Genomic DNA, 56,199 nt, shown 5'->3' with positions numbered 1-56,199 from the left:
ATATTGTTAAAGAACGTTTTGAGTCGCTTTAGCGTCTCAAGGGATGCGAATAATACACCCTTTATTTTTCGAGTCAACACTTTGTTTTAAACTTTCTTTTGGAAGATTTAAAACCGAAGTTTTATTTAACTCTTTGAGTAGTTCGTGCCTTGCTATGCGTTGGCGTTTCCCGTCTCAGTGGGGTCGCATTATAGGGAGAACAGATTTTTACGCAAGCACTTTTTTAAAGAAAAAGTAAAAAAAGATGCTGTTCGGTCAGTATCTGAACTAAACACCCTGAAACTGATAGTTTTGTAACCAAACAGTGCACTGTATGGTACAAAAATCACCTTGCTGATACACTCAAAGCTAATAACTATTATCTAAAAGGTGCTAAATATGGCAATCCGTTCTTATAAAGGTATAACACCTTCGTTTAATTCGTCTGTTTATATTGATGAGTCTTCAGTTTTGGTTGGTGATATTACTCTAGGTGATAATAGTAGTGTTTGGCCTTTAGTAGCTGCACGTGGTGATGTTAACTATATACGTATTGGTAAGCGCTCCAATATACAAGATGGCAGTGTATTGCATTTATCTCGTGCAACTAAAAGCAACCCTGATGGTTATCCACTTATTATAGGTGACGATGTAACTGTTGGTCATAAGGTAATGCTGCACGGATGTGTATTAGGAAACCGTATACTAGTAGGTATGGGCGCTATTATTATGGATAACGTGGTTGTTGAAGACGATGTAATTATAGGTGGCGGCTCTTTAGTACCACCAAACAAACGTTTAGAGTCTGGTTACTTATATGTAGGAAGTCCGGCTAAGCAAGCCCGCCCTCTTACAGAGCAAGAACTTGCCTTTTTAAAAATATCTGCCGATAACTATGTGTCACTTAAAGATGAATACTTAGCTGAAATAGCTAACTTAAGTTAATAAACTTACTTCAATTTGGCCTGCCGAGTTATAGCTTTCTTCTTCGATAAGCTCCTCGGCACGTTCTTCATAATCAAAACGATACTGTTCAAAATATTCTGTTGCGTGACTTTCGTCTGTTAATTTAAGTGTATTTACTTCTATTATGCATTCCACCAGCATGCCACTAACTTGTGCAAAAAAAACTAGCTGATGATCGGGCTCTCTAAATTCGAGCCTATCTATAAACTGTATTGCCTGATTCATTTAAGCGTTCCTTGTTTGAGCGCATCCACTACGGGAAGTATTTCTGGCATTTTATTACGCCATACATAATATGCTTGAGCAGCTTGACCAACTAACATACCGGTGCCATCTAAAAGCTTAGCGTTAATATTATGCTGTGCAATCCAATTCATAAAAATGGTATTTTGCAGTGAATAAAACATGTCATAAGCGACTTCACAGTTAGTTATGTGTTTTTCATCAAGTGCTGGAAGTTCGTTATTCATACTGCTAGAGGTAGAGTTTATAATTAGTGAGTAATCGCTTACTGGTAAATCATCAAAACCAAAGCCAGATACTGGTCCATATTGGGTAAACAGCTCTGCGAGTTCTTTGGCTTTTTGTGCTGTGCGATTAACTATTATTATTTCCTGAGGGTTATGTTCTAACAAAGGTAAAATAACCCCTCGAGCAGCACCGCCCGCACCTATGATTAAAATGCGTTTATTAGTTATGGCTACTTCATTAGCGAGTAAATCATTTACAAAGCCCACACCATCGGTGTTATCACCGAGTAATGAGCCATCATCTCGTTTTTTTAATGTATTAACAGCCCCTACTATTTTGGCTAATGGCGTAAGCTCATCAGCCATTGCATAAGCTTGCTCTTTAAATGGCATTGTAACGTTAGCACCCACACCGCCTTGCTCAAAAAAAGACAATACTGTTTTTTCAAAGTTATCGATAGGTGCTAATATTGCGCGATAGTCGATTTGCTCACCCAGTGATACAGCAAATTGTTTATGTATCGCGGGGGATTTTGAATGTTTAATTGGATTTCCAAAAACCGCATATTTGTCCATTTTAAAGCAACCTCTTTGCAGCTATAAACTGCCTATTAACGATGATAAGTAATATGATTAAACGACTTTTTTCTAAATCTAAGCCGGCTCCCGAGCAACAGGCTCCTACTCCTGAAAAAACACCGTATGAAATAATAGGTGGAGAGAAAGGGGCGCGAGCTATCTCCAATCGATTCTACGACATAATGGAGTCAGATGAATACGCTAAACCGTTATATGATATGCATCCTCTGCCATTAGATCGAATTCGCCAAGTATTTTTTGAATTTTTATCTGGTTGGTTAGGCGGGCCAAACCTATTTACTGAAAAACATGGCCAGCCAATGCTACGTAAAAGACATATGCCTTTTACTGTAGATAAAGCATTGCGCGATCAATGGATGTATTGCATGAATAAGACGCTGGATATAGAGATAGACAACCCGTTGTTACGTGAAGGCTTAAAGCAATCATTCTCTCAACTAGCAACGCACATGATCAATCAGCATTAAATTTATATTTAGCCATAATGCAAAAAGGCGCTAATTAGCGCCTTTTTGATTATTGTTTAATTTTATAATTGCCACTCTCTGGCTATCAGCTCACTTGGTTGACTCGTTAACCACTCTTGCGGGCGTAAGTAATACTGATATAGGTTAGCTTCTGGGCTACTTGGCTCTGGTTTATAGTTATATTCCCAGCGTGCAAGTGGTGGCATAGACATCAATATAGACTCAGTGCGCCCGCCACTTTGTAATCCAAATAAAGTGCCCCTATCCCATACTAAATTAAACTCAACGTAGCGCCCGCGACGATAAAGCTGAAAATCACGTTGTTGCTCTGTGTATTCGTCATTTTTGCGACGTTCAATAATAGGTAAATAGGCATCTAAAAAGCCATTACCCACCGATTGCATAAACGCAAAGCTCTTTTCAAAGCCAAGTTCGTTTAAGTCGTCAAAAAATAAACCGCCTACTCCGCGCGTCTCGTCTCTGTGCTTTAAATAAAAATACTCGTCGCACCATGTTTTATATTTTGGATAAACTTCACTACCAAATGGCGCACAAATGTCGTGAGCAACTTGATGCCAATGCTGTACGTCTTCTAATACTGGGTAAAAAGGAGTGAGATCAAACCCGCCACCAAACCACCAGATTGGCTCTTCGCCTTCTTTTTCGGCTATAAAAAAGCGCACATTGGCATGACTTGTTGGTACATGAGGGTTTTTAGGGTGAATAACTAACGACACACCACACGCATGAAAGCTACGTCCTGCAAGCTCTGGTCTGTGTGCTGTTGCTGAACCAGGCATTGAGGCGCCAAATACATGAGAGTAATTAACTCCACCTTGCTCTATTACAGTGCCATTTGTGGTTACACGTGTACGACCACCACCGCCTTCTGCTCGCTGCCAGTTATCTTCTATAAATTTAGCACTTCCATCTGCAGCCTCCAAACCTTTGCAAATAGTGTCTTGCAAAGCCATAAAGTATGCTTTTACTTGATCTAATAATTCGCTTTGCATATTAACCTCTAAATATTTTGCCCGTCATGGCGTCTTTTATTGTGCTTGGTTGAGTATTGCCACCTAACGCCTCGTCAACGTAAAAGCCAACTTGTTCTGTAAATTGCGCTTTGGCTTGATCAATACTAATTACCGTTTCTTGACCGGTTAAGTTTGCACTGGTTGATACTAGTGGCTTACCAAACTCTTGGCACAAGCGTTTTACTGTTGGATGGTTTGTTACTCTTACTGCAATGGTATCAAACTGCCCTGTGAGCCATTTAGGCGTATTTTTAGATGCAGGCATCACCCATGTAATTGCAGCAGGCCAACTCGAAAAAATATCAGCGCGTTTATCCATTGGTATTTTTGCATCATCTACGTATTTTAATAATTGTCCGTAGTTATCAGCGATTAAAATAAGCCCTTTTTCAACCGGGCGCTGCTTAATAGCTAATAGTGCCTCAACGGCTTGTTGATTATCTGGATCACAACCTAAACCATATACAGCTTCTGTTGGGTATAAAATAACTTCGCCTTGCGTTAAGCATGTTATTGCAGTGGGCGTATTTGAAAGGTCTGACAAAGTAGTCTCCAGATATAATTAAACGTTATTCAGTTGAGGTGAGCTTATGCATGCAGCTTTTTTGTGGGCATTGCAATAATATGCCGTTTGCCATATTTCTTTCTATGACGATAGGCCAGTCACATTCAGGACACGGATGTTCAACCGGTTTATTATTAAGCGTGTATTTACAACTTGGGTAGCAATCACAAGAATAAAATACTTTACCAGACTTATTACTGCGCGCGACTAAATGACCTTTTTTGCATTTAGGGCAACTAGGCAAAGTGTCTTCGCTTTGCTTTTCTTCATTTTCGTTAGCAATATAATGACACTCTGGATAACCCGTACACCCAATAAACATACCATAGCGGCCATTTTTAACCACCAGCGGTTTGCTACACTCAGGACATGCTGAATCTTCTAATATTTTGATTTCGTTACTGTCGTGATGTGCCAGCGGCCTAATAAAGTCGCATTTGGGATAACTTGCGCATCCTAAAAAAGGACCTGATTTACTATTGCGGATCACTAACTCTGAACCACACTGTGGGCATATCTCGTATTCTTTTTCGAGGGCGTGCTTGTTCGCCGAGAAAAGCGAATGGTCGATTTTACTCATGGTGATCCTAATAGGTTGGTGAATTTTCGCCTAATATACCCAAACCACTTAAAGATACAAGCAATGCTGTGCTTATCCGTTTAAGTAATTTGAGTACAATTAAGATAATTATCTCTAATGAAGAAGTTCGCTGGGTTCATCAAAAATCAAATCTTCCATCTGCTCATATGCCTCTTCAGAGCCAGGAACGTTAAACAAGATCATAAGTACAATCCACTTTAAGTCTTCTAGGCTTATAGTTGGTTTATCGAGAGAGGCTAAACAGTCCATTACCATTTCACGAGTTACATTATTGATTACGCCTATTTGCTCAATAAACATTAAAAAGCCACGGCATTCAGCACTGAGCCTTTGGCATTCACTATCGGTAAATATACGCACAGCATCTTTAGGGTTAGTAATAAGATAAGGAGACTCGTCGCTGTGTTGTAAATCAGCTAATTGCTCTAACCAATCGAGTGCTTTAAATATCTCGGGCTTATGAAAGCCCGCACGCAGTAGCTCATCGGTTAACTCATTTTGCTCTGCAAATATATCCGCTTCGCTATGAATGTAATTTTCAAAAAGATACAAAAGAATATCAAACATATTACCTTCCTGCGCTTAACTTGATGTAACCATCTAACACTCGCTCAATCTGATCGTCTAATTCTAAATCGAGCAACCTACTGAGTACTTTATCTATTGGCCACTGCGCACGACGCACAATGTCATCTACACTGGTTACTTCAAAGCCAATACTATTTAAAACCTCACATTGAGAATTGGCTTGAATCGGCTGCTCTTTACTACATACATTATTGTCGTAAGTGAAACTCACCTCATCAAGAATGTCAGCCACGTTTTCTACCAGCTTAGCACCTTGCTTTATTAAAAAGTGACTTGCCTGCGCTAACGGGTTTTTAATAGAACCCGGTACTGCAAATACCTCTTTATTTTGTTCAAGCGCATAGCGTACTGTAATTAACGAACCACTTTTAATTTCAGCCTCAACAATAAGCACTCCTAACGATAACCCAGAAATAATACGATTACGACGCGGAAAGTTATGCGCATGAGCAGCTGTGCCTGGTAAAAACTCACTCACCAGCAAACCGCTTTCTAAAACTTGGACTGTTAATAGTTTATGGCGTTTGGGGTAGTAAATATCAACCCCAGTACCAAGCACCGCTATGGTTTTACCTGTACCAGCAAGAGAGCCTTTATGTGCTGCACCATCTATTCCCCGCGCCATACCTGAAGTAACCGTAATACCCGCCAAAGTTAACTCGTATGCAAATTCTGAGGCTATTTCAAGCCCAGTAGGGGTAGCATTACGACTGCCAACAATTGCAATTTGTGGCGTTGATAATAACGAGACATCTCCCCTGCAAAAGAGTAATAAAGGCGCACTGGCAATCTGCCGGAGATCTTCTGGGTAAAGCGCATCAAAAATACAGACAACAGTAATGTTGTTCAGCGCTATTAATTGCTCATAATGACTGACTTGTTGCCAATTGGTGTTGAGTAAATTACTCGCTTGATTAGCGCTTAGCCCAAGCTGTACAAGCTTGTCATGAGATAAGTCGAATAACGACCCAAGGGAATAGTTTGTAGATAGTGCTAAAAGGGTTTTTATACCCAACCCTTTACACATATAAAAGGCAAGCCAGTGGGCTAGCTTGCCAGATGACTGATCCATGCTCTCTCCTAGAGCACCGACTCGCTACTTCTTAATGAATAACTGCAATATCTCCAATGCGAATTGGGTGCTGGTTTTTAGTTATTAACGCATAACTTACTTTGTCATACACTTTAAAGACAATTAGCTCGCCAACTTTTTCTTTAGGCATAGTCCAAACGGTACTGTTTTCGTCTGCTTCTAAGCCTAAAAACTCACTGGTGTCTGATACCAGTTTTTCAAAGCTACTGGAGTCTTCAGGATAACGAGGCCCTCGCCGTCCATCAATTACACCTGGTGATTGACGTTCAATATCTAATATGTGACCTGGTTCTACTTGTTGTTCTGAACCTAAGTTTAGCACCACAATGTCCATCGTGCTGAATTCCCTACTGTGATTAGCAGAAGCAATGACCGCACCTTCAACAGGCTGTTTAGGTCGGTGCATATTAAAGTATGCTGGCAACATTTGTCCCTGCATTAGCGGTAATAAAAAATCGCCTTGTTTAATTTCACGCTTAACCGACTCAACCCTTACTGAAGCTGGCACACCGTTGGTGATATCCCCTCGCCTAAATACACGTACCACCCCAACAAAGCTTGCTTTATTAGCTAGTGCAGTATTTGTTTTAGGAGCAACATAAGGTTCGCCTTTATGGTAAATAGCGTAAGCCTGATTTAATTTTAAATCGCCATTTATATATAAAATATGGCCCAGTGTCTGTGTTTTAGTATTTTGATTTGCGCCCAAAACATATGGCTTATTATCTATCTCGTCGCTATTAATTGCTTGCTCATACGTCAAGTAAGGTTTAATTAGTTCAAGTGGCAATGTTGTAACTGCATTTTTACCTTTAGGGGTAATACGCCCCTGCGGAGAAAGCTTTCTGTATGCTTTATTTATCACTAAACGAGGTTTTCCGTCTGCATCGTAAACTAATGTTAGCGCATCCCCTGGGTAAATAAGATTTGGGTTGTTTATTTGAGGATTCATTTGCCATAATTCTGGCCATAGCCAAGGTTTATTTAAATAAATACCAGAGATATCCCAGAGCGTGTCTCCTTTTTTTACAACATACTGTTTTGGCGCGTCTTTTTTTATTTCCAACACATCTGCAACTGCCGGAAAAGCAGCACTTAATGCAAGCATGATTGCAACTAACGGGGATCTCATTGAGCTTCCTTGTATTGTTTTTTCATTATTATTGCCCAAAACCTGTTAAAGGTGAACGTGAATGGCTAAAATAAGAGCATACAATACCCTAAATTAAGCACAAGTGAAAAAGGTAACTATGGCTAGGTTAGAAGTTTTAAGATTTCCAGATGAACGTTTACGTACAATAGCAAAAGAAGTTGCTCAAGTTGACGATACAGTACGCCAAATTGTTAAAGATATGCTGGAAACTATGTATGATGAAAATGGTATAGGGCTTGCTGCTACACAAGTAGATATTCATCAACGAATTGTTGTTATTGACGTATCAGAAGAGCGTGATGAGCCACTGGTATTAATTAATCCACAAATCATCAAAAAAGATGGCTCAACTATTAGCGAAGAAGGCTGTTTATCAGTACCTAACTCGTATGCAAAAGTTGACCGCGCAGAAACAGTAACAGTCTCTGCACTTAACGAAAACGGTGAAGAGTTTGTGCTAGATGCAGACGAACTACTGGCCATTTGTATTCAACATGAACTAGATCACCTTCAAGGTAAGCTATTCATTGATTACTTATCTCCATTAAAGCGCCAACGTATTCGTAAAAAGCTTGAAAAAGAAGCCAAGTTTGCAGAACAGTAATAAGCACCTTAGGAAAACTCAGTGACTCAACCATTACGCATTATATTTGCCGGTACGCCGGATTTTGCCGCACGTCATTTACAAGCGCTAATACAAAGCGAACATCAAATAGTGGGTGTATATAGCCAGCCAGACCGCCCTGCCGGTCGTGGTAAAAAATTAAAAGCCAGTGAAGTAAAAGCGCTAGCGCTTGAGCACAACTTACCGGTTTTTCAGCCACAATCATTAAAAAATGATGAAGCACTAGCAGAGCTAACAAGCTTAAATGCCGACATTATGATTGTTGTAGCGTATGGCTTAATTTTACCTAAAGCTATTTTAGAAGCTCCACGTTTAGGTTGTTTAAATGTGCATGGTTCTATATTACCGCGCTGGCGCGGTGCTGCACCTATTCAACGCGCAATTTGGGCAGGTGATGAACAAACCGGCGTAACAATAATGCAAATGGATGAAGGGCTAGATACCGGCGATATGCTACATATAAGCCGCTGCCCTATTAGCACGACAGAAACTAGCGCTAGTTTATATACCAAGCTTGCTGAGCTAGGTCCAGATGCGTTAATTGAAACCATTAATAAATTAGCTAATGGTGAGATCACGCCTGAACCTCAAAACGATGAACTTGCTAACTACGCTAAAAAGCTTTCTAAAGAGGAAGCTAATATAGACTGGTCCATGAGTGCGCTGCAAATTGAGCGAAACATTCGCTCTTTTAACCCATGGCCTGTGTGCTTTACTCAAATGAGTGGGCAAACAGTAAAGATTTATCAAGCGCAGGTTACCTCGCAATCAGGTAATCCTGGGCAAATTTTATCAAGCGACAAAAATGGCGTAATAGTGGCGTGTGGTGAACATGCTTTATGTATTACGCAATTACAACCGCAAGGTAAAAAACCAATGGCAATTAACGACTTTTTAAATGGTCGTAGTGACTGGGTTACCCCTGGCACAGTATTAGGCGAAAACAATGAGTAATGTTCAAAACGTACGAGCGCTTGCCGCTGAAACTTTATATAACGTAGTTGATAAAGGCGCTTCGCTTAATCAAGAACTGCCATTTGCTAGCCAAGGCTTACCACCAAAAGACAAAGCGCTACTACAACAAATTTGTTATGGCGTTTTACGCTACTTACCTAGCCTTGAAAACTACTGCCAACATTTAGTGGAAGATCCACTAAAAGGTAAACGCAGAATATTTCAATTTTTATTATATGTAGGTATTTATCAACTACAACACATGCGTGTACCGCCGCACGCAGCAATATCTGAAACTGTAAATGCACTTGCTCAATTACGTGCTTTAGGTTTAAAAGGGCTTATTAACGCTATATTACGTAGTTTTCAACGCCAGCAAGTTGAGCTTGAAGAAAAAGCGAAGCTTATCCCTGTGTGTTTATACAACCACCCTAATTGGTTTATCAAACAAGTAAAAGAGGCCTACCCAGATAGCTGGGAAGACATACTTGCAGAAAACCAACAACAAGCACCTATGTGGTTACGTGTGAATCAAGCACAATATAGCACGCAAGAATACAGCGATATGCTAACGGCGAACGATATTGAACATACCTTAAATCCTGACTTTATAGACGGAATTAAGCTCGCTAAACCACGCGATGTATTTTCCTTACCAGAGTTTGATACAGGTGCATGTTCAGTACAAGATGCCGCAGCACAACTTGCAGCACGCTTTTTAGAGCCTAAAGCAGATGACACTATTTTAGATGCCTGTGCAGCACCTGGCGGAAAAACCTGTCACATATTAGAACTTGCTGACGCAGACGTACTTGCACTCGATAGCGACTCAACTCGACTTGAACGTGTTAAGCAAAACCTTACCCGTATTGGCTTAGGTGCAGACTTGCAATGTGGTGATGCCTCGCAACCACATACTTGGTGGGACGAAAAATTATTTGATCGTATTTTGCTTGATGTGCCTTGTTCGGCCACTGGTGTAATTCGCCGCCACCCTGACATAAAATGGTTACGTCGCGCATCAGACATCGAAGATTTAGCTAAGTTACAAGGTGATATACTCAATAGTATTTGGCCACTTTTAAAACCAGGTGGTACATTGGTATACGCTACATGTTCGGTTCTTCCACAAGAAAATCAGCAACAAGTAGCTAAGTTTTTAGCTAATAATGACGATGCAGAGCACATTCCTCTGCATGACAAAGACACCGTTACAATGCCAGGGTTACAGCTACTACCAGGCGAAAGCGATGGATTTTATTACGCTAAGCTAGTTAAAAAAATCTAAAATTAATGAACTGTAAATTAGCCATTCTTATAATTTAAAAATGGCTCTTAATTGCTACTTATAACACGGGTAAATAATGAAAATAATCATACTCGGTGCTGGCCAAGTAGGCGCAACACTCGCTGAGAATTTAGTAGGCGAACAGAATGAAATTACAGTCGTTGATATAGATGGTAACCGATTACGTGAACTTCAAGATAAGTACGACTTACAAGGTGTAGTAGGACACAGTGCGCATCCTGATGTATTACGTCAAGCTGGAGCTGAAGACGCCGATATGGTTATTGCAGTAACCAGTTCAGATGAAGTAAACATGGTTGCATGCCAAGTGGCGTACAGTATTTTTAAAACGCCCACTAAAATTGCCCGTATTCGCTCAGAGCAATATTTAAAATACCGCGAGAAACTTTTTCAGAACGACGACTTGCCAATCGATCATTACATTGCCCCAGAAGCACTCGTGACCAAGTACATTCGTCGCTTAATCGACTACCCTGGCGCATTACAGGTATTGCAGTTTGCCGATGGCATGCTCTCGTTAGTTGCAGTGAAAGCCTATTATGGCGGTTTACTCGTCGGTTATGCATTGTCTGCACTTAAAGAACACATCCCTAATGTAGAAACCCGTGTTGCCGCTATTTACCGCCAAGGTAAAGCAATCAAACCACTAGGTACAACGGTCATTGAAGCCGATGACGAAGTATTTTTTATTGCCGCTACAAAACATATACGCGCAGTAATGAACGAACTACAAAAACTTGAACGTTCTTACAAAAAAATTATGATTGCGGGTGGCGGTAATATTGGCGCGGGCCTTGCCCGCTCACTTGAAAAAAACCACACAGTTAAATTAATTGAGCGTAGCAAAGAGCGTGCTGAGCAACTCTCAGAAATGCTAGATAACACAGTTGTATTTTGTGGTGACGCATCAGATCAAGAATTACTCTCAGAAGAGCATATTGATCAAGTTGATGTATTTATTGCCGTAACCAATGACGATGAAGCAAATATTATGTCAGCCATGCTTGCAAAACGTATGGGCGCACAAAAAACAATGGTACTTATTCAGCGTGGTGCTTACGTTGATTTAGTACAAGGGGGAGAAATAGACATTGCCATATCTCCTCAACAAGCCACCATTTCGGCATTACTAACACATGTACGTCGTGGCGACATTGTTAACGTCTACTCATTACGCAAAGGTGCAGCAGAGGCGATTGAAGCGGTAGCCCATGGTGATGAGAATACATCAAAGGTGGTTGGCCGTGCTATTGCAGATATAAAACTTCCTGCAGGTACAACGATTGGGGCAATTGTACGAAATGACGACGTACTCATTGCTCATGACGACACCATTATTATGTCAGGCGATCACGTTATTATGTTTTTAATCGATAAAAAACACATTAATGTGGTAGAAAAACTATTTCAGGTAAGTGCTATATTTTTGTAGTCTTATGACGTATAAAAAGCCGCTGGCGAAGGCGGCTTTAATCGTTGATAATCGCGTGTTAATTATCATTTTAGAGTTACTGTACTTTTGCAAACTCTTCTTTAGAAAGCTCACCATTCCCGTCAGTGTCTAAGTCATCAAATAATTTCACTAACTGCGCGTTAACTTGCGCTTCTTGCTTGGTGATAACCCCGTCACTATCGATATCAAAAGAGGCAAAATCAACGGCGGCATACGCAGCTGACGACGATGCTAAAATGATGACGGCCAGTGTTGTGTTTAATGTTTTCATAATAATTTCCTAAATAATAAAGAGGAAGTCCTTTTCAAAGATCCCTGACTGTGAAAAATGTTTAATCTGAAAAAAGATTAATTAACCTGAACTCTGGTTAACTAGTAATTAGCGAACTCTTCTTTAGAAAGCTCACCGCTACCGTCGGTATCTAGCTCGATAAATTCAGCCATTAAATCGGTGTCGACTGCCGCTTCACTTGGGCTAATTGTGCCGCTACCATCTATATCAAGGCTATTAAAGTCTGATGCTGCAAATACAACTGAAGAAGACGCTATAGCTATAAGTGCCAGTGCTTTATTTAAATGTTTCATAGTTTAATCCTTCAATGTTCTATCAAAAAAATTGCTTCGTTTAGCTTAAACGTAATTTTTCACTTCCTTGTTACCCTCTTTCGTAAGCTCCTTGCCTACTTAGGTTGTCTTTGGCAACTCAGGATAAATACTTGTTAATTAAGCTTCTGAAAATTCTTCTTTTGATAACTCACCATTTTGGTCAGTATCAAGTTCTGAGAACATGCTCATTAACTTTGCATCTACTGATGCTTCTGCTTGGCTAATTGTGCCACTGCCGTCTACATCAAGTGTATCAAAGTCTGTTGCAGCAAAAGCGGCTGAAGAAGATGCTAATGCAATAAGTGCTAGTGCTTTATTAATGCGTTTCATAATATGTATCCTTCAAATTTATGTGTGTGCGATTAAGGTGTCTTACTTTAAATCACGCTTAAGTTCAGTACACCATGACTATTACAACTTAGGTGCCAACTTTTAAAAGTTATTATTTTTCATGTGGTTAACAATAAAAAATCGTAATATGGATAAATTTCAAGTGCTTTCCTGTTGCTTTTTAGCAACACAGCGATATGGAAAAAACAAAATAGACAATAAAAACAAGAGGTTAATTTAGATTAAAAAACCACAAATTATGAATTTAGATATTTTAAATGAGGTTTAAAGCAAAAATTCAGCTTTATTTTGGTTGGGTTTATTACATGAAATTAGATTATGGTAATCTTTTATTATTTTAAGCTACTGTTTTATATTATTTATTTAATTATTAAAAATAATAACCAAATAATTTTCATCTATAAAGCAGGCAATCGCTATTTTGTTGCAAAATAGCGAAATCTCTTTTAACCGACTTCGAATTCGAGCATGGAGGGATCAATAAAGTGCTCTTTCATAAAGGTATTCATTTCATCTTCACTGGCTAATAGTTTAATACCACATCTGATCCCCGCATCATGCTCTTTAACGCTACACACTTCGCCTTCAAAATTTTGCGCACTGCTATCTAGCATAATAGTACATTGCATATCTTTTATACTTTCAAGCTCTTTATTACTTCTAACATCAAACATAACTCCCGTTAATGAGATATCTTTAATAACACCTTCGAGTACTCTGTCGTCACTTAGTTTTAGCTTTGCAGGTAATAAAGTAGGGATACGCGTTTGCGAACGCAAACTAAATAACTGAACCTGTTCAGGAAAGTTTATAAAAATAAGCCGAGCCGGATGAGAAGAAATAGACATAATTTTCTGACGAAACGCAATTACTTTCCCACCGCTGCCTTCTATTAAAGCCCTCACGACAACGGTTATACCGTCACGTAAATAATCACTTGCCGCAGGTAAGCGTTTTGAGCTTGGATAATTTAAAATGATAAATTTATCATCAAGTAATCCCACCATCTCAGTCTTAATGCGTTTACTACTGGTAGGCGTTAAAATTTCTAGGTCGACCAAGCTGCCAATAATTATATTATTAAGATTGCTTATTGGCATATTCTCTCCCTTGTAATGTATTTTTTAAATAAAACAGTTAGCTTTATCCACGCCAAAACGTTGGCGTAAATAACACAAGTAAAGTAAATATTTCTAACCGGCCAAACACCATCGCAATAGTAAGCAACCATTTAGCGCCATCAGTTATCGCGCCATAATGCGATGCTACATCACCCAAACCTGGACCTAAATTATTTAAACAAGCAGCAGTGGCAGAGAACGCCGTTATGTTATCCATACCCGTGCCCATAAGCGCTAGCATAATAATAATAAACACCAGCGCATAAGCAGAGAAAAAACCCCACACAGCTTCTACCACTTTATCTGGCAACGCCTTTCGACCCAACTTAATTGAATATATAGCACGAGGATGCACCAAACGATTAAGCTCACGCACGCCCTGCAAATAAAGTAAAAATACGCGAACGACCTTCATACCACCACCGGTAGAGCCTGCACAGCCACCAATAAAGCTCGAAAATATAAGTAAAATAGGTAAAAACAAAGGCCATGTTGAAAAGTTATCAGTAGCAAAACCTGCCGTTGTACTCATTGATACTGCTTGGAATAAAGCCTGATCGAGGGTTTCGTCGCCATTAGCATATATTTCATTTGACGAAAGCACCGTAAAACAAATAACTACAAGTGCAAGCTGAATGCATAGGAAAACTTTAAATTCAGGGTCACGTAAATAAACTCTTACGTTTCGGCTCGATACAGCGGCATAATGTAGCGAAAAATTAATTGCAGCAATAATTAAAAAGAATACACAAATAAAGTTAATGACAGGGCTATCAAAGTGACCTATCGATGCGTCATAAGTAGAAAAGCCGCCTATCGCCACTGTAGAAAATGCATGGCAGATAGCATCAAACCAGCTCATTCCTGCCGCCCAATAAGCGAGCATACATGTCAACGTAAGCGACACATAAATGTACCAAAGATGCTTAGCTGTATCAGCAATCCGTGGAGTCATTTTTGAATCTTTTACCGGGCCTGGAATTTCAGCGCGGTACAACTGCATACCACCCACGCCTAACATAGGCAGTATAGCGACGGCGAGTACGATTATACCCATACCGCCAAACCACTGGAGTTGCTGGCGATAAAACAACACCGATTTGGGTAAATACTCAATACCGGTAAGCACTGTAGCGCCTGTGGTTGTTAAGCCAGAAAATGCTTCAAATACCGCATCAGCGAGCGATAAATTCGGTTCTTGTAAAAATATAAGCGGTAACGATGCAAATGCCCCAAGTACCAACCAAAACAAAACAACAATTAAAAAGCCTTCACGTGCTTTTAAGTCACCATTTTCATGACGGTTTGGGTAATAAGCCATCATGCCAATAACAACACTAAAGATAAATGCTAAAACAAAAGGAACACCACCACCGTCTTTATATATTAAAGACACCAGTGCTGGGGGCACCATGGTAATACTAAACAGCGCAACGAGTTGGCCAAGAATTTTTATGATGGTACGAAATTGCATTTAGCTTATCGCTTTTATTATTAGTAAATTCAGGTTGAGTAGTATCAACCAAATTAAATAGAGTGAATATGCATTACATGCAATTTGTGTAGGTTATTACTCTTTAATCGTTAACTCAACTGCGCCGTGACTTAAATCAAAAATATCTTTGATTGCTTGCTGCGCTTCGCGGCTATCTATTGTAATCACCCATTCAATATTAGCAGTAAATTGCTTATCAATATTAAGCACTTGATACTTTGTTTTTAATAACTGCTCAATCGCGCCTTGCATGCTGTACTCGCTACTCCCTGTAATTTCAACACTGGGAACTTTAAGCACTGTTTGCAACTTCACTAACGCATTGTTTAGTGAGCCACCATAAGCACGTACTAGTCCGCCAGTGCCTAATTTTATGCCGCCAAAGTAACGTGTGACGACAGCTGTGATTTCGCCAAGGCCTGAACCCACCAGCACATTTAACATAGGCTTTCCTGCAGTGCCATTTGGTTCACCATCGTCCGAAAAACCATAAACATGGCTGCCACCGGGGTTGCCTGCCACATGTGCCCAACAGTTATGACGCGCATCGCTATACTTTTCTTCAATGCTTTTAATAAATGCTTTAGCTGAATTTAAATCGGGGGTGTGTGCAATGTGAACTATAAACGTACTTTTTTTAATTTCTTCTTGATGAAAAACGTCAGCAGCAGGGTATTTATATTCAGACATATTTTAAACTTGTAAAAAGGGGGCCAAAAGGCCCCTTTAAATAATGTACGTATTTTAACGTGTATAAACTAATTGGTGTTAACTAGAATTAATCGAGCACTAAATCTCGTGTCATATTTTCTAGGCTATCTTCGTGAACAATAATGTTATCTTCAATACGAATGCCGCCAAATGGTTTAAATGACTCTACCTTTTCCCAGTTAATAAACTGCTTATTATCGGTTTGTGCTAAATCACCAAGCAGTGAATCAATAAAGTATAAACCAGGCTCAATAGTAAACACTTGGTTTTTTTCGATCAGGCGAGTACAACGCAAGAACGGATGCCCTTCAGGCGATGGTTGATGTGTGCCCTTTTCGTCACTCATAAAACCGCCCATATCATGCACTTGTAAACCAAGGTGATGCCCTAGTCCATGCGGGAAGAAAGTAGAGGTAATTTTACGCTCAACAATTTCTGTCGCGGGTAGGTTAACAATTTTAAAGTCACTGAGTATTTGTGCGATACGGTTATGGCATTCAACGTGTAAATCACCATAAAGCATACCCGGCTTTAAACCTTTACCTAACTCGATTTGTTGAACTGTCATCGCTTGTACAAGCTCAGCAAACTCACCTTGCTTTTTGAAATCATACGTACGAGTAATATCAGCGGCATAACCATTAAAGTTTGCACCGGCATCAATTAAAAATGAGTTATGAGTGTGTGGCGCTTTTGGATCAAAGTGCGTGTAATGCAAAATAGCGCAGTTTTCGTTAAGCGCAACAATGTTGCCGTACGGCATTTCATTTTCGCTTTGACGTGTCGCCATTAAATACGCTTGCTGAATATCGAACTCGCTACCACCATTAAAGAATGTATCGCGTGCAGCTTTATGCCCATCTACTGCAATGCGGTTAGCGTTGCGTAAACATTCAAGTTCGTACTGCGTTTTATAAGCGCGGTGGTAATGAAAATAGTTAAGTACAGGCTCAGGGTTCATAATACTAAAACCAAGTGCTTGCGCTACTTCAATGTATTCACCCATGTAAGCATATTTAGCTTTATCGTATGGTAATAACTTTTCAACTTGGTCAGGCTGAAGTAGTAGCTCTATATCAAAGTACTCGGCCCAAAAGTCGCGAGGCTCGTCTGGCACTTTATGCCAAAAATCTACTGGACGATAAAATATGAGTTTTGGCTTGTCGCTGCCATTTACCACAATCCAGCAATGAGGATTATCAATAACCGGTAACCATGCTTTAAACTGTGGATTAACTTTAAATGGATAATACATATCATCTAAAAACTGACGCTTAGCTTGGCCTGAATGAATTACTAATCCTTCTAACCCTTCGCTATTACAAATTGTACGAGTACGCTGTTGCAGTGTTGCAATATGTTCGGCGTATAAAACGGCTAATTTATCCATTGTTAATCCATCTGTTAAATTTAACTTGCTCTGAGTCTACCACTTATCCCCTCAGCGCTCAAAAAAGGGGGTGTCTAAACGCATTAGATATCCCCCTACTTTAAACTGATATTTACTAACCGCCCATTTTCATTTCGAGTAGCGGCGCTAATACATTACCTTCTCGGCCCATTCTTGTATGGTAAACCTGTCTGTACGCAAATACATTTTTTACGTAATCACGGGTTTCGCGATACGGAATAAGCTCTACCCATAACTCAGCCGGAATAGCGTCATCAGGTAACCAACGCTTTATACGGTGATAACCCGCATTATAAGAAGCTGTTGCCAGCACTTCATTGCCATGGTTTTTCTTTTTTAAGTATTGTAAGTAACTCGTACCCAACCTAATATTTGTTTTAGGTTGATATAAACGACTACTTGTCACACTGCCTTTATTTACATACTCAGCAGTACTAGGTAATAACTGCATTAAACCACGTGCATTAGCATGCGAGCGTGCATCTGGCGCAAAAGAGCTTTCGCGCCTTGCAATAGCAATACTCCACGCCACATCTATTTTGCTGCGTTTACTGTAGCGTTCAAATACATCTTGAAACGCAAACGGAAAACGTTGCTCTACGTTATCCCACGCTTTAATTTTTGCTAAAGTAAAAATGGTACTGTCGTGCCAGCCTAAATCTGTAGATAGTTGTGATGCAGCTAGCTTTTCTTCATCACTAGAGGTATCAGTTAAGTGATTCCACTCACGGCGAGCCGACGTGAAGCGCTCAAGATCATAAAGCGCTTTTGCTCGTTTAAAGCCTGGTGCATTACTAACGTTATCTACCAGTACCTTATCAACTATTAAAGGCTCATTATTTAAATCAACTGGCAACCCTAAGCGTGCGGCAGCTAAAAAGCCATAATAATCACGATTAGTCGCTACTTTTTTCCAAATATCGTCTGCTTTTTGCTGCTCGCCACGTTGTGCATAGCTATAAGCTAACCAATATTGCTGGCCGAGGCTTAAATTTTCTTTCCCTGTAAAAAATGCAGCAATCCCCTCCCAATCTTGGGTTTTGAGCATATTGCCCAATTGCCATTGAATAAGCTTGCTGTCTAGTCGCTCTTTTGGCACTTTATTTAGCCAAAAACTCGCTTGCTTATGCCCACTTGAAGCAAGTGACAACGCAAAGGTGTAATACACATCCGCTTTTTCTTCGTCGCTGTACTTAAATATTTTTTCTATCTTTTCCCATGCTTTTAAAGCGAGTGTTTTATCGCGCCAAACCAAACGCTTAACACCATAAATTGCTATTTGCCCTTCTTTAGCTGACTTTTTTTTGTATCGATATAAACCAGCAGAAGCACTAGGGTCTCGACGCACCTTTAGATATAAATCAGCCAAGTAGCGCTCATTTTTAGGTAATAACGTTTTTAAGTAAGGTAATAAACTTTGCTTTCCACCTTCGGCTGCAAGCGTAATTCGCTGCCAAACAGTTTCTTTATCCATGTAACCTTTTTTACGCCACACTGAAAAAAGCTCGTCGCACTCTTGCGGTTGCGACTTTCCGACAGTCCATAGATCGGTTACTTGATTTAGTATTGCTTTTTCAGGTGCACCTAAATCAAGCTGAAAATCCAAATAAGTGCACGTAAGCTCTGTATTTGATGTTTCACGGTAATTATTAATATATGCCGCTTTTTTATTTTTCTTTTTTAAATACGCTAACCATGCTTTACGCACCGGCCATTCAAGGGGCGTATGCTGATAAATAGTTAAATAGTTTTCTATTTCTGACTGGTATTTAATATTAGGATGTCGTTGCCAATACGTTTTTTCAACATACGGCTTTAACGGATGGTTAAGGTTACTAACCGCTTGTTTAAAATCTTGATAACTTCCATGACGGACTTTTTTTTCAGCATCTAAAAATGCATCGTTATCAATACTTGCCTCGGCAGAATGAAGAGGGAAAATGAATGCAGCTGCCGCAATGCTTAATAAATATTTTTTCATAATGTCCTTTAATAAAAAATTAAAGTAGTGAATAAAAACTTTTCAACCACCTTAGCACCAAACCAGCTATATTTTAACCAGTCGATTGTAACCGAGTTAAATTTTTCGTTGCATTTTTAATTTAAAGCAAGCACACTGATTGAAATGCAAACTCATCGTACCAGTCTTAGTTCGTCAACTAGGGAGAATAATAATGTTATATAAAAGCGATTCCTTTGAAGTTAGCTTCCTAAAGGAAAACATCGCCGAGTTTAAGTTTTGTGTTGCAGGTTCTGTAAACACATTATCTCAAAAAACTCTTTCAGATTGCGCAGCAGCATTAAAAGAATTAGCCGCCAATACTGATATCAAAGGCATGATTTTTACCAGTGATAAAGAGCACTTTATTATTGGTGCCGATATCTTCGAATTTTTACCTACATTTACTAAACCTGAAGAAGAATTAGTAGTGTGGATCAAAAACGCAACCGACGTTTTTGATGCAATTGAAGATTTACCATTCCCAACTCTAAGCGCTATAAACGGTATGGCACTTGGCGGTGGTTGTGAGTGGGCACTTGCTACCGATTATCGTGTAGCAAGCGAAACAGCTAAAATGGGCCTACCAGAAGTTAAACTTGGCATAATGCCAGGGTTTGGTGGCACAGTGCGCTTACCACGCATCATTGGCGCCGATAACGCGATGATGTGGATTACCTCAGGCGCAGAAAACCGCGCAGCAGATGCCCTTAATGTAGGTGCGTTTGACGCGGTAGTTAGTGCTGACAAACTTCTAGAGTCAAGTGTATCAACACTTGAACTAGCGATTGCTGGCAAGCTAGATTGGCAAGCAAAACGCAACGTAAAACTACAGCCACTTAAATTAAACCGTGTTGAGCAAGGCATGAGCTTCGCTATGGCAGAAGGTATGGTAATGGGTAAAACCAAAGGCCACTATCCTGCACCGGTTATGGCTGTACGTACTATTAAAGCAGCGGCAAACTGTACTCGCGATGAAGCAATGGCAATCGAAAATGCCAACTTTGCTAAATTAGCACGTACACCAGAAGCAGCTGCACAAACAGGTATATTCCTAGCTGACCAATACATTAAAGGCAAAGCACGTAAATTTGCTAAGCACAGCGATGTAGAAATTAAGCAAGCCGCTGTATTAGGTGCTGGTATTATGGGTGGCGGTATTGCATACCAGTCTGCTTATAAAGGTACACCTATTATAATGAAAGACATCCAACAAGATGCGCTTGATTTAGGTATGGGTGAAGCGTCTAAGTTATTAGGTGCAAAAGTTAAGCGTGGCCACATGCCAATGGAAAAAATGTTGGCAACACTTAGCAAAATTAAGCCAACACTTAACGCGTCAGACCTACAAAGTGCCAACATTATTGTTGAAGCCGTTGTAGAAAACCCTAAAGTTAAGCAAGCAGTACTCGCTGATCTTGAAAAGACCATGCCAGAAGGCACTGTACTTACTTCAAACACATCAACTATTTGTATTGATTTACTAGCACAAGCGCTAGATAAGCCAGAAAATTTCTGTGGTATGCACTTTTTCAATCCAGTGCCAAAAATGCCATTAGTAGAAATTATCCGTGGTGCAAAAACCTCAGATAAAACAATCAATGCAGTAGTTGATTACGCGCTTAAATTAGGTAAATCACCAATTGTTGTTAACGATTGCCCAGGCTTTTTTGTAAACCGTGTTTTATTCCCTTACTTTGCAGGTTTTAGCAAATTAGTGGTTGAAGGCGCTAACTTTGCAAAAGTAGATAAAGTAATGGAAAACGTATTTGGCTGGCCTATGGGTCCGGCTTACCTACTTGATGTTGTAGGTATTGATACAGCGTTCCATTGTACTGGCGTAATGGCTGACGGTTTCCCTGAGCGTATGGCGCGTGCTGATAAAGACCCTGTGACTATTTTTGCCAACGAAAAACGTTTTGGTCAAAAGAACAAAGCCGGTTTTTACAAATACGAAACAGATCGTCGCGGTCGTCTTAAAAAGTCTCATGACGAGACAGCAATTGAGCTATTAAGCCCAATTACAGACGCACCAAAAGAATTTGATAAACAAGAAATCATCGACCGTTGTATGATTCCAATGATCAACGAAGTGCTACTGTGCTTGCAAGAAGGCATTGTTGCCTCGCCGCAAGAAGCAGATATGGCATTAGTTTACGGTGTTGGTTTCCCTCCATTTAGAGGCGGCGCGTTCCGTTACTTAGATCAAACTGGTTTAGCTAACTTTGTTGCAGCAGCAGACAAGTACGCTCACCTAGGTGCGATTTACCAAGTATCTGAGCAAACTCGCAAGTGGGCCGAAGAAGGTCGTGTTTTCTATAAGGTGGAAGGTTAATATCATGAATAATCCAGTAATTGTAGATTGTATCCGCACACCAATGGGTCGCTCTAAAAGTGGTGTATTCAAACATAAACGTGCAGAAGACTTAAGCGCACATTTAATGAAAGGCTTACTAGATCGCAACCCAGCAGTTGATCCAGCATCAATTGACGATATTTATTGGGGTTGTGTACAGCAAACATTAGAGCAAGGCTTTAACGTAGCACGTAACGCATCATTGCTTGCCGGTATTCCGCACAGCGTTCCTGCTGTTACGGTTAACCGTTTATGTGGCTCTTCTATGCAAGCATTGCATGACGCAGCACGCGCAATAATGACAGGCGCTGGCGACACTTACCTAATTGGTGGTGTTGAGCACATGGGTCACGTACCTATGACTCACGGCAACGACTTTCACCCAGGCTTAGCAACATCAATTGCACAAGCGTCTGGCTCTATGGGCTTAACAGCAGAATACCTTGCTACGCTTCATGGCATTAGCCGTGAGCAACAAGATGAATTTGCTTACCGTTCACATCAACGTGCACAAGCTGCAACTGTTGAAGGCCGTTTCCGTCGCGAAATTTTAGCAATGGAAGGTCACGCAGCAGATGGTTCGCTTATCTTAGTTGAAGACGACGAAGTAATTCGCCCAGAAACAACGGTAGAAGGCCTATCAAAGCTTCGCCCTGTATTTAATCCTGCATCGGGTACGGTAACAGCCGGTACGTCTTCTGCTCTTTCTGACGGCGCATCTGCAATGTTAGTAATGAGCGAAGAAAAAGCAAAAGAACTTGGTTTACCAATTCGAGCGCGCATTAAAGCAATGGCAGTCGCTGGTTGCGATCCATCAATTATGGGTTACGGCCCAGTACCAGCAAGTAAAAAAGCACTTGCACAAGCCGGTATTACAATTGATGACTTAGGCGTAGTAGAACTTAACGAAGCCTTTGCAGCACAATCATTACCTGTAATGAAAGATTTAGGGTTAATGGATGTTGTTGACGAAAAAGTGAATTTAAATGGCGGCGCAATCGCACTTGGTCACCCACTGGGTTGTTCGGGTTCGCGTATTAGCACATCGCTTATTCACTTAATGGAAGACAAAAATGTACGATACGGTTTAGCAACTATGTGTATTGGTTTAGGCCAAGGCATTGCAACTGTATTTGAACGTGTTCAAGACTAATTAGTTTAAACATGTAAAACCATCTTGGTGATTAAAAAGGCGAACTGATTTTATTCAGTTCGCCTTTTTTATTAGCTTCAATTTATGAAAACGACCCTTTATCAAGCAAGCATGTAACAGCGTAATCATGTGATCGGGCGTATTATTAAATAACGTGTTTTGCAGCAATAATGTTTCAAATGAAATGGGCATATTAAGATAAGTAAAGTAGTTAAATTACACTTAAAATTGCGTTAAACTGCCAAACTTATTAATTGCTATACCTAAGCACTCGCGTACACCGCAATCACTTTAATTCAACAGGCGAATTTATTATGAGCTTTGATAATCCCGATCACCAATTAGATGCCATAGGCCTTCGCTGCCCAGAGCCAGTAATGATGGTACGTGCTGCTATTCGTAAAATGAGTGATGGTGAAACGTTATTAATAACTGCTGATGACCCATCAACCACTCGCGACATTCCGAGCTTTTGTACGTTTATGGATCACACGCTGGTGGCTAAAGATGCAGAAGAAGCACCGTATAGATATGTGGTGAAGAAAGGGTTGTAGCTAAATCTTACCGCCTGACTCTAAATTATCATCATTTGGATGTTGTGAATTACTCGCTCCAAATTCATCAAAACATCCACTATTTTTAGTTCCTCTTACTGATTCTATAAATAGTTTTTTAATATTTATTTCTTGCTCAAAAACTTTCATCCAAATACTGAAAAAACCATTCGATAGCATTTCTCGAACAATAGTTCTTTGTAGAGCTTCTTTATCGACACAGTTCCGAAAGTCTTCATATGCATTAAGCGCTATCATCCATACATTTAGCCTTTGAACCCTACGATCTTTAGCAACTCCACTCAAATCAGAGTTAATACTATTATTTAGCCCTAATAAGTTAATTGTATTTATTGCCATTTGCTTATCATGTTCGTTTAATCCATCTTTTGGTTCGATAGTTCCATCTTGCTTATATTGAATAGCTCTAAAGGTATTATCTCTGTCAGGGAGAAAAATAGATTTTAAATCAACCTCTTTAGATCCCTTGGTAGAGTTACAGTTCACACAGGCTAGTAGGAAATTACTCCACTCTTTTTGTAGTTCGGGTTTTCCAAAATCACCATTTTTAGGTTCAATATGCTCTACAGCTAGATTAGTCTGGATACATCTTTCACAATAGCTGCAGTACTGACCAATTTTAATGCCATTCCACTCGCCGATACCCACTCGCTCTAAAAGGTAATCAAAGGCATCTTCATACCTATTAAATGCTGCAACAGGCGTAGCCCCTTTTTTTACTGGTCTCATAACTCAAAACCAGTTCTAGCTGTATATTTACGTTCTAGAAAGGCTTGATAAGCTGGATTATCGGAATAAGGCTTAATTAACTCAGCTAATTGAGTTTGATATTTTTGATGAAACTCTGATGGTGAAAGCCGATCATTGTCTAATGTTTCTAAAAAACTATGCGCTACCTCTTTTAATAGCTCGTACTGAACTGACACATCAGGCCGATTTACTCCCATATTTTTTGCAATTTCTTCAATGCCTTTATTGGAATACTCAGTCAAAGGCTCACCATCTAACATGATCAGTTCATCACTTGATCTGAGAGATTGAATTAGAAATGGAGAATGTGTTGTACAAATAAATTGAATTTTAGGAAACACATTTCTTAAATCTTCAATTACACGTCTTTGCCATTTAGGGTGGAGATGTAAATCAAGCTCATCAATTAGGACAACTCCTTGTGTTTTTTCGCAGACGCTTTCTTGCAAATGAGGGTTCAATATTGCCGCCCTTCTAGCTATGTCGCAAAAAAGCCCTAGTATAGTCCTCTGTCCGTCACTTAAGTGCTCAAATGGTGTTGAGCTTCCATCTTCAAACCTGACCATCACCCTTGATTCATCAAAATCAAAACCAAATCCTACACAACTTTCTAAAGCTTTTTTTGCAGCATACTCGATTGCCATTTTCATTGGTGACTTTATTTTCTTTTGTAACTCGGCTAACTCAAGCTTCAGTAACCAAACTGCAATAGCTTTATCATCAGCTCCAGTATGAAAACAATCTAAATATGGTTCAAATCTTGAGTATTGTTTTTTAGCGGAATCTTCAATATCAATTTTATCTTTAGATATCCATAAACGGTCACACTCATAAAAAGCAATTAAAGGTAAATCAAAGTTGGTTCCCTTCTCAATGTAATTAAGGACATCACTTCCAAGTGTTGAAAAGTTTAACGAATACTCTTTCCCATTATAGGTCTTCGTACCACTATTCTGGTACTGAATAGTTCCGCTTATATATGTCTCATTATTTCCCTCAAAACGAGTTCTTGCCCATTTTACTTTTCCATAAGTAAAAGTATTGAATCTATTAATAATAGGAAATTCACCTAATGCTTCAATCCTTGTCGTCTGTGCTTTATCAAAACGTCCGTTACTTTCAATCTCTCTAATTTCATCAAATTCAATTGGTCTTAAGTTATTGTTACTCTTGATATAAGCATTAGCCCAACCAGCAAGAGAAATTGCCACACTTTTAAGCAGAGAGCTTTTACCACAACCATTCACACCAACAATCAAGTTAAACTCTGAATTTAATGTAAATTTTGAGTCGGTAAACAGTTTAAAATTTTGAATGAAAATGCTGCTTAACATGATGTTCGCTCGATACTAAATACAACAGAAATATTAAAGGACTATAGCATAAGAATATATAAACTCAGTAATTTAGGAGTAGATTAAGCCTAGGATAAATCCAAATAAAAATTTATTTTAGGCTTAATAATCTTCTAAGAAATCACTTCTTGGTTATCGTTACTTGTGGCTTGTCGTAGTCACTGTAATCAATACTTACTATGTACGTGCCTTTTATTGCTGGTGTGAAACTAAAGTAGTTATAAATAGTATTACAGTCTGCGATAGCTGGCTGGCCGAGTGTTAGGCTTTGCCCTGCTGGTTGTGAGTCGCTGTAACCACAGTTGTAGCCTTCACTAAAGTCGGCATCGGCTATTTTAAATTCGTACACTTTACCAGGCGTCGAAAATTTCACTTCTGCTTGATAAAGCGCAGGACCTACTGACATAAATTGATACTGGGGTTCTGCATCCCACAGTGTAAAGTCGCCACGTAAGTAAATTGTGCGGTCAAGCTCTTGCTGTGGTAATACATCGTTAATCGAAATTTGGCTTGTACAGGCAGTAAGTAAACCAGCAATTGCTAAGGTTAAAATTCGTTTCATAGAAATCATCAATGGGGTTTCCTTTGCATACAGTGAAAACTAAAAAGCCAGCAAAACGCTGGCTTTTAAAATTGCTAATCGGTGTTATTTTTGTAAAACAGAAATATCTGCAATACCTAAAAACAATCCGCTTAACTGGCTTAGCAGCGCAAGACGATTTTGCTTAACAGCTTCATCGTCGGCCATAACCATTACGTTGTCAAAAAAGTTATCAACACTTTCGCGAATACCTGCCAATTGGCTTAATGCTTCTTGGTAGTTTCCATCTGCGTAAAGTGGTGCAAGGTCAGTGGCAAATTTTGCTACTTGTGATGCCAATACTTTTTCAGCGTCGTCGTTTAATAAGCTCTCATCAACACTACCTTGGCTAGTAATGTCGTTTTTAGCCAGAATATTACCTACACGCTTATTAGCTGCTGCAAGCGCTTCTGCTGCTTCTAATGTACGGAAGTGGCTTACGGCTTTAACACGGCGATCAAAATCAACAGGTTTAGTCGGACGACGTGCAAGCACTGCTTGAATTACGTCTACTTCAATACCTTCGTCTTGATACCAAGCACGAAAGCGCCCTAGCATAAATTCAAATACGTCAGTTGATACATTTAAGTTAGTTAACTTGTCGCCAAACAATGTTTGCGATTTAGCTACTAGGTCTAAAATATCAAGTGGTAGTTCTTTTTCTACCATAATGCGAAGTGCACCAATAGCAGCACGACGAAGAGCAAATGGGTCTTTGTCACCTTTAGGTGCCTGGCCTATACCAAAAATACCCACCAGCGTATCAAACTTATCAGCAATCGCTACTGCACAGCTAATTAAGTTTGTAGGTAAGTTATCCCCTGCAAAGCGTGGCATGTACTGCTCGTTTTGCGCTACGGCTACATCTTCGGCTTCACCATCGTGGCGAGCGTAATGCATTCCCATTACACCTTGTACGTCGGTAAATTCCATTACCATTTCAGTCATTAGGTCAGTTTTACTTAATAAGCCTGCACGCTGCGCTAGGTCTTTATCAGCACCTAATTGCTCAGCAATGTAACCCGCAAGTTCACTAATACGCTGAGACTTATCTTTAAGCGTACCAAGTTGCTTTTGGAACAATACGCTATCAAGCGACTCTAATCGGCTTTCTAGGGTTTTCTTTTTATCTGTTTCAAAGAAGAACTGTGCATCGGCTAAACGCGGGCGCACTACTTTTTCGTTACCAGAAATAACCACACTTGGATCTTTACTTTCGATGTTAGATACAAACAAAAACTTATTTAAAAGTTTGCCGTTTTGATCTAATAACGGGAAGTATTTTTGATCGTCTTTCATGGTGTAAATTAACGCTTCGGCTGGTACATCTAAAAATGCTTCTTCAAATGTTGCCGTTAAAGTCACTGGCCACTCTACAAGTGATGTTACTTCTTCTAGTAAATCTTCATCCATTGCAACAACAGCGTTAACTGCGCTTGCAGCCTCTTCTATTTGTGCACGAATTTGCGCTTTACGTTGTTCGTAATCAGCAATAACGTAAGCAGATTTAAGTACGTCAAAAACGTCGTCCGCATGGTTTATGCTAATTTTTTCTGGGTGGTGAAAGCGATGACCCTGAAGCTGGTTAGTTATTTTCTTACCAAGAATTTCGCCTTCAAGTAACTCATCACCAAACAAGATAGTTACTGTGTGCACTGGTCGAATAAATTGTGTTTTATTCGCGCCCCAACGCATTGGTTTAGGAATCGGTAGTTTAGCCAATGCTTTAGTAATTGCACCTGTCATTAGCGTTTTAGTTTCTTGCCCTGCTACTTTAGCAATGTGCAATAACCATGCTCCTTTGTCTGTTTCGAGTGTTTGTGCATCTTTTACTTCAATACCACAACCACGTGCCCAACCCATTGCTGCTTTTGTTGGGTTACCGTCACCGTCAAATGCGGCTTTAGTTGCTGGACCGCGTTTTTCAACTTCTTTGTCTTGTTGCTTAGCTTCAAGCACTTTTACTTGTAAACCTAAACGACGAGGCGATGCATACCAGCTTACGCCTTGATGTGCTAACTCTAGTGTTTCAAGCTCTGCAGTTAAGTTTGCAGCAAAGGCTTCTGCTAATTTACGCAGTGCTTTTGGTGGCAACTCTTCTGTGCCAATTTCTACTAATAAATTTTGTGCTGACATACTTACTTATCCTTACACAGCGGGAAACCAAGCGCTTCGCGTTTGTCATAGTAACTTTGTGCACACGCTTTTGATAACGCACGAACGCGTAAAATATAACGTTGACGTTCGGTTACCGAAATTGCGTGGCGTGCGTCTAGTAAGTTAAATGCATGCGATGCTTTCATTACTTGCTCGTAAGCAGGTAGTGGTAAGTTTGCTTCAATTAACTTTTGGCTCTCTGCTTCACATTTATCAAACTGTGCAAATAAGTCTTCTACGTTTGCATGTTCAAAGTTGTAAGTAGACTGCTCTACTTCATTTTGATGGAACACGTCGCCGTAGGTTACGCGCCCTAGTGGACCGTCTGCCCATACTAAGTCGTAAATACTATCTACGCCTTGAATGTACATTGCCAAACGCTCTAGGCCGTAAGTGATCTCACCCGTTACAGGTGAACACTCAATACCGCCAACTTGTTGAAAGTAGGTAAACTGCGTTACTTCCATGCCGTTTAACCAAATTTCCCAACCTAGGCCCCACGCACCTAACGTAGGTGATTCCCAGTTATCTTCTACAAAGCGAACTTCGTGAGTTAGCGTATCGATACCCATAGCCGCTAACGAGCCTAAGTAAAGCTCTTGGATGTTATCTGGTGATGGCTTTAAAACCACCTGAAATTGGTAATAGTGTTGCAAGCGATTTGGGTTTTCACCGTAGCGACCATCTGTAGGACGACGACACGGTTGAACGTAAGCACTCGACATTGGTTCTGGACCAATAGACTTTAAAAATGTTTGCGGGTGAAATGTCCCGGCGCCCACTTCCATATCAAGTGGTTGAATAATGACACAGCCTTGCTGCGCCCAATAATCCTGTAAAGCCAGGATCAAACCTTGAAAGGTTTTTACGTCATATTTTTGCATATTTGGCTTTTTACTATCTAAGAAGTAGCGTGAAAATTACCTTTAGTATACCGTGTGTACACTCAGGTTTTAAGCAGTTTGTGTAATTGAAGAAAATAAAAAAGGAGCCATCAGGCTCCTTTTTTAGTGTAAATATTCTTTTTATACGTCTAAGTTAACTACGCGCAGTGCGTTAGTTTCAATAAACTCACGACGAGGCTCTACTTGGTCACCCATTAAGGTAGCAAATAATTGATCCGCGCCTACGGCATCTTCGATCGTCACTTGTAACATACGACGAGCACTAGGATCCATTGTGGTTTCCCAAAGCTGGCTTGGGTTCATTTCGCCCAATCCTTTATAACGCTGAATATATAGACCACGTTTAGATTCTGCGATCAACCATTCTAAAGCATCCACAAAGTTATCAACAGGAAGTGTTTTCTCTCCACGTTGAATATAAGCGCCTTCTGTAATGATATTTGCGATGTTAACACCAGTCACAGCAATACGTTGGTAATCGCGTGAGGTAATAAAGTCATAGCTCAACACATGCGATTTATCAACACCATGCTGACGAATATTCACAACCGGATAATATAAATTACGCTCTGTATCATGCTCTGTTGCAGCATTAAAAATAGTCGCATCTTCATCTCGTGCTATTAGGTCGTCTACTAGCTCTTTAGTCCACTCAATTACTTTAGCTTCATCTGAAAGGTCTTCTTTTTTCAGTTCGCTTTGATAAATTAAACGCTCCATTACCGTACTTGGGTATTTACGTTTTAAGCGTTCGATTACTTTAACTGTGTTTTGGTAATCATGAACTATTGTCTCTAGTGCTTCACCTTCAAGCGCCGACGCATCTGCACTTGTATATAAAGCCGCATTATTAAGCGCAAGCGATGTTAAGTATTCAACTAATGCTGGATCATCTTTAATATAACGCTCTTGCTTACCCTTTTTCACTTTGTAAAGTGGTGGCTGAGCAATATAAATATAGCCGCGTTCTACAATTTCAGGCATTTGACGATAGAAGAATGTTAGTAGTAACGTACGAATGTGAGAACCATCCACGTCCGCATCGGTCATGATAATGATACGATGGTAACGTAATTTTTCAGGGTTATATTCGTCACGTCCAATACCACAACCTAATGCAGTAATTAGCGTTGCCACTTCTTGCGAAGATAACATCTTGTCAAAACGTGCTTTTTCTACGTTTAAGATTTTACCCTTAAGCGGAAGAATAGCTTGGTTTTTACGGTTACGTCCCTGCTTGGCTGATCCGCCAGCAGAGTCCCCTTCCACTATATATAGTTCAGATTGGGCTGGGTCTTTTTCTTGGCAATCAGCTAGCTTACCCGGCAAGCCAGCTAAGTCCATTGCACCTTTACGTCGTGTCATTTCACGGGCTTTACGCGCCGCTTCACGTGCACGAGATGCATCAATGATTTTACCAACAACAATTTTGGCATCTACTGGGTTTTCTAATAAAAACTCAGTGAACTTTTCAGCCATTGCTTGCTCAACCGCAGATTTAACTTCGCTTGAAACGAGCTTATCTTTTGTTTGCGATGAGAACTTAGGATCAGGAACTTTAACACTAACAACAGCCGTTAAACCTTCGCGGGCATCATCACCGGTCGCATTACTGGTCGTTTTAGCTTTTTTGTTAAAGCCTTCTTTTTCCATGTAATTGTTAAGCGTACGTGTTAGCGCAGATCTAAAACCGGCTAAATGAGTACCACCATCACGTTGTGGAATATTATTTGTAAAACAGTAAATGTTTTCTTGGTATGCATCATTCCACTGCATTGATACTTCAACGCTAATACCATCTTCTTCACGTTCATGAGTAAAATGGAATACACCTTTATGTATAGGTGTTTTATTACGGTTTAAGTATTCTACGAAAGCCTGAATACCGCCTTCGTATTTAAAGTGGTCAGATTTATTTTCTTCACGTTCATCATTTAAAATGATGCTCACACCTGAATTTAGGAATGAAAGCTCACGTAAACGCTTAGCTAAAATTTCGTAATGAAAATCTAAATTTGTGAATGTTTCACCACTTGGCCAAAAACGCAGTTCTGTACCAGTCGTTTCTGAGTCACCAATAACAGCTAAAGGTGCATCGGGAACGCCCATAGTGTAAAACTGCTCGTGTAGTTTACCTTCACGGCGAACGGTAAGTTTTAGTTTTTCTGAAAGTGCATTTACAACAGAAACACCAACACCGTGTAAGCCACCCGATACTTTATAAGAGTTATCATCAAACTTACCACCAGCATGAAGTACCGTCATAATAACTTCGGCTGCTGATACGCCTTCTTCTTCATGGATAGAAGTTGGGATACCACGGCCGTTATCTCGTACTGAGACAGAACCGTCTAAGTGAATAGTTACATAAATATCATCACAATGACCTGCTAGGGCTTCATCGATAGAGTTATCAACGACCTCAAACACCATGTGGTGTAAGCCTGTGCCATCATCGGTGTCCCCAATATACATTCCAGGACGCTTTCTTACTGCGTCTAATCCTTTAAGTACTTTAATACTCGACGAGTCATAATTCTCAGACATGGTTAATCCCACTTATCTTGTTATTAGGTTGCCATGTTTCACGTGGAACATTTGTAGTTCTCGTTGCATGGGTTCCACCACAGCAGAAATACTTTCAGATAAAATTGAAGAGATAAAAATTTGAGAACTGCAGTGAGCAAGTAATTGTCCCACTTTCTCTTTTGTATCTTCGCCTAACTCTGAAGGTAGATCATCTATTAGCAATATAGATTGCTTATCTGTCTCTGACTCAATTAAGCTATTTTGCGTAACTTTTAACGCATATAGTAATAACTTCAATTGACCGCGTGAGAATGTATTCTCCACACTGTTGCCAGCGACACTAAAACTAAAGTCGGCCTTATGAGGCCCTTTACTTGTAAACCCTTGGCGAGCATCTCGCTCAAAGTTTTGCTCTAACGCATCTGCAAGAGATTCAGTCTCTTTCCAACCTGCATTAAAGGTCATTTCTAAATCGCGTACAAGCGTTAATTCTGCACACATTTTATCAAAAAACTGCTGCTTAAACCTACTTATATACGCCAATCTTAATTTATTTATTTCTTCAGCCAGTCTAACAAATTCTTTGTCCCAAAACTTAATTTGGTCAAAATAATTCTTTGGCTTAGTTTTTAACAATGCATTACGCTGTTTAAGTACTTTATTAAACGATTGCCACAAAAAAAAGAACTCATGTTCCACGTGGAACAAACCTAAATCTAAAAACTTTCTGCGCTCTTTTGGCCCGCCAAAAAATAAAGAATAACTCTCTGGTGTAATAATTTGTACCGGCATAAGTTGAGCAAGTTCTGATATTTTACGGCTCGCCTTACCTTGAATTTTTAAATTAGTTTCACCCGTTTGGGTTTTACTAATACCAATTGGAATAGATAAGTCGTGTATTGTTTTGCGCCCGTGAATTACAAACTGATCTTGCTGATGCGCGATAATACTTTTGTGTTTTGGAGTACGAAAAGATTTGCCGTGAGAAAGGTAATAAATAGCCTCTAAAAGGCTGGTTTTTCCGCTGCCATTTTCACCATATATTATATTAACGCCGTTAACTGGTTCTAGCGTCAGCGCCTCAATATTACGAAAATATTTGAGGCTCAAATGACTTAAGCTCATTGTGTATTTATAGTCTTATAAACGCATAGGCATAACAACGTACATTGCTTCTTCATCGCCTGCACCTTCAATTAATGCACTGCTGTTTGAGTCGGCTAATGTAAATAGTACGTCTTCTGTTTTTAATGTGTTTAGTACATCTAATACGTAAGACACGTTAAAGCCTATTTCTAGATCCGCGCCTTGGTAACTTACTTCAACAACCTCTTCCGCTTGTTCTTGCTCTGGATTATTAGCTGTAATTTTTAATAAACCGTTTGATAAGTTTAAGCGTACACCACGAAACTTTTCATTAGATAAAATAGACACACGTTGAAATGCACTACGTAACCATTCACGGTTAGCTGTAATAACTTTGTCACCACCACGCGGTAATACACGACGGTAATCTGGAAAACGTCCATCAACTAGCTTACTTGTAAATGTAAACTCTAAATCGATAATACGGATATGATTAGCGCCAAACTGAATTGTTACTAACTCGTCATCAGCGACCATAAGGCGCATTATTTCTTGCACACCTTTACGAGGTATTATTAATTGACGCTGAGTATTAAGCGATTGCGTTAGCTGTTTTTGCGCAATCGCTAAACGGTGGCCATCTGTTGCGACTGTTTTTATATCAGTATTATCTACTTCAAACGACATACCATTTAAATAATAACGTACGTCTTGATTCGCCATCGAGAAATGCGTGCTTTCGAGTAACTTACGAAGCTCTAAACGAGTTAGTTGAAATTCAACCTCTCCGTCCCACTCTTCTAGATTAGGAAAATCATCAGCAGATAATGTCGTTAATGAAAAACGGCTTTTACCACTGGTTAAAAGTAATTGATGCTCTTGCAAGCTTAAAGTAATGTCTGAACCGTCTGGTAGACTTTTACAAATATCGAGTAACTTTTTAGCGGGTAACGTTAGTTTTGTATCGGCAATATCGTCACCTACAAATACGCCAGAAACTAATTCAATTTCAAGGTCTGTACCTGTCATTGAAAGTTGTCCGTTTTCTACCACTAACAAAACGTTAGATAAAATTGGTAGTGTGTGTTTGCGCTCTATTGCACCTGACACTTGCACCAATGGCTTTAAAAATTGTTGTCTTGATATTGTTATTTGCATAATAAAGTCAGCCCTAAGATGACAATGTTCTTATTAAGTTTTGATAATCTTCTTTAATTTCGTGGCTTTCGTCACGTAGTGATTTTATCTTACGACATGCGTGCAATACGGTCGTATGATCGCGTCCACCAAATGCGTCACCAATCTCAGGTAAGCTGTGATTAGTTAATTCTTTAGATAATGCCATAGCAACTTGGCGAGGCCTTGCTATAGAGCGACTGCGGCGCTTAGACAACAGATCTGATACACGAATTCGATAGTACTCTGCTACGGTGCGCTGAATATTATCAATCGTAACCAGTTTGTCTTGCAAAGCAAGTAAATCGCGCAGTGCTTCTTTTACAAAATCGATCGAAATTGGACGACCGGTAAAGTTAGCATTGGCGATTACACGGTTAAGTGCACCTTCTAATTCACGCACATTTGAGCGTAACTTTTTAGCAATAAAAAAAGCAACTTCGTGTGGTAAATTAATTTTACTTTGCTGTGCTTTTTTCATCAAAATAGCAACGCGTGTTTCAAGCTCTGGTGGCTCAATCGCGATAGTTAAACCCCAACCAAAACGTGATTTAAGGCGGTCTTCAACGCCTTCAATCTCTTTAGGATAACGGTCAGAGGTTAAAATAATTTGTTGGTTACCTTCAAGCAATGCATTAAAGGTATGGAAGAACTCTTCTTGGGAGCGCTCTTTGTTAGCAAAAAATTGAATGTCATCAATCATTAATGCATCAACACTGCGATAATAACGTTTGAACTCTTCAATTGCGTTATTTTGTAGTGCTTTTACCATGTCTTGAACAAAGCGTTCTGAATGCATATAAACAATTTTAGCGTCTGGCTTATTTGCCATAATGCCATTGCCTACTGCATGTAATAAGTGAGTTTTACCTAAACCAGTACCACCGTATATAAATACAGGGTTAAAAGCAGAACCAGGATTGTCGGCAACCTGTGTGGCCGCAGCTTTTGCTAATTGGTTTGATTTACCTTCAACAAAGCTATCAAAGGTATAGTTCTCTTTAATATTAGATTTGTAACCTGACTTAGGTGCAGGCTCAACCACCGGCTTTTGCTCACGAGGTTGCTGTTTTGCTGAAGCGTGTGCGCTTGGCGCAGATTGTGTTTCTGCAACCGGTGCAGCTTGAGCGTTTAATAAAGGTTTACTTCCTACATCAAAACGCAGCTCTGGTGCTTCAACACCACAAATTTCTACTAATAGTTCGTTAATTCTATTGAGGTACTTTTCTCTCACCCAATCAAGCACAAAGCGATTAGGTGCATAAATCGTCAAGGTATCTTCGGTACTTTCTGCTTGAAGTGGTCTTACCCACATACTGAACTGCTGCGAAGGCAATTCATCTTGCAATACATATAAACAACTTTGCCAAACCGACAGATACACAGTTAAACTCCCAGAGATATAATTTTTATTCCCGCACATCATTAATGATTAAAAATCATGCATTTATTGCGTCAAAATAGCCAAATAAGTGGCCCAAGGCCGCGTATTATGAAGACACTTTATCCACAAGTAAAAGATTGATTTTTATAAAATTGTTGATATCGCTGTATAAAAACATTAACAGACTGATTTAAATAAGCTTTTATTTCAAAGCCTGATGACAGATCATAACAAAATAACACTAAGATCGCGAACCAATTTTACGATCCATTTTACTTTTCCCCTGCTTTTATTCACTTTTTATACAGGGGCTGTGGAAAACTTCTTATTTATGATGATCCTAGTGGATCATAATTCTCGATCACCATAAATAGAGTAACTAACACTTAGTATAGGCTGTAATTATGATTGACTTTGAGTCACTTCATCTATAATATCTCGCGCTCGCAATGGCACCTATGCCAGGATCGCGACCTGTATAGGATGTTTTAACTTTAACCGATCGGATGAGATTGTTATGAAAAGAACTTTTCAACCTAGCGTTTTAAAACGCAAACGTGCACACGGCTTCCGTGCTCGCATGGCAACTGTAAATGGCCGTAAAGTATTAGCACGTCGCCGCGCTAAAGGCCGCAAAGTTCTTTCTGCTTAATTTATAAGTGGAAGACTTTAGCTTTGGCAGGGAGTTACGTCTGTTAACTCCCTCGCATTACTCTCGCATATTTAATGAACCCGCTCGGGCTGCAACTCCTTTCTTTACTCTATTAGCTAAACCAAATAACCAAGATAAACCTAGGTTAGGACTTACTGTTGCTAAAAAACGTGTAAAAAAGGCATGCCAACGAAACCGTATTAAACGTCTCGCTCGCGAAAGTTTTCGTTTAAATCAACACAGCATCGATAATATTGATATTGTGCTTATGGTTAAAAATGGTATTGATGAGCAGTCTAATGAAGAAATAACCAAACAACTTACTAAGTTATGGCGAAAAATTAACGAACGCTGTAAACCAGGTGCACCTAAACCGCCACCTTTTAAGAAACGCCCAAACAAATCAGCTAAATCTAATAAACAAACCTAATTGCAATAGAATTGCAGGGTTAATTAATGTATCTTTAGCTCACCTTTTAATCATGCATTTAAAATTTCTAATTGAGTCTTTAAATACATGATATCTATCTCACTAAACTTAAGTAGGGGCATAAACATCATGAGGTTACTTAAACCACTTGTTGCTTTACCAACTTTTTGTTTAGTGTTATTTATCCGCGGTTATCAAAAGTGGATTAGCCCGCTGTTAGGTCCGCATTGTCGTTTTAATCCAACCTGTTCTAGTTATGCTATTCAAGCAATTAAATTGCATGGATCGGTAAAAGGTAGTTGGTTAGCTTTGAAACGCATATTAAAATGCCATCCTTTACATTCAGGTGGAGACGACCCCGTCCCTGAAAAATTAACCCATATTAACCACCAACACGAGAAATAAGAGCTGTTATGGAATCGCAACGCACGTTTTTATTAATTGGCCTAATGCTAGTGTCGTTTTTATTGTTCCAAGAATGGGACAATGATTACAACAAGCCTAAAGTCGATCCAAGTGCCACAACACAAACACTAAAAGCAAATTCACCAGAGTCGGATGATTATATTCCTTCATCGTCAGATTCAGAATTACCTACTTCAGCAACTTTAGCTAAACGTTCAGTTATTGAAATCACAACTGACGTTTTTAAAGTTAAAATTGACACCAAAGGCGGTGACATTGTTGAAACAGACCTTCTTCAATACGAAGACACCAAAGGAAGTAACACTCCTTTTATGTTGCTTGGTGAGTTTGATGGCAAACAATACTTTTCACAAAGTGGCTTAATTGGCTTAAATGGCCCTGACGCATCAGCTAACGGTCGCCCTACTTACAATACCGAACAAAAGTCATATACCTTAACGGGTGATGAGCTTCGCGTTCCACTTCAGTTTACAGATCGTAATGGTGTTAGTTTTACTAAAACGTATGTATTCAAAAAAGGTCAGTATGACGTAGGCTTAGAATACAAAATTAACAACACCACCAGCGCACCTCTTCAAGTACAGCTATACACGCAGATTAAGCGTACCGTACAAGAAAAAGGCAGCATGGTTGATCAAAACTATTTAGGTGCTGCATACGGTACTGACGAAGAACCATACGAAAAGTATAGTTTTTCAGATATGGCTGATAAAAACCTAAACAAAAACACCCAAGGTGGTTATGTTGCCTTTATTCAACATTACTTTGTAAGTGCTTGGGTTCCAATGCAGGATCAATCAAATACAATTTATAGCTTAATTACAAAAAGTAATGCCGCTATTATTGGTGCTAAAGATGAAGCTGTTAATATTCAAGCTGGTAGTGAGCAAACACTAACTGCTATTTATTACATGGGCCCGAAAGAATCGGATATTCTTGAAGCGATTCACCCAGACCTAGATTTAACTGTAGATTACGGTTGGTTATGGTTTATTTCGCAACCTTTATTTGTATTGCTAAAATGGCTACATAGCATTTTAGGTAACTGGGGTGTAGCAATTATTGCCATCACTATTATCGTTAAATCGTTAATGTACCCACTTACTAAAGCGCAATACACTTCAATGGCAAAAATGCGTGCCCTACAACCTAAAATGGCAGCCCTTAAAGAAAAGTTTGGTGATGACCGTCAAAAGTTCGGCCAAGCAACTATGGAAATGTACAAAAAAGAAAAAGTTAACCCTATGGGTGGCTGTTTCCCTATTTTGCTACAAATGCCAATTTTCTTAGCATTGTTCTACGTATTCTTAGAGTCAACTGAACTTCGCCACGCTGAATTCATTTTTTGGTTAACTGACCTTTCTGCGAAAGACCCATACTACGTATTACCAATATTATTTGGTGCGAGTATGTTTGTGACGCAAAAGCTACAACCTATGACGGTTACTGATCCAATGCAGCAAAAAATGATGACCTTTATGCCGGTTATCTTCTCTGTATTTTTCTTATGGTTCCCATCGGGTTTAGTTCTTTACTGGTTAGTGTCTAACCTTATTTCTATTGTCCAGATGTTAATCATCTACCGTGGCATGGAAAAGAAAGGAATTAAAGTAAGAGGCTAATTGCCTATACCCAAGCCACATCGAGATGCAAAATTCAGCGTTTCACAGGGGCTTAAGATCAAGGCGTTACTTTGCAAGAATGGCAGTCCCTTTTAAAAAGTAACAACGATGAAATTAAGTACCTGTGAAACGCCCAAAGGGTTGGTTTAAAAGCGATTTATACTGCGTTATTGATTTTAACAATAGAACCACTATTATTCTCAATCAATGCCTTGCCTAAATAGCTTTTAACTCCAACTGAAACTCGCATCTTGAGATGGCTTGGGTATATTACTTATATAAAGGCGACTTCGGTCGCCTTTTTTATTGCCTGTTTTTCACCAGAGTATTCGCGAGTGTTTATTTCATAGGTTACAATACCGCCATAAAGTTACTCATCGTTGGCAAATTAATAGCATGATCAATCAAGATACAATTGCAGCACAAGCAACCGCTCCCGGACGTGGTGGCGTTGGTATAATTCGCGTTTCAGGCAGCCTTGCTAAAAGCGTTGCCGAAAAAGTGGTAGGTAAAATTCCTAAAGTTCGCTACGCCGATTACGTGCCATTTAAAAGCCTAGCTGGCGAGCAACTTGATCAAGGTATTGCCATTTACTTTGCAGGTCCTAACTCATTTACAGGCGAAGATGTGCTTGAGCTACAAGGCCATGGTGGTCCTGTAGTACTTGATATGCTACTTAAAGAAATTAGTAAAATCGAGGGCGTTCGTTTAGCAAAGCCAGGTGAGTTTTCTGAGCGTGCATTTATGAACGACAAGCTTGATTTAACACAAGCAGAAGCCATCGCCGACTTAATTAATGCTACGAGCGAGCAAGCAGCTAAAAGCGCCTTACAGTCTCTCCAAGGTGAATTTTCTAAGCACATAGAAACACTCGTTGAAAAAGTAATTCACTTACGTATGTACGTAGAAGCGGCAATAGACTTTCCTGATGAAGAAATTGATTTTTTATCTGACGGTAAAGTGTCAGGCGACTTAGACGCCATTATTACCCAGCTTAATACCGTAACCAACCAAGCAAAACAAGGTAGCATCATGCGCGAAGGTATGCGTGTTGTTATTGCTGGTCGCCCAAATGCGGGTAAATCAAGCCTACTCAACGCTCTAGCTGGTCGTGAAGCCGCAATCGTAACAGAAATAGCCGGTACCACTCGCGACGTACTACGAGAGCATATACATATAGATGGTATGCCACTGCATATTATAGATACCGCAGGCCTGCGCGAAAGCCCAGACAGAGTAGAACAAATAGGCATTGAGCGTGCATGGGATGAAATAAACCAAGCCGATCGCGTTTTATTTATGCTTGATGGCACCGATACTACAGATACCGACCCACACAAAATTTGGCCTGAGTTTATGGCAAAATTACCAGAAGGTATGGGCGTGACAGTCATCAGAAACAAGGCCGATTTGTCGGGCGATATTGTCGGTATGGAGCAAGAGCAACAATACCCGGTCATCAGCTTAAGTGCCAAAAATGCTGACGGTATTGAACTTGTTCGCGAGCATTTAAAAGCCTGTATAGGTTTTCAGGGCGCAACTGAAGGCGGCTTTATGGCGCGCCGTCGTCATCTAGATGCACTGGAAAGTGCTGCTCATCATTTAGATACCGGTAAGACACAATTAGAAATGCACATTGCCGGTGAAATACTGGCTGAAGAACTGCGTTTAACACAGCAGTATTTGAATGAAATAACCGGTGAATTTACCTCTGACGATTTACTAGGAAAGATATTTAGCTCGTTTTGTATTGGTAAATAAACACCTTATTACAAGCATATTCTTATTATAAAGAGCACTCAGGTGCTCTTTTTCATATAAAAATTAGGCTTTAAAATATGCTATTTATACGTCTAATACCTGAGAGTTACAGTCGATAAATCATATTCAAAGCTACCTTAGTTACGTGCTAAGAGAGGTCTGATTACGTAGATTAAACAATGTGGAATATACTCTTTAGAGGCATTAATAGCGTAAATTACACCTATTATTAATACAAAACCGATACATTCTTCAAACAATAACACACTTTTAAAGCGTTATACTTCATACAAAAAGTAGTTATAAATGGCTTTCTAATACTTACTTTAGCCCACAAAAATGCACTAAAACACACCTCATACACGCAAAGAATGATGCTTTTTGCTCAATTAAAGAGCTAAAAAACACTGGTTAATGCTCTAAAAAGCTTACTTTTTAAATATATGATTTGATGATCACTGTGATTATTTAAATAAAAAGCTCAACAGTTAAGTATTAAAAAGTTTTGATCTGCTAACTCAACCAGCAAAATATATAAAAATAACGACTCTAAACCTACATTAAATTTAAAAAACCTCGATCACTTATCCACAATGCCAGCTTTTTTGATCAAACAAATACCAAAAACAGGTAAATAAGCTGAAAAAACCTCACTATTTATTAATATTTATCCGTTTATGAGCTTATTTTTAATTAATTTCATTAGATCTGCTTTATTAGATCATTTTAAAAATTTATTTTAGATCTAAATTTGAGGTTATCAACAGGCTTTATATCCACATTATGATCAACATCTACTTTTAATATATAAATTACTATTTCAACTTTTTACTGATTAGAAATATCAATAACTTAGCGGATATAAAACAACCTAATAAGCCTACTTAAGCAGAGCTTTCCCCACTGTTATCAACAACTTGATCAGAAGATTACATTTAAAGATAATTTGTTAAACCCTATATTATCAACAAGTTAAAGAAACACTTTTGAATGAGTGTAAAATTACTGCAAAAATAGTTATACAAAATGGCACTCTTAACTTTACTGTTACCCTCACTCAGTTATCATAGTCAGCAATTAAAACAAATGTGATCACTAATATTCATGAGTTCAGTAAATCTTATTGTTGGCAGCCAAATGGGATCAGCCGAGTATGTTGCAGAGCAACTAAGCGACGCGCTAAATAACCTTGGTATTACTACACAACTACATGATCAACCTGAATTTAGCGATATTGATCAGCAAAATACCATTTGGCTAATTTGCACATCTACTTATGGCGCAGGTGATTACCCTGAAAACTTTATTAGCTTTGTTGAAGATGTAACTCAAGCTAATGATTTATCTCAATTAAAATACTCAGTAATAGCTTTAGGTGATACCAGTTATGACACTTACAACCAGGCTGGACGTAATATAGATGCCTTATTAGCTCAAAAAGGCGCTATAAAAGTAGCAGAACGCTTAGAGCTTAATATTCTCGATGAAGCACTACCAGAGGACACCGCATTAGCATGGTTAGACTCTTGGATAACCAAAACAGGCTTAAAATAGAGAGATCAAGTAAAAAGTTATATATAAAGTTACCCACAATTTACTAATGATTTAATAGATTTTGTGGATAAAGATTGAATAAACTGCTTTTTAAAGCATGCTTATCCATGGGATAAGATCCAACTGATTCAGCCCTGTGCATAAGGTGCCTTTTTGATCAGAGCTTATTTGCTGGATGATCCGATCATATTAACACCTTTAGATCTGATCTAATTTCATGTTTTAAATGAAGATCTAAACCTTATCAACAGAAAAGTCGATCAGTAGTAGTAATAGTAATAAAAGATCTCTTTAAAAGATCCTTTATATTATTAGAGATCACATACTTAGATCTTGCCCTTTGTTTAATCATTTATCTTCTGCCAATTTCTAGGTAGAATACGCTCCCTTTTGAAGTTTACCGGTTTGATTTAAGTAGGATCCCATTAATGATTTTTCACGAAAATTTTGACGTTATCGTAGTAGGTGGTGGACATGCTGGCACTGAAGCCGCATTAGCAGCTGCCCGTATGGGGATGAATACCCTGCTACTGACTCACAATATGGATACCCTTGGTCAAATGTCTTGTAACCCAGCGATTGGTGGGATAGGCAAAGGTCATTTGGTAAAAGAAATTGACGCGCTTGGTGGTGCAATGGCACAGGCCATTGATAAAGGCGGGATCCAATTTCGTACACTAAATTCTTCAAAAGGACCTGCTGTTCGTGCAACTCGAGCACAAGCAGATCGCGCCTTGTACAAAGCGGCTATTCAAACAACATTGCAAAATCAAGATAATCTTAAAATTTTTCAACAATCGTGTGATGATCTTATTGTTGAAAACGATCGTGTTACTGGCGTAGTAACTCAAATGGGTTTGCGTTTTAGTGCACCAAGTGTTGTTTTAACCGTGGGTACTTTTTTAGGTGGCTTAATCCATATAGGGTTAGAAAATTACAAAGGCGGCCGTGCAGGCGATCCTCCTTCAATCGCTTTAGCTGATCGCTTACGTGAACATCCATTTAGAGTTGATCGTTTAAAAACAGGTACACCGCCACGTATTGATGCACGTACTGTTGATTTTACAAAAATGGAAGCACAGCCTGGTGATACACCAACACCTGTGTTTTCGTTTATGGGTAAACAATCAGATCACCCACAACAGATACCGTGTTACATCACTTACACAAACGAAAAAACACATGATGTTATTCGTAAAAACCTACATCGCTCACCTATGTACTCAGGTGTTATTGAAGGTATTGGTCCTCGCTACTGCCCTTCAATTGAAGATAAAATTGTTCGTTTTGCAGATAAAGATAAACATCAAATATTTGTTGAGCCTGAAGGTTTAACATCATACGAATTATATCCAAATGGTATTTCGACTAGTTTACCGTTTGATGTACAACTTGAGATTGTGCAATCTATTTCTGGTTTTGAAAATGCACATATTTGTCGACCAGGTTATGCAATAGAATATGACTACTTTGATCCACGTGATTTAAAACAGTCTTTAGAAACTAAATTTATTGAAGGCTTATTTTTCGCGGGTCAAATTAACGGTACTACCGGCTATGAAGAAGCAGGTGCACAAGGCTTAATTGCAGGTATGAATGCTGCGCTAAAAGTGCAAGGCAAAGATTCTTGGACACCACGTCGTGATGAAGCTTATGTTGGTGTATTAATCGACGACTTAGCAACACTGGGTACAAAAGAACCCTACCGTATGTTTACCAGCCGTGCTGAATATCGTTTATTACTTCGTGAAGATAATGCTGATATTCGTTTAACAGAAAAAGGCCGTGAGCTTGGTTTAGTTAATGACGAACGCTGGCAGGCATTTAACGAAAAAATGGAAGTAATCGAAAAAGAGAAACAACGCATTAAAGATACATGGATCCACAAAGATCATGCCGTTGTAGATCAAGTAAACGCATTACTTAAAACCCCGCTTACGCGTGAAGCAAGCTTGGAAGAATTACTTCGCCGTCCGGAGATTCGTTACAACGATCTGATGGCTATTGACGGATTGGGATCTGAATTCACAAATAAAGCAGCACTCGAGCAAGTTGAGATCCATACTAAGTACGCAGGTTATATTGCGCGCCAACAAGATGAAATCAATAAACAGCTTCGTCATGAGCAAACAATTTTACCAAAAGAGTTTGATTACAAAACCGTATCTGGTTTATCAAATGAGGTAGTTGCTAAGCTTATTGAGTCACGTCCTGACACGATTGGTCAAGCATCGCGTATTTCTGGTATCACCCCTGCGGCGATTTCGCTATTATTGGTGTATCTGAAGAAGCAAGGCTTATTACGCAAATCTGCGTAACGATAAGGGGACATAGTGTTACAGCAACAATTAACTACATTGTTAGCGCAAACTGATATTGCGCTAACAGAAAAACAACAGCAACAGCTAGTCCGTTACGTTGAGTTATTAAATAAGTGGAATAAAGCTTATAACTTAACTTCAGTACGTTTACCTGAAGAAATGATGATTAAGCATATTATGGACAGTTTAGTTGTTGCGCCTCATTTACCCGGACATCATTATATTGATGTAGGTACAGGCCCTGGCTTACCGGGTATCGTGTTGGCAATTGCATTACCAAATACACATTTTGTGCTATTAGATAGTTTAGGTAAACGTGTGCGATTTTTAATGCATGTTAAACATGAACTAGGTCTTGATAATGTAACCCCTGTGCAGTCTAGAGTTGAAGAATATCAACCAAGTGTTAAATTAGACGGCGTACTCAGTCGCGCATTTGCTTCATTACAAGATATGGTTGACTGGTGTTCGCACTTAATTGATCATTCGGGTAAATTTATAGCACTTAAAGGCGTGTTCCCTAGCGAAGAGCTAGAGTCATTACCTGCAGGCGTCAAGTTTGAGCAAAAAATTGCATTAGAAGTGCCTAAGTTAGATGCACAACGACATTTAATTATTCTTTCTAAAGACTAGGGATCAGAGACACTGTGGCAAAAGTCATCGCATTAGCAAATCAAAAAGGTGGAGTGGGTAAAACTACAACCGCTGTTAATCTCGCTGCGTCTATGGCTGCAACGAAACGTAAAGTGCTGTTAATTGATCTCGATCCGCAAGGTAATGCGACTATGGGGAGTGGCGTAGATAAGTACGGCGATGTGCCAACTATTTACGACTTACTTATTGAAGATAAACCAATAGAAGACGTTATCATCAAAGAAACGTCTGGCGAATACCATATGATTGCTGCAAACGGTGATGTAACCGCTGCAGAAGTTAAACTCATGGAATTATTTGCCCGTGAGGTGCGTTTACGTAACGCGCTTGAAAAAATTCAGGACCAGTACGAATTTATTTTTATAGACTGTCCGCCTTCTTTAAACATGTTAACTGTTAATGCTATGGCTGCGGCTGATTCTATTTTGGTACCAATGCAGTGTGAGTATTATGCACTTGAAGGGTTAACCGCATTAATGGATACGATTACGCAGCTTGCTAGATTAGTGAATCCGAGCTTACAAATTGAAGGCATACTTCGTACTATGTATGACCCGCGTAACCGTTTGGCAAATGATGTATCAGAACAATTAAAACAACATTTTGGCGATAAAGTATACCGTACGGTGATCCCACGTAATGTTCGCTTAGCCGAAGCACCTAGTTTTGGTGCTCCAGCTATGTATTATGACCGGGCATCAAGTGGCGCTAAAGCGTATTTAGCACTCGCTGGTGAAATGTTACGCAGAAAAGAAAAAACAGCGTCCGTTGTCGCCTAACTTTGAGGTAAAAAAATAACATGTCTGCTAAAAAACGAGGTTTAGGCCGAGGACTCGATGCACTTTTAAGTTCGTCAAAGCCTGCACCGAGCGCAAGCAAGGAACAAGACACATCAAACGTGACTGAAGCTGTAAAAAATGCAGCTGGGCCAAATAACAGTGAATTACAAAAACTTCCAATAGAGTTTTTACACTCTGGTAAATACCAACCTCGTAAAGACATGTCTGAAGAGGCGCTAGAAGAGCTTGCTAGTTCTATTCGCTCACAAGGTATTATTCAACCTATTGTTGTGCGCCCTATTGCACATAATAGCTTTGAAATTATAGCGGGTGAGCGTCGTTGGCGCGCAGCGCAAATAGCTAAGCTTGAAACAGTACCTTGTATTATTAAAGATGTACCCGATGAAGCTGCCGTTGCGATTGCGCTGATAGAAAATATTCAGCGTGAAGATTTAAATGCCATGGAAGAAGCGGTTGCACTTAATCGTTTACTAATAGAATTTGAATTAACGCATCAACAAGTAGCTGATGCGGTAGGTAAATCACGTACGACTGTAACTAATTTACTGCGTTTAAATAACTTAAATAACGATGTGAAGATTTTGTTAGAGCATGGCGATATTGAAATGGGCCATGCTCGTTGCCTGTTAGCCCTTGAAGGCGAAGCGCAGTCAGATGCTGCTCGTTTAGCTGTCGCTAAAGCACTAACAGTTCGAGAAACCGAAAAATTAGTTCGCTCAATTTTAGAACCAGTGCCAGCTAAAGAAATAACCGAAAAAGATCCAGATGTTAAGCAATTAGAACAACAACTTGCTGAAAACCTAGGTGCCAAAGTTGAAATAAATTACAATAAAAAAGGCAAAGGTAAGCTTGTTATTTCTTATACTAATTTGGATGAACTTGACGGCATTTTAAATCGCATTAATCAAGACAATACCCACCATTAGTTTTCTACATGTCTAAAAAGAGACATTTGTAGCTATTTCGTGTTACAAACCGTCTACTCAAGTTGCAAAACTGGCAGGATTAAGTATAATTTCGCCAGTTTTCACACCCTAACAATTAGAACGCAATAAAGGTTAACTAAACGTGACTGATAAGTTAGCGAGTCCATATAGACTTGCCGTATTAAAGTTAATTTGCCTTCAGGGTGTTGTAGCATTAGTTGCTGCTGTAATTATTTTTTTTAGTTCGGGAGCCAGTGCTTCGCTTTCATCACTCGCTGGTGGATTTGTCGCAGTACTTCCGCACTTTGTATTTGCACTTTATGCATTTAGGTATATGGGTGCAAGTCGAGCAAATCAAGCGTATGCCTCGTTGAAACGCGGCAACGGATTAAAATTTATGCTAACAATTGTATTGTTTGCGCTAGTACTGAAGCTTTTTCCGGTAATTTTATTACCCTTTTTTAGTACTTATATACTGGCACTCTTTACTGGATTGTTCGCACCCGTTTTTTTTAAACATTAACTTTTGGGATATAACATGGCAGCAGAAGAAGTTACTCTATCTGGCCATATCCAGCACCATTTGACCAATGCTAAGATGTGCTCGACCGATACAGGTCTCGCCTTCAATAAAGCATGTACGGACAGTGGATTCTGGACATGGCATATAGATACCCTCGCATGGTCTATCGGTTTAGGTCTTATATTTTTATGGATCTTTCGTAGTGCCGCTAAAAAATCAACACTAGGTGTACCTGGAAAATTTCAATGTTTCATTGAAATGGTAGTAGAGTTTGTTGGTGACAACGTACGTGATACTTTCCATGGTAAAAGCAAGCTTATTGCACCATTAGCATTAACAATATTCGTTTGGATATTTTTAATGAACTTAATGGATTTAATACCGGTTGACTTTTTACCTGCATTAGCTGGTTTTGTTGGTGAAACTGCGTTTGGTATGGATTCACACGATGTGTACATGAAAATTGTACCAACGACTGACATTAATATGACTGCGGCGCTAGCGCTTGGCGTATTTATTTTAATGATAGGCTACTCAATTAAAATAAAAGGCATCGGTGGTTTTATTAAAGAACTAACACTTCACCCGTTTAGTTCAAATAATACTGCACTACAAATCCTTTTAATCCCGTTTAACTTATTACTTGAACTGATTGCGCTGGTTTCTAAACCGTTTTCATTAGCGCTACGTTTGTTTGGTAACTTATATGCAGGTGAATTGATTTTCATCTTGATCGGCGCTATCGGATTTATGCAATTACCATTGCATTTTGTTTGGGCTGTATTCCACATCTTAGTAATTGTATTGCAAGCATTCGTATTTATGATGCTAACAATCGTATACCTAAGTATGGCAAGCTCAGATAATCACTAATTTTTATAACCTTTAATATTTAACTTTAATTTACAATTGAAACTTTGGAGAAAAAAATGGAACTAGTATTAGGTCTTAAGTATATCGCAGTAGCTTTACTAATCGGCTTTGGTGCAATCGGCACAGCAATCGGTTTTGGTAACATGGGCGGTAAATTCCTTGAAGCATGTGCGCGTCAACCTGAGCTTGCACCATCGCTACAAGTTAAGATGTTTATTCTTGCTGGTCTAATCGATGCTGTAGCAATGATTGGTGTTGGTATCGCTATGGTATTGTTGTTCGTACTTTAATTTTATTTTTTGAACAGCTTACTATTTAAGGAGGAGCGGTTGTGAATTTAAACGCCACTCTTATCGGTGAATTGATTGCGTTTACGGTGTTCGTATTATTTTGTATGAAATACGTATGGCCACCACTAAACGGTGCAATTGAAGCTCGCCAGAAAAAAATCGAAGATGGTTTAGCTGCCTCTGATAGAGCCGAAAAAGACTTAGAACTTGCGCAAAAGAAAGCTGCTGAACAGCTTAAAGATGCAAAAGCTCAAGCGGCTGATATCATTGATCAAGCTAAAAAGCGTGCAGTGCTAATTGTTGACGAAGAAACACTTCGTGGTCAGCAAGAGCGTGAAAGTATCATTGCTCAAGGGCACTCTGAAGTTGAGTCTGAACGTAATCGCATAACAGAAGAGCTACGTAAACAAGTAGCAACTCTGGCAGTGATTGGTGCAGAACGTATTTTAGAGCGTGAAATTAATCAAGCCGCACATAGTGACATCGTTGAAAAACTTGTCGCTGAGCTGTAATTAGGAGGGTATGAGCATGTCTAATTTGACTACTATCGCTCGCCCATACGCTAAAGCGGCTTTTGAACTTGCCGTTGAGAAAGGCACTCTAGAAAGCTGGAATGATATGTTGTTCTTTGCAGGCCACGTAGCCAGCAATGAACAAGCATCATCCGCTTTAGCAGGTATGCCTACAGCTACTGCACAAGCTGAATTATTTATTCAACTTTGTGCTGAGCAGCTCAACGAACAAGGTCAGAACCTAGTTAAGGTGATGGCTGAAAATGGACGTTTGACAGCTCTACCTGAAGTTGCACAGTTATTTGCTGAATTTAAAGCACAATACGATAAAGAAATCGAAGTAGATGTGATTTCTGCAACTCCTCTTGTTGCTGCGCAACAAGAGTCATTGGTAGCGGCACTTGAAAAACGTTTCGCACGCAAAGTTAAGCTGAATTGTAGTGAAGACGCGTCAGTGGTTGGTGGGCTTATTATTAGGTCTGGCGACACTGTAATCGACGGTACTATTCGCGGTAAATTAAGCCGCTTAGCTACAACACTACAATCGTAATTGGGAAAAAGAGCATGCAACTTAATTCCACTGAAATTTCAGATCTGATCAAACAACGTATTGAGAAGTTCGAAGTTGTAAGTGAAGCTCGTAACGAAGGTACTATTGTATCTGTTACTGACGGTATCATCCGCATCCACGGTCTTGCTGACTGTATGCAAGGTGAAATGATTGAGCTTCCTGGCAGCCGTTATGCTATCGCACTAAACCTTGAGCGCGACTCAATTGGTGCAGTAGTAATGGGTCCGTACGCTGACCTTACTGAAGGCGTAAAAGTATATACAACTGGTCGTATTTTAGAAGTTCCTGTTGGTCCTGGTCTACTTGGTCGTGTTGTAAACACACTAGGTGCTCCAATCGATGGTAAAGGCGCTTTAGATAACGACGGGTTTGAACCTGTAGAAAAAATTGCACCAGGTGTAATCGAGCGTAAATCAGTAGATGAGCCAGTTCAAACTGGTTATAAATCTATCGATGCGATGATTCCAGTTGGTCGTGGTCAACGTGAACTTATCATCGGTGACCGTCAAACAGGTAAAACTGCACTAGCAATCGATGCAATCATCAATCAAAAAGACACAGGCGTTAAGTGTGTGTACGTTGCGATTGGTCAAAAAGCATCTACTATTGCAAACGTAGTTCGTAAATTAGAAGAGCATGGTGCACTAGCAAATACTATCGTAGTTGTTGCATCTGCTTCTGAATCTGCGGCACTTCAGTACTTAGCTCCGTTTGCGGGCTGTACTATGGGTGAATACTTCCGTGACCGTGGTGAAAACGCATTAATCGTATATGATGATTTGTCTAAGCAAGCAGTTGCTTACCGTCAAATTTCATTACTACTTAAGCGTCCACCAGGCCGTGAAGCATACCCAGGTGACGTATTCTACCTTCACTCTCGTCTTTTAGAGCGTGCATCGCGTGTAAACGCAGATTACGTTGAAAAGTTCACTAATGGTGAAGTGAAAGGTAAAACTGGTTCATTGACGGCATTGCCAATCATTGAAACTCAAGGCGGCGACGTTTCTGCGTTCGTACCGACTAACGTTATCTCTATCACCGATGGTCAGATCTTCTTAGAAACTGACTTATTCAACTCAGGTATCCGTCCGGCAGTAAATGCTGGTATCTCGGTATCGCGTGTTGGTGGTGCTGCACAAACTAAAATCGTTAAGAAACTAGGTGGCGGTATTCGTCTAGCCCTAGCTCAGTACCGTGAATTAGCTGCGTTCTCGCAGTTCGCGTCTGACCTTGATGATGCTACTCGTGCTCAACTTGAGCATGGTGAGCGTGTAACAGAGCTAATGAAGCAGAAACAGTACGCGCCAATGTCTGTTGCTGAAATGTCTTTGTCGTTATTTGCTGCTGAAAAAGGCTTCCTTCAAGACATCGAAATCGCGAAAATCGGTGACTTTGAAGCAGCTTTACTTTCTTATGCAACTAACACATACGCAGAGCTTGTGGCTCAAATCAATGAAACTGGTAACTTGAATGCCGAGATCGAAGCGCAGCTTAAAGAACTTCTTACGAAGTTCAAGTCTACGCAAACTTGGTAATTTAGTTATTAATGGTGCGCTTTAGGAAACTAAAGCACACCTTGATTCGGAGAGAGAGTCATGGCCAGCGGAAAAGAGATTAAAAGCAAGATCGGGAGTATTAAAAATACTCAAAAGATCACTAGCGCAATGGAAATGGTTGCTGCGTCTAAAATGAAAAGGGCGCAAGAACGCGTTGCTTCAAGCCGTCCATACGCTAATAAATTACGTGAAGTAATTGGTCGTGTTGCTCAAGCAAATCTTGATTTTACTCACCCGTTCTTAAAAGAACGTGAAGTGAAACGAGTTGGTTATATTGTTATCTCTACAGACCGTGGTCTGTGTGGCGGTTTAAACTCAAACGAGTTTAAGAAAGTTGCACTTGATGTTAAAGCGTGGAAAGAGAAAGGTGTTGATGCTGAATTTGCTACTTTAGGTAGTAAGGCAGCTGGCTTCTTTCAACGTTTTGGTGGTCAACTACTCGCTAAAAAAGCGGGCCTAGGAGATAAACCTTCAGTACAAGACGTTATTGGTCCTGTAAAAGTTATGCTTGATGCATTTTCTGAAGGCAAAATAGACCGTTTATTCTTGGTATATAACAAATTCGTTAATACCATGAAGCAAGAGCCAATTATAGATCAGTTACTCCCTTTGCCAAAAGCTGAAGAAGAAGTATCTGCTCACACATGGGATTACTTATACGAGCCAAACCCAGAGGCTATTTTAGAGTCTTTGTTAGTACGCTTTATTGAGTCTCAAGCATACCAAGGTGTGGTAGAAAATGCTGCCTCAGAACAGGCTGCTCGTATGGTTGCAATGAAAGCTGCAACTGATAACGCAGGTGACCTTATGGACGAGCTACAGCTTGTTTATAACAAGGCTCGCCAAGCAGCAATCACACAAGAAATTAGTGAGATTTGTTCTGGCTCAGCAGCAGTTTAATGCTTCGGGTAAAGATTAACGAGAGGAATAGACATGAGTTTAGGTAAGGTCGTCCAAATTATCGGCGCCGTTGTGGATATTGAATTTCCACAAGATAGCGTGCCAGCGGTATACCACGCACTAAGAGTAACAGATGGCGATTTAGCTGGTTTGACTTTAGAAGTTCAACAACAGCTAGGTGGCGGTGTAGTGCGTACTATCGCTATGGGTACTACTGATGGTTTACGTCGTAGTGCTTTAGTTATGAATACAGGTGAATCGATTCAAGTTCCAGTTGGTAAAGCAACACTTGGTCGTATCATGAACGTACTTGGTGAGCCAATCGATGAAGCGGGTCCAATCGGCGAAGAAGACCGTATGTCTATTCACCGTGCAGCGCCTTCATACGAAGAGCAATCAAGTTCAGTTGAGCTTTTAGAAACTGGTATCAAGGTTATCGACCTTGTATGTCCGTTTGCTAAAGGTGGTAAAGTTGGTTTATTCGGTGGTGCCGGTGTTGGTAAAACTGTAAACATGATGGAACTTATCCGTAACATCGCAATCGAGCACAGCGGCTACTCAGTATTCGCAGGTGTTGGTGAGCGTACACGTGAGGGTAACGATTTCTACCATGAGATGAACGATTCAAACGTACTTGATAAAGTATCGCTTGTATACGGTCAGATGAACGAGCCTCCAGGTAACCGTTTACGCGTAGCGTTAACAGGTCTTACTATGGCTGAAAAGTTCCGTGATGAAGGTCGCGATGTACTTTTCTTCGTAGATAATATCTACCGTTATACACTTGCTGGTACAGAAGTATCTGCACTTCTTGGTCGTATGCCATCAGCGGTAGGCTACCAGCCTACACTTGCTGAAGAAATGGGTGTGCTTCAAGAGCGTATCGCTTCAACTAAGACTGGTTCAATTACATCAATCCAAGCGGTATACGTACCTGCGGATGATTTAACGGATCCATCTCCAGCAACGACCTTTGCTCACTTAGACGCAACAGTAGTACTTTCACGTGATATCGCATCACTTGGTATCTACCCAGCGGTAGACCCACTTGATTCATCTTCGCGTCAACTTGACCCACAAGTAATTGGTCAAGAGCACTACGATACAGCACGTGGCGTTCAAACAGTTCTTCAGCGTTATAAAGAACTTAAAGACATCATTGCAATCCTAGGTATGGACGAGCTTTCTGACGAAGATAAGCAACTTGTATCTCGTGCACGTAAAATCCAACGTTTCCTATCTCAGCCATTCTTCGTGGCAGAGGTGTTTACAGGCGCGTCTGGTAAATACGTATCACTAAAAGATACAATTGCTGGCTTTAAAGGCATCTTAAACGGTGAATTTGATGATATGCCAGAGCAAGCGTTCTACATGGTTGGCTCTATCGAAGAAGCTCAAGAAAAAGCCAAAGGCATGTAACTAGGAGGGTAGTATGACAGCTATGACTGTACATCTTGACGTAGTAAGCGCTGAGCAGAGTTTGTTCTCTGGTCTTGTTGAATCGATTCAAGTATCTGGTAGTGAAGGCGAGCTGGGTGTAAACCTAGGCCATGCTCCATTACTAACTGCCCTTAAACCTGGTATGGTACGTTTAGTTAAGCAATTTGGTCACGAAGATGTGATATATGTTGCTGGCGGTACATTAGAAGTTCAACCAAATCACATCACGATTCTTGCAGATACAGCGGTTCGTGGTGAAGATTTAGATGAAGATTCTGTACAAAAAGCTAAACGTGAAGCTGAAGAACATATGGCGAATTCGTCAGCTGTTGAGTTTGATTATCAACAAGCGGCAACGCGACTGGCAGAAGCAGTTGCTCAGTTACGCGTAATTCAGCAATTACGTCACAAGTAAGCCTATCCGGTTTTAAAAAGCCCACTTTATGTGGGCTTTTTTGTGACTGTTCAGATGACATTACTTTATATAGCTGTTAATCTCTCGTTAATGTTTTCCCATTTGAAACAGTTTAAACATTTTTTATTCTCAAGCTGTGATATGGATGTTGGGTTATAACAATTATGAAAGAAGTAAATTTCCCCCGTAGTGTCAAAGAAATCAAGTTTGGTGCGTGGAGCCTTAATCCAAAACTTCAAATAATTTCTGATGGTGAAGTAGAAAGAGAATTGGAGCCTCTTCTTTTTAAAATCTTATGTTATTTGATCATAAATAAAGACGAGATTATTACGCGTCAAGATCTTGTTGATGATGTTTGGTGCCAACACTATGTTGATGACAACGCAATTAACCGAGCAATGTCAGAACTTAGAAAAGTCCTAAAATCTGAAATTCAACGCGGTTTAGTAGTAAAAACACACTACAGAAAGGGCTATAGTTTTTTTTTAGAGCCGGAAGTTATTTACTATGAAGACGAATCTTTGGCTTTGGGCCAAGTTAGCGCATTAAAAGAAACACCTAATAAAAAACAAAAAAAGTTAATAGTGCTAATAGCCATGTTAATTTTAGGATTTTTTAGTAGTATCTACATGCTTCAAAGCATACTAAATCAAAATGGCAATAAACAAAAAGATACGTTATCAAAGGTTGAAACAAAAAGCTCAAAGATTGTAGAGAAAAAATTTAACGAAGAAACGCTTTCTTGGCTACAGGGAGTGTATAGTCGAATGATACTTTCCCCAGACAGCTCAACTGTCGCACTTTCATTCCTTGAAGAAGATCAATCATATTCAGCACTTTTATTAAAAAACTTAAATACCGGGCAAGAGAGAAAAATCTCAGAAGTAAACGCTAATATATTCCCAGCAGGTTGGTCAATTGATAGCGAACGTGCAATTTATAGTTTAGAAACTGAAGGTAAATGTGAGCTGTGGGAGGTTGGTTTAACAGGTAATGCTGATAGTAAATTTTTATTCGAGTGTGAGCCTTCGCATCAAGTAAACGCTTTAAGTTTAGCTAACAACTCTTATATTTACTCAAAATATGGTTACAGGAAGCGTTCAGAATTGTCAGCCCTTGTTAATCGAAACTTAAGCACTGGTGATGAGTTTCAAATAAGTTCGCCAAACTTAAATTCGTATGGAGATAAGCTTCTCTACTTTATAAAAAGTAAAAACAAAATTATATTTGAAAGACACCAATTTAATTCTAGTGAATTATATATGACGGATTTGGAAGGTGGCGCACAAATAAAACTATACGAGACTAAGAGTAGAATATGGTCAATTAATTACCAAAATGAAACAGATTCATTGTTGTGGTATGACAATAAAGAAGAGATTTTTTACGAATACTCATTAAGAAATAATCGTTTAGAAAGTAAGACAAAGGTGGATAGTGAAAGTGTTTACTCAGTAACCTATCCAATTGATAATAAAAATATTTTAGGGCTTACTTACCCTTTTTCTCATAATATTTACAGGTTCGATTTAACTTCTAAAAACTTTGAACGTGTATCAAAGCTAGAAAGTGGCTTTGCAAATATAGTTGGAGAAAATGTTGTTTTTTTAAGTAGGGATGGGGGATTAATTAAGTTAAATACAGTATTCAAAGACGGTAAGGTCACGTCTAAAAAGGTAAATTTAAGATATAAGGACTTTAAAATATCTTCTGATTCCCAAGAAGCCCTTGGTATTAATAAAAATGAAATAGAAATACTCAGATATGAAGATTTATCGGTTAAAGATGTCATTACGCCAAAAGGTAATTTAATCTCGGTTAATTATTTGCAAGAAAATAATATTGGCTATATTGTACAAGGTGAAATTACTACGAATAGTACTGCTTATATTTTTAACAGGAGCAACTCTAATAGTATATTGTTGCCAGTAAAAAATGCGGTGTGGTTTGGCCAGTTACTTGATAATAAACTCGTTTTTTTGAATAATCTAGATATGTTGATATTTTTCGATTTATCTACAGGGGAGCAAACAAAAGGTTTTAAAGTTAAACAATCAGCTTATAAACACTCTTTATCAATAAGTCAAAATAAACTTTATCACTCAACGGGGAAAGCTGTTTACGAATATGATTTTTCTGAAGGCATTAAAGTTATTCCTAAAAAAGTATATGAAGTTAATAAGACCGAAGAACTCATTTTAAATGTTAATTCTTCGAGTACAGTAAATACCCTATCATTAGAAGTATCAGAGTTAGTGAATAATGAACTTGTGAGGTTATCACTATAGAAAAAATAAATTACTGTTTTGTAAGGTGAGCGCTATATATCAAAATTAGTACCAGGGCAAGAGCATGAAAAAAGTCTATGCGTTCAGTACCTTTTCAAGGTAGGCTGTACTGCGCATAGCTTTTTTCT

At 39.5% G+C, this 56,199-nt stretch carries 54 protein-coding genes; 29 read left to right on the top strand and 25 right to left on the bottom strand.

The window, feature by feature from the left end:
* Nucleotides 1–378 precede the first annotated feature (378 nt).
* Nucleotides 379–924 carry a gamma carbonic anhydrase family protein gene (locus tag NRL14_RS18425; RefSeq protein WP_007377621.1) on the top strand — a complete coding sequence of 182 codons (546 nt, stop codon included), beginning with the start codon at nt 379–381 and terminating at the stop codon, nt 922–924.
* Here the strand turns inward: NRL14_RS18425 and NRL14_RS18420 are convergent.
* Nucleotides 916–1,170 carry a DUF1488 family protein gene (locus tag NRL14_RS18420; RefSeq protein ID WP_007377622.1) on the bottom strand — a complete coding sequence of 85 codons (255 nt, stop codon included), beginning with the start codon at nt 1,168–1,170 and terminating at the stop codon, nt 916–918. The genes NRL14_RS18425 and NRL14_RS18420 overlap by 9 nt on opposite strands.
* On the bottom strand, nt 1,167–1,991 hold the full coding sequence (gene aroE, locus NRL14_RS18415; protein ID WP_306725325.1) for a shikimate dehydrogenase: 825 nt from the start codon (nt 1,989–1,991) through the stop codon (nt 1,167–1,169). Before aroE ends, NRL14_RS18420 begins: the two co-directional genes overlap by 4 nt.
* Nucleotides 1,992–2,044: 53 nt before the next feature.
* Between aroE and NRL14_RS18410 the strand changes: the two genes are divergently transcribed.
* On the top strand, nt 2,045–2,482 hold the full coding sequence (locus NRL14_RS18410) for a group II truncated hemoglobin (protein WP_004335148.1): 438 nt from the start codon (nt 2,045–2,047) through the stop codon (nt 2,480–2,482).
* 62 nt (nt 2,483–2,544) lie between these two features.
* Here the strand turns inward: NRL14_RS18410 and hemF are convergent, their stop codons facing one another.
* From hemF to NRL14_RS18380, 6 genes are all read right to left on the bottom strand, one after another.
* A complete protein-coding gene (hemF, locus tag NRL14_RS18405) occupies nt 2,545–3,495 on the bottom strand; it encodes an oxygen-dependent coproporphyrinogen oxidase (protein ID WP_007584146.1) in 951 nt (316 codons plus the stop codon).
* A gap of 1 nt (nt 3,496) precedes the next feature.
* Nucleotides 3,497–4,060, bottom strand: coding sequence for an L-threonylcarbamoyladenylate synthase (locus NRL14_RS18400; protein WP_007377625.1), 564 nt, complete (start codon nt 4,058–4,060; stop codon nt 3,497–3,499).
* 25 nt (nt 4,061–4,085) lie between these two features.
* Nucleotides 4,086–4,661, bottom strand: a complete 576-nt coding sequence (locus tag NRL14_RS18395; RefSeq protein WP_306725324.1) for a type I DNA topoisomerase — start codon at nt 4,659–4,661, stop codon at nt 4,086–4,088.
* 114 nt (nt 4,662–4,775) lie between these two features.
* Nucleotides 4,776–5,249 carry a DUF494 family protein gene (locus tag NRL14_RS18390; RefSeq protein WP_096792177.1) on the bottom strand — a complete coding sequence of 158 codons (474 nt, stop codon included), beginning with the start codon at nt 5,247–5,249 and terminating at the stop codon, nt 4,776–4,778.
* Nucleotide 5,250: 1 nt separating this feature from the next.
* Complete coding sequence (gene dprA / locus NRL14_RS18385) at nt 5,251–6,342, bottom strand: DNA-processing protein DprA (RefSeq protein ID WP_306725323.1); 1,092 nt, start codon at nt 6,340–6,342, stop codon at nt 5,251–5,253.
* Between the two features lie 31 nt (nt 6,343–6,373).
* On the bottom strand, nt 6,374–7,495 hold the full coding sequence (locus tag NRL14_RS18380; protein ID WP_306725322.1) for a LysM peptidoglycan-binding domain-containing protein: 1,122 nt from the start codon (nt 7,493–7,495) through the stop codon (nt 6,374–6,376).
* Between the two features lie 118 nt (nt 7,496–7,613).
* Here NRL14_RS18380 and def point away from each other — a divergent pair, with 118 nt between their 5' ends.
* The 4 genes from def (at nt 7,614) to trkA (ending at nt 11,836) form a co-directional block, all read left to right on the top strand.
* Nucleotides 7,614–8,120 (top strand): peptide deformylase, encoded by a 507-nt coding sequence (def, locus tag NRL14_RS18375; RefSeq protein WP_007377631.1) that lies wholly within the window; start codon nt 7,614–7,616, stop codon nt 8,118–8,120.
* 21 nt (nt 8,121–8,141) lie between these two features.
* The gene (fmt, locus tag NRL14_RS18370) at nt 8,142–9,095 is read left to right on the top strand and encodes a methionyl-tRNA formyltransferase (RefSeq protein ID WP_007377632.1); all 954 of its coding nucleotides are present in this window, start codon (nt 8,142–8,144) and stop codon (nt 9,093–9,095) included.
* Nucleotides 9,088–10,383, top strand: coding sequence for a 16S rRNA (cytosine(967)-C(5))-methyltransferase RsmB (gene rsmB, locus NRL14_RS18365; RefSeq protein WP_149605225.1), 1,296 nt, complete (start codon nt 9,088–9,090; stop codon nt 10,381–10,383). Before fmt ends, rsmB begins: the two co-directional genes overlap by 8 nt.
* 76 nt (nt 10,384–10,459) lie before the next feature.
* Complete coding sequence (trkA, locus tag NRL14_RS18360) at nt 10,460–11,836, top strand: Trk system potassium transporter TrkA (RefSeq protein WP_007377634.1); 1,377 nt, start codon at nt 10,460–10,462, stop codon at nt 11,834–11,836.
* Nucleotides 11,837–11,912: 76 nt separating this feature from the next.
* Here the strand turns inward: trkA and NRL14_RS18355 are convergent, their stop codons facing one another.
* From NRL14_RS18355 to NRL14_RS18320, 8 genes are all read right to left on the bottom strand, one after another.
* Nucleotides 11,913–12,128 (bottom strand): calmodulin, encoded by a 216-nt coding sequence (locus tag NRL14_RS18355; RefSeq protein WP_007377635.1) that lies wholly within the window; start codon nt 12,126–12,128, stop codon nt 11,913–11,915.
* A gap of 101 nt (nt 12,129–12,229) precedes the next feature.
* Nucleotides 12,230–12,442, bottom strand: coding sequence for a calmodulin (locus tag NRL14_RS18350; protein WP_007377636.1), 213 nt, complete (start codon nt 12,440–12,442; stop codon nt 12,230–12,232).
* A gap of 138 nt (nt 12,443–12,580) precedes the next feature.
* The gene (locus NRL14_RS18345; RefSeq protein WP_008138052.1) at nt 12,581–12,793 is read right to left on the bottom strand and encodes an EF-hand domain-containing protein; all 213 of its coding nucleotides are present in this window, start codon (nt 12,791–12,793) and stop codon (nt 12,581–12,583) included.
* Nucleotides 12,794–13,260: 467 nt separating this feature from the next.
* Nucleotides 13,261–13,914, bottom strand: a complete 654-nt coding sequence (locus tag NRL14_RS18340) for a flagellar brake protein (protein WP_033031142.1) — start codon at nt 13,912–13,914, stop codon at nt 13,261–13,263.
* A gap of 43 nt (nt 13,915–13,957) precedes the next feature.
* The gene (locus NRL14_RS18335) at nt 13,958–15,409 is read right to left on the bottom strand and encodes a TrkH family potassium uptake protein (protein ID WP_007377639.1); all 1,452 of its coding nucleotides are present in this window, start codon (nt 15,407–15,409) and stop codon (nt 13,958–13,960) included.
* A gap of 96 nt (nt 15,410–15,505) precedes the next feature.
* Entirely contained in the window at nt 15,506–16,120 is a 615-nt protein-coding gene (locus NRL14_RS18330; protein ID WP_007377640.1) for a YigZ family protein, read from the bottom strand.
* 88 nt (nt 16,121–16,208) lie between these two features.
* On the bottom strand, nt 16,209–17,531 hold the full coding sequence (pepQ, locus tag NRL14_RS18325; RefSeq protein ID WP_306725321.1) for a Xaa-Pro dipeptidase: 1,323 nt from the start codon (nt 17,529–17,531) through the stop codon (nt 16,209–16,211).
* 115 nt (nt 17,532–17,646) lie between these two features.
* The gene (locus NRL14_RS18320; RefSeq protein WP_306725320.1) at nt 17,647–19,533 is read right to left on the bottom strand and encodes a transglycosylase SLT domain-containing protein; all 1,887 of its coding nucleotides are present in this window, start codon (nt 19,531–19,533) and stop codon (nt 17,647–17,649) included.
* A gap of 193 nt (nt 19,534–19,726) precedes the next feature.
* Between NRL14_RS18320 and fadB the strand changes: the two genes are divergently transcribed.
* The 3 genes from fadB to tusA all read left to right on the top strand — a co-directional run bounded on the left by fadB (nt 19,727) and on the right by tusA (nt 23,614).
* Nucleotides 19,727–21,886, top strand: coding sequence for a fatty acid oxidation complex subunit alpha FadB (gene fadB, locus NRL14_RS18315; protein WP_306725319.1), 2,160 nt, complete (start codon nt 19,727–19,729; stop codon nt 21,884–21,886).
* A gap of 4 nt (nt 21,887–21,890) precedes the next feature.
* A complete protein-coding gene (fadA, locus tag NRL14_RS18310) occupies nt 21,891–23,060 on the top strand; it encodes an acetyl-CoA C-acyltransferase FadA (RefSeq protein ID WP_004335189.1) in 1,170 nt (389 codons plus the stop codon).
* Between the two features lie 314 nt (nt 23,061–23,374).
* Entirely contained in the window at nt 23,375–23,614 is a 240-nt protein-coding gene (tusA, locus tag NRL14_RS18305; RefSeq protein WP_007377644.1) for a sulfurtransferase TusA, read from the top strand.
* On the opposite strand, the gene NRL14_RS18300 is transcribed toward tusA, so the two are convergent.
* The 9 genes from NRL14_RS18300 to dnaA form a co-directional block, all read right to left on the bottom strand.
* Nucleotides 23,615–24,364 carry an HNH endonuclease gene (locus NRL14_RS18300; RefSeq protein WP_306725318.1) on the bottom strand — a complete coding sequence of 250 codons (750 nt, stop codon included), beginning with the start codon at nt 24,362–24,364 and terminating at the stop codon, nt 23,615–23,617.
* Nucleotides 24,361–25,719, bottom strand: coding sequence for an AAA family ATPase (locus NRL14_RS18295; protein WP_306725317.1), 1,359 nt, complete (start codon nt 25,717–25,719; stop codon nt 24,361–24,363). Before NRL14_RS18295 ends, NRL14_RS18300 begins: the two co-directional genes overlap by 4 nt.
* Nucleotides 25,720–25,861: 142 nt before the next feature.
* Nucleotides 25,862–26,311 (bottom strand): hypothetical protein, encoded by a 450-nt coding sequence (locus NRL14_RS18290; protein WP_306725316.1) that lies wholly within the window; start codon nt 26,309–26,311, stop codon nt 25,862–25,864.
* 75 nt (nt 26,312–26,386) lie between these two features.
* Nucleotides 26,387–28,456 carry a glycine--tRNA ligase subunit beta gene (gene glyS / locus NRL14_RS18285; protein WP_306725315.1) on the bottom strand — a complete coding sequence of 690 codons (2,070 nt, stop codon included), beginning with the start codon at nt 28,454–28,456 and terminating at the stop codon, nt 26,387–26,389.
* A 2-nt stretch (nt 28,457–28,458) separates the two neighbouring features.
* The gene (gene glyQ, locus NRL14_RS18280) at nt 28,459–29,361 is read right to left on the bottom strand and encodes a glycine--tRNA ligase subunit alpha (protein WP_007377648.1); all 903 of its coding nucleotides are present in this window, start codon (nt 29,359–29,361) and stop codon (nt 28,459–28,461) included.
* 141 nt (nt 29,362–29,502) lie between these two features.
* A complete protein-coding gene (gene gyrB / locus NRL14_RS18275) occupies nt 29,503–31,929 on the bottom strand; it encodes a DNA topoisomerase (ATP-hydrolyzing) subunit B (RefSeq protein WP_033040338.1) in 2,427 nt (808 codons plus the stop codon).
* A gap of 12 nt (nt 31,930–31,941) precedes the next feature.
* Entirely contained in the window at nt 31,942–33,036 is a 1,095-nt protein-coding gene (gene recF / locus NRL14_RS18270) for a DNA replication/repair protein RecF (RefSeq protein WP_033040339.1), read from the bottom strand.
* Nucleotides 33,037–33,051: 15 nt separating this feature from the next.
* Nucleotides 33,052–34,155, bottom strand: coding sequence for a DNA polymerase III subunit beta (dnaN, locus tag NRL14_RS18265; RefSeq protein ID WP_033031126.1), 1,104 nt, complete (start codon nt 34,153–34,155; stop codon nt 33,052–33,054).
* A gap of 13 nt (nt 34,156–34,168) precedes the next feature.
* The gene (gene dnaA, locus NRL14_RS18260) at nt 34,169–35,557 is read right to left on the bottom strand and encodes a chromosomal replication initiator protein DnaA (RefSeq protein ID WP_306725314.1); all 1,389 of its coding nucleotides are present in this window, start codon (nt 35,555–35,557) and stop codon (nt 34,169–34,171) included.
* A gap of 517 nt (nt 35,558–36,074) precedes the next feature.
* Between dnaA and rpmH the strand changes: the two genes are divergently transcribed.
* From rpmH to NRL14_RS18160, 20 genes are all read left to right on the top strand, one after another.
* On the top strand, nt 36,075–36,209 hold the full coding sequence (gene rpmH, locus NRL14_RS18255) for a 50S ribosomal protein L34 (protein WP_004335215.1): 135 nt from the start codon (nt 36,075–36,077) through the stop codon (nt 36,207–36,209).
* Between the two features lie 7 nt (nt 36,210–36,216).
* The gene (gene rnpA / locus NRL14_RS18250; protein ID WP_033031124.1) at nt 36,217–36,639 is read left to right on the top strand and encodes a ribonuclease P protein component; all 423 of its coding nucleotides are present in this window, start codon (nt 36,217–36,219) and stop codon (nt 36,637–36,639) included.
* Nucleotides 36,640–36,768: 129 nt separating this feature from the next.
* Nucleotides 36,769–37,044, top strand: a complete 276-nt coding sequence (gene yidD / locus NRL14_RS18245) for a membrane protein insertion efficiency factor YidD (protein WP_008138026.1) — start codon at nt 36,769–36,771, stop codon at nt 37,042–37,044.
* 8 nt (nt 37,045–37,052) lie between these two features.
* Nucleotides 37,053–38,687, top strand: a complete 1,635-nt coding sequence (yidC, locus tag NRL14_RS18240) for a membrane protein insertase YidC (RefSeq protein ID WP_007377654.1) — start codon at nt 37,053–37,055, stop codon at nt 38,685–38,687.
* 396 nt (nt 38,688–39,083) lie between these two features.
* Entirely contained in the window at nt 39,084–40,448 is a 1,365-nt protein-coding gene (mnmE, locus tag NRL14_RS18235) for a tRNA uridine-5-carboxymethylaminomethyl(34) synthesis GTPase MnmE (RefSeq protein WP_007377655.1), read from the top strand.
* Nucleotides 40,449–41,552: 1,104 nt separating this feature from the next.
* On the top strand, nt 41,553–42,002 hold the full coding sequence (mioC, locus tag NRL14_RS18230; RefSeq protein WP_007377656.1) for an FMN-binding protein MioC: 450 nt from the start codon (nt 41,553–41,555) through the stop codon (nt 42,000–42,002).
* A gap of 428 nt (nt 42,003–42,430) precedes the next feature.
* Entirely contained in the window at nt 42,431–44,320 is a 1,890-nt protein-coding gene (gene mnmG / locus NRL14_RS18225) for a tRNA uridine-5-carboxymethylaminomethyl(34) synthesis enzyme MnmG (RefSeq protein ID WP_007377657.1), read from the top strand.
* A gap of 15 nt (nt 44,321–44,335) precedes the next feature.
* Nucleotides 44,336–44,956, top strand: a complete 621-nt coding sequence (rsmG, locus tag NRL14_RS18220; RefSeq protein WP_007377658.1) for a 16S rRNA (guanine(527)-N(7))-methyltransferase RsmG — start codon at nt 44,336–44,338, stop codon at nt 44,954–44,956.
* 14 nt (nt 44,957–44,970) lie between these two features.
* Nucleotides 44,971–45,756, top strand: coding sequence for a ParA family protein (locus tag NRL14_RS18215; RefSeq protein WP_007377659.1), 786 nt, complete (start codon nt 44,971–44,973; stop codon nt 45,754–45,756).
* A 20-nt stretch (nt 45,757–45,776) separates the two neighbouring features.
* Nucleotides 45,777–46,703 carry a ParB/RepB/Spo0J family partition protein gene (locus NRL14_RS18210; RefSeq protein WP_007377660.1) on the top strand — a complete coding sequence of 309 codons (927 nt, stop codon included), beginning with the start codon at nt 45,777–45,779 and terminating at the stop codon, nt 46,701–46,703.
* A gap of 142 nt (nt 46,704–46,845) precedes the next feature.
* The gene (locus NRL14_RS18205; protein ID WP_306725313.1) at nt 46,846–47,226 is read left to right on the top strand and encodes an ATP synthase subunit I; all 381 of its coding nucleotides are present in this window, start codon (nt 46,846–46,848) and stop codon (nt 47,224–47,226) included.
* A 15-nt stretch (nt 47,227–47,241) separates the two neighbouring features.
* On the top strand, nt 47,242–48,099 hold the full coding sequence (gene atpB, locus NRL14_RS18200) for a F0F1 ATP synthase subunit A (protein ID WP_024597178.1): 858 nt from the start codon (nt 47,242–47,244) through the stop codon (nt 48,097–48,099).
* A 56-nt stretch (nt 48,100–48,155) separates the two neighbouring features.
* Complete coding sequence (gene atpE, locus NRL14_RS18195; protein WP_004335261.1) at nt 48,156–48,389, top strand: F0F1 ATP synthase subunit C; 234 nt, start codon at nt 48,156–48,158, stop codon at nt 48,387–48,389.
* A gap of 41 nt (nt 48,390–48,430) precedes the next feature.
* Nucleotides 48,431–48,901: a F0F1 ATP synthase subunit B gene (gene atpF, locus NRL14_RS18190; protein WP_004335264.1), complete on the top strand. Its 471-nt coding sequence runs from the start codon at nt 48,431–48,433 to the stop codon at nt 48,899–48,901.
* Between the two features lie 16 nt (nt 48,902–48,917).
* On the top strand, nt 48,918–49,451 hold the full coding sequence (gene atpH / locus NRL14_RS18185; protein WP_007377663.1) for a F0F1 ATP synthase subunit delta: 534 nt from the start codon (nt 48,918–48,920) through the stop codon (nt 49,449–49,451).
* A gap of 14 nt (nt 49,452–49,465) precedes the next feature.
* A complete protein-coding gene (atpA, locus tag NRL14_RS18180) occupies nt 49,466–51,007 on the top strand; it encodes a F0F1 ATP synthase subunit alpha (RefSeq protein ID WP_306725312.1) in 1,542 nt (513 codons plus the stop codon).
* 60 nt (nt 51,008–51,067) lie between these two features.
* Nucleotides 51,068–51,928: a F0F1 ATP synthase subunit gamma gene (gene atpG / locus NRL14_RS18175; protein WP_182673049.1), complete on the top strand. Its 861-nt coding sequence runs from the start codon at nt 51,068–51,070 to the stop codon at nt 51,926–51,928.
* Nucleotides 51,929–51,961: 33 nt separating this feature from the next.
* Nucleotides 51,962–53,347 carry a F0F1 ATP synthase subunit beta gene (gene atpD / locus NRL14_RS18170; RefSeq protein WP_007377665.1) on the top strand — a complete coding sequence of 462 codons (1,386 nt, stop codon included), beginning with the start codon at nt 51,962–51,964 and terminating at the stop codon, nt 53,345–53,347.
* A gap of 13 nt (nt 53,348–53,360) precedes the next feature.
* Nucleotides 53,361–53,783 (top strand): F0F1 ATP synthase subunit epsilon, encoded by a 423-nt coding sequence (locus NRL14_RS18165; RefSeq protein WP_007377666.1) that lies wholly within the window; start codon nt 53,361–53,363, stop codon nt 53,781–53,783.
* Nucleotides 53,784–53,947: 164 nt separating this feature from the next.
* Entirely contained in the window at nt 53,948–56,071 is a 2,124-nt protein-coding gene (locus NRL14_RS18160) for a winged helix-turn-helix domain-containing protein (protein ID WP_306725311.1), read from the top strand.
* Nucleotides 56,072–56,199: the final 128 nt, after the last annotated feature.

The sequence above is a fragment of the Pseudoalteromonas sp. 20-92 genome (genome assembly GCF_030847595.1).
GTDB classification, from domain to species: domain Bacteria; phylum Pseudomonadota; class Gammaproteobacteria; order Enterobacterales; family Alteromonadaceae; genus Pseudoalteromonas; species Pseudoalteromonas fuliginea.
Note: the sequence above shows the minus strand (reverse complement) of the source record. Positions and strands in the feature narration are given on the sequence as shown.

Excerpts from the sequence above, each read along its gene's own strand:
- NRL14_RS18395 (WP_306725324.1), bottom strand. The coding sequence starts at position 4,661 with ATGAGTAAAATCGACCATTCGCTTTTCTCGGCGAACAAGCACGCCCTC.
- mnmE (WP_007377655.1), top strand. The coding sequence starts at position 39,084 with ATGATCAATCAAGATACAATTGCAGCACAAGCAACCGCTCCCGGACGT.
- NRL14_RS18340 (WP_033031142.1), bottom strand. The coding sequence starts at position 13,914 with ATGCCAATAAGCAATCTTAATAATATAATTATTGGCAGCTTGGTCGAC.
- mnmG (WP_007377657.1), top strand. The coding sequence starts at position 42,431 with ATGATTTTTCACGAAAATTTTGACGTTATCGTAGTAGGTGGTGGACAT.
- NRL14_RS18295 (WP_306725317.1), bottom strand. The coding sequence starts at position 25,719 with ATGTTAAGCAGCATTTTCATTCAAAATTTTAAACTGTTTACCGACTCA.
- rpmH (WP_004335215.1), top strand. The coding sequence starts at position 36,075 with ATGAAAAGAACTTTTCAACCTAGCGTTTTAAAACGCAAACGTGCACAC.
- NRL14_RS18210 (WP_007377660.1), top strand. The coding sequence starts at position 45,777 with ATGTCTGCTAAAAAACGAGGTTTAGGCCGAGGACTCGATGCACTTTTA.
- pepQ (WP_306725321.1), bottom strand. The coding sequence starts at position 17,531 with ATGGATAAATTAGCCGTTTTATACGCCGAACATATTGCAACACTGCAA.
- gyrB (WP_033040338.1), bottom strand. The coding sequence starts at position 31,929 with ATGTCTGAGAATTATGACTCGTCGAGTATTAAAGTACTTAAAGGATTA.
- NRL14_RS18320 (WP_306725320.1), bottom strand. The coding sequence starts at position 19,533 with ATGAAAAAATATTTATTAAGCATTGCGGCAGCTGCATTCATTTTCCCT.
- tusA (WP_007377644.1), top strand. The coding sequence starts at position 23,375 with ATGAGCTTTGATAATCCCGATCACCAATTAGATGCCATAGGCCTTCGC.
- NRL14_RS18345 (WP_008138052.1), bottom strand. The coding sequence starts at position 12,793 with ATGAAACGCATTAATAAAGCACTAGCACTTATTGCATTAGCATCTTCT.
- NRL14_RS18355 (WP_007377635.1), bottom strand. The coding sequence starts at position 12,128 with ATGAAAACATTAAACACAACACTGGCCGTCATCATTTTAGCATCGTCG.
- yidC (WP_007377654.1), top strand. The coding sequence starts at position 37,053 with ATGGAATCGCAACGCACGTTTTTATTAATTGGCCTAATGCTAGTGTCG.
- atpD (WP_007377665.1), top strand. The coding sequence starts at position 51,962 with ATGAGTTTAGGTAAGGTCGTCCAAATTATCGGCGCCGTTGTGGATATT.
- trkA (WP_007377634.1), top strand. The coding sequence starts at position 10,460 with ATGAAAATAATCATACTCGGTGCTGGCCAAGTAGGCGCAACACTCGCT.
- atpA (WP_306725312.1), top strand. The coding sequence starts at position 49,466 with ATGCAACTTAATTCCACTGAAATTTCAGATCTGATCAAACAACGTATT.
- NRL14_RS18290 (WP_306725316.1), bottom strand. The coding sequence starts at position 26,311 with ATGATTTCTATGAAACGAATTTTAACCTTAGCAATTGCTGGTTTACTT.
- fadB (WP_306725319.1), top strand. The coding sequence starts at position 19,727 with ATGTTATATAAAAGCGATTCCTTTGAAGTTAGCTTCCTAAAGGAAAAC.
- NRL14_RS18160 (WP_306725311.1), top strand. The coding sequence starts at position 53,948 with ATGAAAGAAGTAAATTTCCCCCGTAGTGTCAAAGAAATCAAGTTTGGT.
- fadA (WP_004335189.1), top strand. The coding sequence starts at position 21,891 with ATGAATAATCCAGTAATTGTAGATTGTATCCGCACACCAATGGGTCGC.
- rsmB (WP_149605225.1), top strand. The coding sequence starts at position 9,088 with ATGAGTAATGTTCAAAACGTACGAGCGCTTGCCGCTGAAACTTTATAT.
- hemF (WP_007584146.1), bottom strand. The coding sequence starts at position 3,495 with ATGCAAAGCGAATTATTAGATCAAGTAAAAGCATACTTTATGGCTTTG.
- atpB (WP_024597178.1), top strand. The coding sequence starts at position 47,242 with ATGGCAGCAGAAGAAGTTACTCTATCTGGCCATATCCAGCACCATTTG.
- NRL14_RS18165 (WP_007377666.1), top strand. The coding sequence starts at position 53,361 with ATGACAGCTATGACTGTACATCTTGACGTAGTAAGCGCTGAGCAGAGT.
- atpE (WP_004335261.1), top strand. The coding sequence starts at position 48,156 with ATGGAACTAGTATTAGGTCTTAAGTATATCGCAGTAGCTTTACTAATC.
- recF (WP_033040339.1), bottom strand. The coding sequence starts at position 33,036 with ATGAGCTTAAGTCATTTGAGCCTCAAATATTTTCGTAATATTGAGGCG.
- def (WP_007377631.1), top strand. The coding sequence starts at position 7,614 with ATGGCTAGGTTAGAAGTTTTAAGATTTCCAGATGAACGTTTACGTACA.
- dnaN (WP_033031126.1), bottom strand. The coding sequence starts at position 34,155 with ATGCAAATAACAATATCAAGACAACAATTTTTAAAGCCATTGGTGCAA.
- NRL14_RS18410 (WP_004335148.1), top strand. The coding sequence starts at position 2,045 with ATGATTAAACGACTTTTTTCTAAATCTAAGCCGGCTCCCGAGCAACAG.
- NRL14_RS18335 (WP_007377639.1), bottom strand. The coding sequence starts at position 15,409 with ATGCAATTTCGTACCATCATAAAAATTCTTGGCCAACTCGTTGCGCTG.
- NRL14_RS18350 (WP_007377636.1), bottom strand. The coding sequence starts at position 12,442 with ATGAAACATTTAAATAAAGCACTGGCACTTATAGCTATAGCGTCTTCT.
- glyQ (WP_007377648.1), bottom strand. The coding sequence starts at position 29,361 with ATGCAAAAATATGACGTAAAAACCTTTCAAGGTTTGATCCTGGCTTTA.
- yidD (WP_008138026.1), top strand. The coding sequence starts at position 36,769 with ATGAGGTTACTTAAACCACTTGTTGCTTTACCAACTTTTTGTTTAGTG.
- NRL14_RS18300 (WP_306725318.1), bottom strand. The coding sequence starts at position 24,364 with ATGAGACCAGTAAAAAAAGGGGCTACGCCTGTTGCAGCATTTAATAGG.
- NRL14_RS18380 (WP_306725322.1), bottom strand. The coding sequence starts at position 7,495 with ATGAGATCCCCGTTAGTTGCAATCATGCTTGCATTAAGTGCTGCTTTT.
- glyS (WP_306725315.1), bottom strand. The coding sequence starts at position 28,456 with ATGTCAGCACAAAATTTATTAGTAGAAATTGGCACAGAAGAGTTGCCA.
- NRL14_RS18425 (WP_007377621.1), top strand. The coding sequence starts at position 379 with ATGGCAATCCGTTCTTATAAAGGTATAACACCTTCGTTTAATTCGTCT.
- NRL14_RS18330 (WP_007377640.1), bottom strand. The coding sequence starts at position 16,120 with ATGTCTGAATATAAATACCCTGCTGCTGACGTTTTTCATCAAGAAGAA.
- dprA (WP_306725323.1), bottom strand. The coding sequence starts at position 6,342 with ATGGATCAGTCATCTGGCAAGCTAGCCCACTGGCTTGCCTTTTATATG.
- NRL14_RS18390 (WP_096792177.1), bottom strand. The coding sequence starts at position 5,249 with ATGTTTGATATTCTTTTGTATCTTTTTGAAAATTACATTCATAGCGAA.
- atpG (WP_182673049.1), top strand. The coding sequence starts at position 51,068 with ATGGCCAGCGGAAAAGAGATTAAAAGCAAGATCGGGAGTATTAAAAAT.
- mioC (WP_007377656.1), top strand. The coding sequence starts at position 41,553 with ATGAGTTCAGTAAATCTTATTGTTGGCAGCCAAATGGGATCAGCCGAG.
- aroE (WP_306725325.1), bottom strand. The coding sequence starts at position 1,991 with ATGGACAAATATGCGGTTTTTGGAAATCCAATTAAACATTCAAAATCC.
- NRL14_RS18420 (WP_007377622.1), bottom strand. The coding sequence starts at position 1,170 with ATGAATCAGGCAATACAGTTTATAGATAGGCTCGAATTTAGAGAGCCC.
- atpH (WP_007377663.1), top strand. The coding sequence starts at position 48,918 with ATGTCTAATTTGACTACTATCGCTCGCCCATACGCTAAAGCGGCTTTT.